Raw genomic sequence first — 57,671 nt, 5'->3', positions numbered from 1 at the left:
AGGTTGAAATGGGGGTTGATGGTTACTGGGTCGTCTCGAAGAAAGCCAAGCACCCAGAGGCTGCAATAAAGCTTCTGAACAAATGGATCCAGGCTTATGAACATCCAGGGGAAACGGATGGTGTGTATTTACTCCATAACGAAGAGGCACAAAATTACTATAAGTTGAATCCAATTCGCGTGTTTTCTCAAACGCATAATGTAACGTTAGGGGAAGTCGTTCCTAAAGCGATTGAATCGAGAGATCCATCCTCACTTAAAGGAGTGGAAGGACCAAACCGTTATGGCAAAGTTGTCAAATATTTAGACGGCGACACTTCTCAATGGTCAGAATGGCCGATCTCAGGGCCTGGTGGGACCTTCTCCATCATGTATCAATATTTGCAGCAGAATCGCTATCATATCAATGCCTTTTATGGAGCACCTGGTCCTGTAATGACAGAGAAAAAACCGGTACTCGACACCAAAATGCATGAAGTTTTTATAAAAATTATTATGAATCAGCTTCCAATCGATAAATTTGATGAATTTGTTGCAGAATGGAAAAAGCTTGGCGGCGATGAGATGACTAATGAGGTAAATGAATGGTACGTTAAGGTTTCTCAGAATTAACAGCTTGGTTTTGGGAAGGGGAACTGTAATCTGCCGTTCCCTTTCCGATTTATTTAGAGGAGGTTCGCTGTGATCATCAGGTTTGCCAAGGAATGGCCGTTGCATCTTTTACTGATCCCTGGCGTTATTATTGCTATCATTTTCAGTTATATTCCAATGGCAGGTGTTCTAATTGCCTTTGAAAGGTATATTCCCACTCGGGGAATATTCGGTTCCCCATGGGTTGGATGGGATAATTTCAAATATATGATTGAAAACCCTGATATGAAGAGGATTATGTTTAATACCCTCTATATCGCATTTATGAAAATTGTTGGCGGGCTCTTGGTGCCAATTACGATTTCCATCTTGTTGAACGAAATACGCAGGGAAGTATTTAAACGGATTTTTCAGACACTTGTTTATTTACCGCATTTTTTATCATGGGTGCTGCTTGGCGGTATTTTGATAGATATATTATCACCCTCAACGGGGATTGTGAATCAATTTCTTGGATGGTTTGGGATGGATCCGATCTTTTTCCTTGCAAACAATAGCTGGTTTCCGTATACATTAGTCATTTCGGATATATGGAAGGAATTTGGCTTCAGTACAATCATTTATTTGGCAGCTCTTACGAGCATTAATCCTTCCTTGTATGAAGCGGCTGAGATGGACGGAGCTAATCGTTGGAAGCAAACCTGGCACATTACTTTGCCTGGGATGATGCCGATCATCGTATTGATGGCGACTTTAAGCGTTGGCAGTATCTTAAATGCTGGCTTCGAGCAGGTTTTTAATTTGTACAGTCCACCCGTTTATGAGAGTGGCGATATCATTGATACATTTGTATACCGCATGGGTTTTGAACAAGTTCAATATGGCCTGGCCACTGCTGTAGGTTTATTGAAATCGGTCATTTCCCTTGTGTTGATAGCCCTGTCTTATTCCATGGCTTACCGTTTCGCAGGCTATCGCATTTTCTGAGGAGGGAGAAATTATATTGACATCACGTTTACCCACAGGCAGAAGATTGTTTCTTATTTTAAACTACACATTTCTGACAACTCTTTCCTTTTTGTGCATTCTCCCTTTGATTCATATACTTGCCTTATCCTTCAGCTCCGGTGCGGCAGCGGCCGCAGGAGAGGTAAGCTTGTGGCCGGTTGACTTTAATACTGCGGCTTATGAGAATATTATGAACAAACAAGAATATTTAACAGCATTTTGGATTTCTGTAAAAAGACTTGTTCTGGGTACCTCCATCAGTTTATTTCTTACTATTATTACCGCTTACCCGCTCTCGAAGGAGCCTAGAGCTTTTCAATGGAGAACCTGGTACACCTGGTTTTTTGTGTTTACTATCTTGTTTAGCGGCGGACTGATTCCATGGTATATGACAATCCGGACGCTTGGTTTAATGGATACGATTTGGGCTCTCGTGCTTCCTGGAGCGCTTTCTGTCTTCAATGTGATCTTACTGCTCAATTTTTACCGCGGTCTACCTAAGGAACTGGATGAGTCGGCACGAATGGACGGAGCGGGACATTTTCGCGTATTGTGGAGCATTTATGTACCATTGTCCATGCCTGCCCTGGCGACGGTTGGTTTGTTTACCTTGGTTGGGCACTGGAATAGCTGGTTTGATGGACTTGTGCTGATGAACCGACCGGAGAACTATCCGCTGCAAACCTTTCTGCAAACGATTGTCATTATGAGAGATATGAGATTCATTAGTTCGGAAGATGTAGAGCTGTTGAGAAAAATTTCAGATCGTACCAGCACAGCAGCGCAAATATTCGTGGCATCGTTTCCTATTTTGCTCATTTATCCGTTCTTGCAGCGCTTTTTCATCAAAGGAATTGTGATGGGAAGCGTGAAGGAATAATTTCAGCTTGTTAAGTGTTCTTCCTGCCAGAAATGTGTGATAAAGTTATTTGTATGGAGAATTATCATACTTGTAAAGGCGGGAGGAAGTAACCAGTGGTGGATTTGAACAGGATGAAGAAGTGGCGACCGACGATTTTTGTAAAGCTGATGTTGACTTTCATTTCAGTCCTTGCACCGCTTTATCTACTTACGCTTGCTATTAACGAAAGTGGATCGAATAGTATCCGCAGGGAGATCTCACAATCCCTTGCCAGTCGCAACGACTTCTACTTAAACATGTTGGACCTGGAGGTCGGACGAATCGTACGGATGCTTCCGGAATATGCAGTAGACAATGATCTTAGAGCCTTAAGCACAACTGGAGATAGTATTGCGGATTACGAGAAGGTCGAAGATATTATGGGCATTCAGAAACGGATTAATTTGATCAAATATAACAGTATTTACATTCAGGAAGTACGGGCCTATATCCCTTTGTTGCGGAGAACAATTCTGACCTCGACTTTCGAGACATCCATTGATGAAGCCGAGTTCGAGGCTCTTCAACTCAAAAACAATAAAGAGGGGAGCCCTTTAATTTATTGGAATGATCGGCTCTTTGTAAGTATGCAGTATCCGTCGATATCTACCCGGAGTCCCGTGTTCCAGGTTAGTGTTGAATTGTCGGTTGATAAGTTGAAGCATACATTACAAGAAATGATCAGCATTCCCCAAGGAAATGCAGTGTTGTTTAATCTGAATCAGGAATGGACCCTATCGAACGAGAGTGAGCCTTCCATTCCAGAAGCGCTTCGAAACTATCTGGCCATGCAGAGGCAGCAGGGGCTTCTCTCAGGGTATGATACGCTTAAATTTGGTAAAAGCCCATATCTTGTTTCTTATAGATATTCGTCTATGCTGGATTGTTACCTGGCGAGCTATGTACCTGAGCGTGATATTATCGGACCGATTAGTAAATATCAACACTGGATACTAGGTATTTCAATATTATCTATGTTTATCGTGCTATTCTTCTCGATATCCATCTTTCGCATGATTCATCGCCCTTTAAAAGGCCTGATAAGTGCCTTCAAACGAATGCGGACAGGCGATATCAGACCGATCGCGAATGTGGGCAGGCATGATGAGTTTGGTTACTTATATAAGGCTTACAACGAGACGGCGGTTCATTTAAAAACGTTGATACAGGAAAATTACGAACAAAAAATTCACAGTCAGCGCTCTGAGTTGAAAAGATTGCAATCGCAAATCAATCCCCATTTCCTTTATAATTGTTTTTTTGTTTTGTGCCGATTGATCAAATCTGAGGATTTGGAGCTTGCTTATCGCTTCTGTCTATATGTCGGTGACTACTTTCAATTCATCACTCGGGACGATGCAGATGAAGTTCCCTTGGAAACGGAAATGAAGCACGCCCGCACTTATGTCGATATTCAAAAGGTTTGTTTCGGAGGTAAAATCGTTGTTGAGTTCGATACATTAGATGTGGTATTAGGGAAGATAAGGGTACCCCGTCTGATCCTTCAGCCGATCGTAGAGAACATATACAAGCATGCTGTCTCGAAAATGCCAAATGACGGAAAAGTGTGGATTCATATGGAGCATACTAGCAATGATCTGACCATTTATATGGAGGATAGTGGGGACAAGCTAACTGACCGCGATTTGGAGCTGTTGAATCAAAAGCTGAAGCTGGCCGTAAATCACATCGACGATACAACTGGGATCATCAATGTGCATAGACGTATCCAGATCAGGTATGGTCCTGATTATGGTCTTACGATGTTTAGGTCGGATTTGGGTGGTCTTCGGGTTGCGATCAAGCTATCGGTAGCGGAAGGGGGAGAGTGAGCATGTACAGACTGTTGATCGTAGATGACTTACCGATAATCACAGATGGGTTGGTAGAACTATTTCAAAAGCAGCAGCACTTACAATTGGAAGTGTACAAAGCATACTCTGGCCTTGAAGCTCTGGAGCTCTTGAAGAGGCACCGGATTGACATTGTGCTTTCCGATATTTTGATGCCCGGGCTGGATGGCATAGAGCTATTGCGGGAAATTCGTAGTCATTGGCATGCTTGTAAAGTTATTATGCTGACCAGTCACAGTGATTTTGAGTACGTACAGAGCGCTCTATCCCTTGGAGGTTTAGCATACATTCTGAAAACAGAAGGCGATGACAAAATCATCCTTGCGGTGGAAAAAGCGATTCAGATGCTTCATGAAGAACATGACGCCCGAAAGCTGATCGAAAAAGCGAAAGTGCATATGAAGCTGGCGATTCCCTCGCTGCAAAGGGAATACTTATGGTCCATACTACAGGGTAAAAAGGTAGATTCAGAGCTGCTTACCGAGCATTTTGTCAACATTCAGCTGCCGCTCCATACTGATTTTCCGCTATTATTGTTGATTTGTCGGGTAGATGACTGGAAGGAAATAACGAAAGCTCCTGATAAAGCATTACTTATTTATGCCGTACAAAACATTGTTGAAGAGTTTTTGAATGAACACGCTCATTTGATCTCACTCGTATACGAATCCTCCAAAATTGTTTGGATTATACAACCGAAATCTCAAGAGGATGGGGATTGGGATAAGACTTTTCATTACGTTAACGGCATGCTGGAATCTATCCAACGTACATGTAGGCATATCTTGAAGCTATTCGTTTCCTTCGCACTTAGCAGTCACGAGGTGACCTGGACAGAGCTTGCTGATCGTTTCCATGCCTTGAAGTTTTTGCTGGTACGTGGACTTGGAGGGCGCAAAGAAACATTGTTGACGGAACAAAACATTCCGATGGCAGCTTCACATTCTTCATACAGCGGGCTGGTTTCTGAGCAAAAACCGAGAAATTTCCAACTGCAAAACAAGATGCCGCTGCTGCTGCATGGCCTTGAAAACGGCAGTGAGGAGGAATACTACCGATTATATGAAGAATTGTCTCCGATATTCACCGAGGAGTCTATTCCACGCTTGCAGAAGATTGAATTGTATCATGCGTTATCCTATGTTTTCCTGACCCTTATTAATAAATATAAGTTGGAAAAGGTTCTTAAAGAGCAAATCGATTTGAATCAGCTTATCGTATTTGATGAACAGGTTCTGTGGGAGACATGGCATCGTTATTTTTTGCATTTGGCTGTATTCATTTTTCAATGGTATAAAAATGAACAAGAAGAAAGCACCCATGAAATCGTCATTAAAGTACATGAATATATCGAAACTCATATTTCCAGGGACATTTCTCTTAATCAATTGGCGGATCAGGTGCATTTAAACCCGTCGTATCTTTCGCGTCTTTATAAGCAAATTACCGGTAACGGATTATCTGAATATTTAATGGAATTCCGCGATCGCAGGGCTAAGGAACTGCTCAAAGAAAGCCATTTAAAGGTGCATGAAATCGCAGCAACGCTAGGTTATAACTCATCCCATGCTTTTATTCGTTTTTTTAAAAAGCAAAATCGGATGACACCACAGGAATACAGAGAGCAGTGGGGCTTTTAAGAAATTGGGAGAGGTGTGGCTGTAATGAGTAGATGGAAAGAAGAGGCTAAGAGTTTGCAAATTATCGACAAAGGTAGTCCTGCAGCAACCATAATGATACACTTGAACGCGGATAATCAGACTCGGAATGCAGCCGCAAAGTTGGCGGAATATGTGGAAAAGTCTACCGGGGCCGTGCTGCCGATTTTGACGGATGATCCTGCAACTGTTACTAATTTTCGATTCAATAAAGAAGTGCAAATCTACATTGGTGCAGAAGGCTTATCGGCAGCGAGTGGTCAGATGAATATTCTAGAAGGGATGGATGGCGACGGATTCGTCATTTATCAGGAGGGTACGCGTATCACAATTGCGGGCCCAACCCCGTGGGGAACAGAATTTGGGGTGAATGAATTTCTAGAACGTTATGTTGGCGTGCGCTGGTTGATGCCGGGAGAGGATTGGGAGGACGTACCTCAGCTCATGGATCTAGCCGTGAGTGAGAATGAGTATGTCCGACAGGAGCCAGCTTTCTTTTCCCGCGAATTTGACGATCATACGAGTAATTCTCCGATTCGTGAGGCGTGGACACGAAATAATCGCATGCATGGACGAGTTGAATTCAAACATAATTTGTTTAACCTGTTTCCTCCAGCGCTATACAAGGATACTCATCCAGAGTATTATCCACCTGGGGCTGATCTGAGCGACATACATGGATGGCAGCCTTGTTTTACAGCGCCTGGGATTGTAGAAGAGGCAATCCATAATATTAATACTTACTTCGATGCTAATCCTGAGGCAACATCTTATTCACTTGGGATGAACGATGGTCGCAATTTCTGCGAAGCGAATCCTGAACACCCGAGTTATCCTAATAAAGTTAATTCAAATGGCTATACCGATATATCTGATATTTATTTCGATTGGGTGAATCAGGTATCGAAGGGCGTATTTGCAAAGCATCCAGATAAATTTCTGGGGACATTAGCATATTTAAATCTCTATGATCCACCTACGAATGTTACACTTGACCCGCGCGTAATTGTTTATGTTACCGATGAACGTCTGTCGTGGGGTGATCAGAATTTGAAGGAAGCAGGACATGCCCTGACTGATAGATGGTTACAAGCAGCACCGGGAATCGCATTCTATGAATATTTATTTGGAACGCCTTATTTGGTTCCCAGACCCTACTTCAATTTTATGGCGGAAAATTATAAATACGCTAAAGATGCCGGTGTTACAGTTCAGTACTCTGAGATGGTTCCTAATTACGGGGAAGGTCCTAAACCATGGCTAGCCGCCAGATTGCAATGGGACCCGGAGCAGGACTTTGACGCTCTGCTTGCCGAATGGTATGAAAGGGCAGTAGGTATCGCTGCTGCAGCTGATTTAGCTGCTTATTATGAATTGTGGGGACATTTTTGGGAAAAGCGCATGTTCAAGACCGAATGGTTTGCCGATTGGTCACAATCAAGCCCTCGTGCTAATTATATGAACTTTCTCGATGATAGCTATCTAGAAGCCGTCACCTTTACGGATGTTGCACAAAGTCGGAGTCTGCTGGAATCAGTTGTTGAGAAAGCCGTTACGCCAAAGCAGAAAAAGCGTGCAGAAGATTTGTTGAGGGCGTTCGAATACTATGAAGCGTGTGTATTGAGCTACCCGAGAGAGGTAGCTATTGCTCAGCCAGCGAATGATCCGGCAGCTCTCGAACTGGTTCATTTCGTGGTTGAGAAAATGAGGCTGGCTGAAAAGCGTCAGGAACTGGTTGAAGAATTTGTAGATCACCCTGTCCTACAGCATATTTACAGTCCTTATTACGGTTATGGCAAAACACTTGGGGGATATGGTCGTATTTGGACGGGGATGACAAGCACTGAAATGGATGTTATTGTTGCTTGGTTGAGACAGGAGGATGCAGGAGAAGAGGTTCATAAGCTCCTTAAGAATTTGGCAGAAAATGATCGAGTGATCACTATCCAGAGGAGTACCCGTTTATTATTGGGACTTGCAGGTGTGGGAACAAAACAGTTGTTATTTAATCCTTCCTTCGAGGTAGGGGGGGCGTCTTCTGAGATAGCAGATTCATGGAACTATTGGATGCCAGACGGCAACCTGATGCAGAGAACGAATGCGGAGTCAAAGACTGGAGACCATAGTCTGATGGCCAGGGGAATCAGATTAGGAGGGTTTTATCAAAACATATCGGTTCAACCCGGTAATCATGGGATGTATGGAGCCTATTATTCTCCGGTGGGATCTGATGGTGACGGAACTATTCGGGTTCAGCTCGACCTCTATGATGAGCAGAACAACTATATAGACGTAATTAAGCCATACCTTGGTGCGAAGCGGGTTAAAAATACCGCAGGAAGTTGGTCTAATATCCAATGGGTCGGAGAAATACCCAGAGGAGTTGGTAAAGTGTCTGTGTATATCGTTCTGGAAAATTTCGATGATGATCAGGAAGTCTACTTGGACGATGTCCAATTTTATTGTCTAGATATGTAAGAAAAAGCTGCGGTTATCGATACAGTGAATATCGATTCCGCAGTTTTTTTCAGTTTGATGAGGAGCTGCTTAAATACCAAGAACAGGCTACCCGCCTCTCTTTGCGCGGAATTGTGAGGGCGATACACCGGTTTGATTGATGAAAAATTTGGTGAAATGAGCAGCGGACGAAAGCGTAAGCTGATCGGCAATTTCTTCCATCGTCAGATTGGTTTCAAGCAAATATTGTTTCGCTTTCTGCGTCCGCAGCTGCAGCAAATAATGCTTTGGAGTAACGCCGTACACTTCCTTGAAGCAGTTCGTGATATGACTGCGGTGCACATTCAATTTGTGGGCCAGCTCTCCGATCTGCAGATTGTATTGGCTAGTATTATTCAATTCGAAAGCAACCTGATGGGCGATGTATAAATGAGAGGCTTGAACGCTTTTTTCCTGCTGCTCCTGCTGTCCGTAGAAGTGTTTCGCCAGAGTGGATATGAAATCCACAAAGCTGGAATGCATCTGCAGCATTTTCAAATTTTGATCAACCGTGTACTGAACTGTAGTATGTGGCAAATGATGGAGCTGCGCGAAATCGCCACCGAAGTCGGACAAGAACGTTTCGACCCAATGGCCAATAAAAGGAGTATTTTGCAAAAAAATAAACGGCTCATTCACGGATTGAAAAATGGAATAAATCGTTGGAATTTCAATATCGAAATGGAAGCTGAAAAATTCTCCGTCCTCTTGAATCTTTAGCTCATGGTACACACCAGACTTGATAAAAATGGCATCGCCTTTGGTCAGGATATAGCGCTTGCCGTTCACTTTCTGCTCTGAGCTTCCTTTGAGGCAATAAGTGAATTCCATGATCGTATGCCGGTGATTGGGAAACGACCAGCTTTTTTCAGCATGGATGTGATGGATGGAAATAATTTGAATGCCACTATAAACTCTGGAAAGTTGAAATAAATATTGCATATTCCCGCCCCTTATCCGGCAATTTTATTCAGTACCGTCTCGAAAAGTATAAATACTTTGCACAAAATGGCATGGTGCTTGGGCCCTTTGTTGTCTATTCTAAACATATCCGCTATCGGCTTAATGAAAGCGATGTCAAGCGAACTCAAATCTTTCTTTATTATACCTGTATCGCTTGGAAAAGCACACCCTGTTCCGGATCTCGCTATGCGGCTCAGCTGAAGCGAATGATTAAGAAAGAGAGCGATCGCAATCATGCAAAAGATAATGGTACAGAATGACACGAAGGGCAGCTGGGGAGAATGCCACATGGAAGCTTACCGGTCGAATGGGCGGGAGGAGGTTACCCATGATGCGGTGATCAAAGTTCACGAGTATATTAACAATCAAATTTCCACCGACATTTCGCTCCATCAATTGGCTGATCATGTGCAATTAAATCCTTCTTATTTATCGCGGCTCTACAAGCAAATTACCGGGAATGGACTGTCGGAATATTTAACCGAATTTCGGGACCGCAGAGCCAAGGATTTACTGCAGAAAAGTCACATGAAGGTGCACGAGATCGCAGCCACCTTAGGCTATAATTCTTCTCATGCCTTTATCCGGTTTTTCAAAAAGAAAAATCAGGTGACTCCGCAGGTGTTTAGAAATCAAGCTACTTCGAATATGTGAAAGGGGACTTTTAGAAAAATGGATACTATGAATATGAACAGGAAAAAAGCGAGGCGTCTTTTATGGAAGCAAAGTATGGCGCTCGTCATGATGTGCTGCTTGCTCCTCTCTTCCATTCCGGCAAAGTCTAATGCCGCTAGTATAGAGGTTAATGCCGTAGACAATGAGGCTGCAGAATCTGCGGTTAGCCGTGCTTCGGTAACGGATATTGCCGGACATTGGGGCGAGAAAGCAATAACAAAGTGGCTGGAGCAAGGATTATTAGCGGGTTATCCCGATGGAACCTTCCAGCCTGACAACGCAATCATACGTAGTGAATTGATTACGCTTGTTAATAAATCCTTTGGATTTATGGACAAAAGTGCTGTTACATTCAGTGATGTTCCGGCAGCAAGCTGGTTTTATGAGGAAGTGGCAAAAGCGCAGCATGCTGGTTACATAACGGGCTATGAGGATGAAACCTTTAGACCGGATCGCGCTCTTTCGCGTGAAGAAATGGCCGTGATGATAGCAGGCATGCTGTCGCTGCAAAAGACTGATGGCGCAGATAAGTTCAGTGATGCCAAGAACCGCCCGGAATGGAGCAAAGGCTCGCTAGGTGCGGTTATCGATAAAGGCATTATGGATGGTTATGAGGATGGAACCTTCAGGCCGACCGGAAACATAACCAGAGCTGAGGCGATTGCTGTTCTGGACAGGGCTTTGGCTCTCAGGGAAACCGTATATGATAAAGCTGGAACCTATGGACCTGAGTCAGGTACGCCATTGGTTTTGACCAATGTGATCGTGAATGCTCCTGGAGTTACCTTGCAAAACATGGAGATCAAGGGGAAGCTCTTGCTGGCAGAAGGCATTGGTGAAGGAGACGTAATTCTCAAAAATGTCAAAGTAACAGGAACAACTACTGTGAAGGGTGGGGGACCCAATAGTATTCACTTTGAGAACACTATCTTAAGCATAGTTGTAATTGATAAAGCGGATGGAGCTGTGCGTGTTGTTTTTGAAGGGTCATCGACGGCTGAAGAGCTTTTGGTGAATTCGCCTGCTACTGTTGAAGCTGGAGTTTCGAATGCTGCTGTGAATTCGATCGCCATAGTGAAATTGGCTAAGGAGCTTGAGGCGGGAGCAAAAGTGGTATTGAAGGGGAGTTTTGGTACCGTCCAGGTAGAAGCTTCTGGTGTAAATATTGAGATGAAAGATGGCACGATCAAGCAGTTTAACTTAGCAGAGGGCGCAGCTGGTACGACGCTTACTCTTGGCAAGGATGCAGCCATCATATCCTTGATCCTGGATGCTGTGATCAAGGTGCTGGGAGATGGTAAGATTGAGAAGGCAAGCTATGGCGAGAAAGCTAAAGGATCGACGTTCGAGCACAAGCCGGACAAGGAAGAAGGAGCAGGTGCTCCATCGACGACTTCTCCGGGATCTTCGTCGGGGAGTTTGACTCCTAGCCCGACTGCTAGTCCGAGCCCAAGCGTGAGTCCAAGCCCAAGCCCAGCTGCTGCTTACATCACTAAAAACGGGATAGCTAATGCGGATATTTTAATTAGTCCCGATGCTAGTGAAATGGAGAGCTTTGCGGCAGAAGAATTGCAAAGTACTGTCAAGATGGTCAGTGGAGCAGAGCTTCCGATTCTGAAAGGGGAAGTCGATGGTATTTCCGTTAGTGCCCAACTGTGGAGCAATAAACTCGACATCAAGAAAAGTGGCATTTATCCGATTCAAATCCAGTTGATTAACAACGGAAGTAACGGCGTTCGCGTACAACTGATACAGACCGATAGCGGACCGATTGCCTCTACCTTTCTTAACGAAGTGGAACTCGGAGCCAAAGAAAGCAAGAGCGTTAACGGCACCGTTGAGGTGCTGAACACGATAATGGATGGTATTTATACCGTTTCCATTCAGGCAAGCGCCGACGATATTCCGCCGTCTACAATGACCCTGACAGTAAATCTGGACCGGAATCTGATCTCCAACCCCGGTTTTGAAAAGAAGGCAGCTGGTAGCAATTTACCCGAAGGCTGGAATGTGCCCTCAGGCGCATTGGACAATCAAGAGTCGCACAGTGGAGAGAATTCACTGCGAATCGATCTGGGGCAGTGGGAATATATTTATGCAACTACGGATCAACAACTGAAACTGGAGCCGGGACGCGAGTATGTGCTGGAAGCATGGGTGAAGGGCAGTGCTGCGCAAGGTCAGAAGATTATCGCGCAATTCATGGAGATGAAAAATAACGGGGAATACACTCCGGGTACATCTCAAGCATCGTTGAACGTAACAAATGATTGGACGCGTGTCCAGCTGAAATATACGCCGCAAGCGGAGACCCAGTTGGACTTTGCCTGGATCTACTTCTATATCGTAGCGGGAACGGATAAGTTATGGATTGATGACGTCACTTTGAGAGAAGTTGGAGACAGTCCGGCACCTGAACCCGAACCGGTGAAAAACCTCATCTCCAACCCGGGGTTTGAAAAGAAGGCAGCTGGCAGCAATTTACCCGAAGGCTGGAATGTGCCCTCAGGCGAATTGGACAATCAAGAGTCGCACAGCGGAGCAAATTCGCTGCGAATCGATTTGGGGCAGTGGGAATACATTTATGCAACTACGGATCAACAACTGAAACTGGAGCCGGGACGCGAGTATGTGCTGGAAGCATGGGTTAAGGGCAGTGCTGCGCAAGGTCAGAAGGTTATCGGGCAATTCATGGAGATGAAAAATAATGGGGAATACGTACCGGGTACACCTCAAGCATTGTTAGACGTAACAGATGATTGGACCCATATCGAGCTGAAGTATACACCGCAGGCAGAGACTCAATTGGACTATGTCTGGATCTATTTCTATATTATAGCTGGAACGGATAAATTATGGATTGACGATGTTTCATTAATGTTGACTGATAGTGGGCAACAGGACAATGAAACCTCGCTGGATGTGGAGCAGCCGCAGATGGCGCTGCATAAGGTAAGTAAGTTACCAGAAGTTCATACACTAGGTGCAGACAGCGGTACTAGCGAGGAGCGACTGCAAATTATTTTGGGGACGACCGAATCTTATCCTGTATCAGCCAACCTCTTCCCAGACGATATTGCCTATTTGCAGCATTCGGACGGATATGCCATTCGAAAATCCGGTAATCGGATTTATATTCTTGGTACCGAGCCTAAAGGTGTGTTGAACGGCGTGTATGATTTTCTAGAGAAAAATGCGGGTGTGCTTTGGACCCGATCAACGGATATCGGCACCCTGTATGATCCACTAACTACAATCGAGGCCACCAAAGTCGATTATGTTGAAAAATCGCCGTTCAAGGTGCGAGGATGGAATCTTACCGGTTACGGTGCCAATGGGGAATATCACGAGGATCCCGGCACAGAAGCGATGATGGCACGCAACAAAATGAATGCCAAGATGGCCGAATTCGCAAATCTCCCACTCTGGGAACGGCATGAAGCCGTTGGCGTGAAGTCGTTCACTCTCGGTCATAATCTTGGATACTGGCTGCCCAATGAACTGTATTTCGACTCGCATAAGGACTATTACAACAAGGATAGTAATGGGAATTACATTCCGGTCGCCGATGATACGCAAATTAACTTCTATCATCCAGACGTACCGGGCGTAATTGCTGGGAGGGTGAAGCAGTTTTTGGTCGAGCACCCAATCGAATATGTTGGTATTGGCATCAACGATAATCATTACTTTAATCAAGGAGAGTTAAGCAGTTCGCCATTTACGACAGAAGACGGTACCGTGATTCAGCCTGACGAAGCAGATTATAAATCGACTGTATTTTATTCGTTCTTAAACAAGATTGCCGCCGAAGTGAAAGCGACCTACCCGAATGTCAAAATCGTCACGTTCGCCTACTTTTTTACGGATATCCCGCCCAGGGTTAAATTGGAGGACAACATTGTCATCGTTATGGCTCCGCTTACCGGAGATGATCGGGTTCCATTTAACACTAGCGATGAGAGCAGTATGAATTATAGTCATAGACTTAAATTAGAGGGTTGGTTAGAGAAAACAACCAATGTGGTAATGTATAACTACTATGGCTCTTTCCTTTCCGACACCTACGAGAGACCAATTGCCGATAAAGTACAGGCGGATATGAAGTATTACAGGGATTTGGGAATTACGGGCGTCATTCCCGAAGGCCTTATTGACGCGAGAGTTCCGAATTGGTCAATCAATGCGCTGCAATTCTGGTTGTTCCAGAAGCTGTATTGGAATCCAGATGCCGATATCGAGCAATTAAAGCAGGAGTATATTCAGAAAGCTTATGGAGCTGCCGCAGAACCGATGCGTCGATATTATGATCTGATTGAACAAGGGTGGAATTACGATCAACAGCCGATAGCTTATAACACAAGTGCTAACACTTATATCGGGACTTATGTGATAAAAGCGGGAATTAAGGATGCAGCACAGGCGGCGCTGAATGAAGCCTGGTCGTTGGCTGATGCAAAAGAAAAGCTGAGAATCGAACCGATTAAAGCGACTTTTGAAGCAATGGTTTTAAAGATTGGAGAGCTTCCAAACCTGAGTGCAAAAGCAACCAAAACGACAGCAAGCAAGGAGGAGATCATTAACGGGCTTGATTTCAGCCAAGGTCCGTGGGCAGATGCAGAGCCAGTTACGGAATTCTTTCATTTAGGAACAACGAATAGGGCTCCTGTAGAAACCAAAGTACGTCTGCTGTGGGATGAAGAAAATCTTTACGTCGGCTATGAAAATTTCGATGATGACGTATCGAAGATTGTCGCAAGCGATACAGTTACTTCTGCTCATTGGTGGTCAAGCGGGGCAGATGATGATGTAGAAACGTATATTACCGGTGATTTGACCGGAAGCTCTTACTATGCATTTTTTGTAAATCCGAAAGCCGTCCAGATCGAATACAGTGGACCTAATGCAAATGGTGCATTTACAACAGAGTGGGAAGCCCATGCCAAAGTTGGAACAGACCGTTGGAATGCGATTAAGGTAATTCCATTTGCAAGCATCAATGTGGATCCAAGTGTAAGCAAGACACTGAAGGCGTTCTTTTTCCGCGAGTATCACGGCATGGAAGGGTTTTTCGGCTGGGGAGGCGGATCGGTGTGGAGCTGGTCTGACTTTAAGACGGTTACACTTGAGGAATAACAACTTGAAGAGGGTTAAGGATGCATAAACAATTCGGTGTGGAAATCATTGAAGGGCCGCAGCACTGGGCGATTATTCAACAGAAGCAAGGCTTTGGGACGATACACTTAAAAGGATGCTGGTCCGCACAAAGCGGATCGGTATCCGAAAGGGAGCAGGTGTATGTCCGTATTGTCAAGGAGGACGGCGGCGAAACCGTCGTTCCCTGGCAGCCCTGCGACATGAGTAACAGGAGCGCCAGCAGTGACCTGAACGACAAGAGCGAAAAGAGCGAAAAGGGTGTCGCTCAACAGTGGCAGATTACGATTTCAGGTATCGCTGCAGGCGGGCTTTACCGGATCGAAAGCTGTCTGCGGATGGACGACGAACAGCCGATGGGGTTTGCTGCGCGAGGAGATATGATTCATCACGTCGGCATCGGTGATATTTGGGTAATAGCAGGGCAAAGCAACGCGGCAGGCTATGGCAAAGGACCGGTAACCGATCCGCCTGAAATAGGCATTCATTTGCTGCGCAACAACGGACACTGGGATTTGGCGACGCATCCGTTCAACGAATCGAATCAGATGATTCATACCCTGCATCGTGAGCCGGTAAATCCCGGCCATTCTCCTTACCTCGCTTTTGCCAGGAAAATTAGAAAAGAAACAGGTCTGCCAATCGGTCTGCTGCAAACCGCACTGGGCGGTTCACCCTTGGGACGATGGAACCCCGATGAGGATGGTGATTTATACCGTAACATGCTGGAAATCATTGAATCCGCCGGGGGAAGTGTTAAAGGCATTTTGTGGTATCAGGGATGCAGTGACTGTAGTCCTGACAATGCTCAAACCTATCTGGAGCGGTTCTCCAACGTAGTGAAGTACTGGCGAAAAGATTTGAACAACACAGAGCTTCCCATTTTGACAGTGCAGTTGAACAGGTGTACAGGGGACTGGGTGATAGAGGAAGATGACCCATTCTGGGGAAAGGTTCGCGAAGCCCAGCGTCTTGCTGCCATGCAGCTTGAACATGTGTATGTGGTCCCGGCACTCGATTGTCCTTTATCCGATCACATTCATAATAGTCCGGCAGGCAATTTACTTATCGGTGAACGCTTGGGAAGGACTGCTCTGGCCAATTTGTACGGAAAATCATTGCCACACCGCGCGCCAAATGTCAGAAAAGCAGTGTTCGGTATCAAGTCGCCTACTTGGATGCAGTCGGTAATACTCGAATTTAACGATGTGCTGGGCGAATTATTCGCAAGCGGCCCAAGTGAAGTCATTTTTTCCATTGAAGACTCAAATGGATTGTTAGCCATAACAGACTGGCGGGTCATACGCGGAAACAGGATCGAGCTGCTGCTTCCCCGCCCAGTCGAAGGAACAGTAGTTGTCCATGGAGCATTCGAAGCCAACCCCGCCGCCTTCCTGCCTATGGATACAGAAACGCAGATGCCTATGCTTTCGTTTTATGGTTTGGAGATTGCATCGGAAGAGGAATAGAAGAAACTATTGAAAGACAGAACGCTACCTTGTTTTGGGGCGTTTTGTCTTTTTTTATAAAGTCAATTATGTTTTCACTTAAGCGACTGAAGGGGTTCTCTACGAATAACAAAGCAATGCCTATTGAAAACAAAAAAAACATAGTAAAATAAAGAAATAAAACAATGATATTAATGGAATAATTTGTAAAAATGGAGGGGTATACCTATGGTAAAAGCACTACGAGAGGCGGCGCCGATCCATCTGGAATCTAAAAGGGTTCGAGTATCATCAAAACGCCAGATTACTATACCACAGAAATTCGCTGAGCAGCTTGATATAAAAGATGAGGTTGAGATTGTATTGAGAGGTACCGAACTTATTATACGTCCAGTCCGTGAACAAGGCGATGGATTTGCTGATCTTATTCTTGAGGATTTAGTTGAACAAGGATTAACTGGGAAAGAACTAGTTCAGGCTTTTAAAGCAATTCAAGATAGAGTGCGGCCAGCTATTGAAAAGATGATTGATGAAGCGGCTAAAATTGCTCGTAATCATAAGAGCGGAGACGATCCGACTGCAGAGCTATTTGCTGATGTTGAAGAGGGATAAGGATGCATAAACAATTCGGTGTGGAAATCATTGAAGGGTTTACGGACATCACAGCCGTTATTTGTGACAAAATTGCATGATATTGAAATGCTTACGGACACAGAAGCCCTTATTGAGGCTTTTTTCTCCTGTTTGAGCCCGTTTTAGGGCAAATAAGGGATCTCATGTCCACTACGTCTTCGAAATTCGCTGAGCAGCTTGATATAAAAGATGGGGTTGTATCGAAAGCGCAGACAGGATGTTATAATAGATATAATGAAAAGTGAAACGGGGGGACTCCTTGTGATAAAAAAATTGGATGAAACAAGTGCGGAATTGTTCAAAACATGGCTTCATGATAGCGAGAGTACGATATTGGATGTCGAGGGAAAACGTTACTTGATACAGCCTTTGCAAAATATTGTTCAAGAAGAAATCGAAAGTGATCCTGAACTGAAACAACTCATCCTGCAAGCGAAGAAGGATATAGCGAACGGAAACGTGTTTTCTACCGAAGACATATTGGAAGCTATTGAAAACGGAGATATCTAATGCAAATTAAATGGACTAAATCGGCCAAAGAGAGTCTGGGACAGATTCAAAGTACTCATTTCTCTGAGCAAGAAACCAGGCAATATAAGAAAGATTTGGTATGCAGAATAGAGCGGCAAGTCCTGACTTTAAATGAAGCTATTCCTGTTCAAGAGCCTTCTTGGAAAGGAACATATCGTTTACTCATAGACAAGTATAAGGTATATTATTCGTTTTCGGAAGATAAGAGCAGTTGCTTTATTGAAGCCCTGTGGCATCAACGACAAAAGCATAAGTAGCGGCAGGAAGAAGCATGCATAAGTAAGGCCGAAAACCATGGGGGCACACTTGGGAGTCCCTGTCTTATCGAGGAATGATGACTCAATAAATTTGTACTTGCTCCCAGCCCCTCTCAAACAGTCTTACCATAAAATGAAATGATATTATGAAAAGTTCAACTAGCGCTAACCCTAACTTTAAAAACCACTTTACTCTTTAAATTCGCCTCTAATGTTAATGAATTCATTGAAATAAACGTAAACCTGATTTAGCAAATCAATAAGTGTCTCGCTTTGTTCTTCACCAAGTTTTTCTACAAGACCTGAGAAAAGAATTTTGTATCGCTCCAAAGCTTTCTGAGCAAGGGCCTTTCCGCTTTCCGTCATCCGGAGTAAAGTAATTCGCTTATCTTTGGGGTCGTTAAAGCTTTCTACATAGCCAAATTTAATTAATTGTTTAACCATTTGAGTGACGGTTGGGGAGGTTACGGCCAAACGTTTGCTAATGTCAGAGATGCTGACGCCATCATCGGTCTGATCACTTAAATTTTTCACGCAAAGCAAAACGCGGACTTCGCTTGGCCGGATGCTGGTAGTTTGTTTCTTGCGCCAATCGGCTCTGAGGAATAGTTCAAAGGTTTCTGTCAACTTCTTTTCAAGAGATGACATTTCGTTATTCATGATAAATATCACCTCCACTTATGGATGGGTAGTTCGACCAATCTAATATTACCATAATAGCGCTCAACTATGAATACCGATGACTGTGTATCTGTTCACTTTGTTACTTATCGCAAGGCTCAATATCCAGGAAATAGTTGTAAACCTGTCTAAGCAAAACAATAAGTGTATGGCATTGCTCTTCTCCAAGTCTCTCAATAAGACCAGAGAAGATAAGTTTGTACTGCTCCATGGCCTGCTGAGCCAGGGTTTCCCCACGATCTGTCAAACGGAGTAAAGTAATTCTTTTGTCCTTGAAGTCATGAAAGGTTTGTACATAGCCTGATTTTATTAAGTGCTTAATCATTTGAGTGACGGTCGGTGAGGTTACAGCCAGACTTTTGCTAATATCAGAAATACTGACGCCATTATCGCTTTGACTAGCGAGGATCTTCAGGCAAAGAAGAACGCGGACTTCGCTAGGCTTAATGCCAAGATTTTGTTTCCTGCGCCAACCGGATTGGGTGAACCTCTCAAAGGTTTCGGACAAATCTTTCTCAATGGACGCCATTTCTTTATGCATAATCAATCACCTCGTTAATCGTATTAAAGCATATATCATATAGGTTGGCAACCTAATAAAAAAACGATATCATCAAGTATGTTAGTAATTTTAGTTCAGTTCCATATTTTTCGCTTAAATATCTTCCTGTTATTCCGTAATAAAAAGGCATAGAATAGTGATAATCATTTTTAGTCTGTTAGCCAACCCCATCTATGAGGAGAATGATCTATGCAAGCCTTTGAAATTATGGTTACGAAAGTGTTTAAAGTTAAAGAAAAGGATACGATAAGGTCTGTTCTCAATAAATTTATTGATCATGGTATTAGCGGTCTTCCGGTCGTGAATGACAGAAATGAAATTGTTGCTTTTATAAGTGACGGAGATATCATGCGTTTGATCGGAAAGCATAATGATTATGTAATTGACAATTTTTATGTTATAGGTGTGATTAAAGGGGATGAAGATGAATTTGAGGAAAGGGTGCAAAAAATACTGGATTTAAATGTGATGGCTATTGCAAAAATAAAGGTGCATAAAGTGCAGTGGAATGAAGAAGTTGAAAATATTGCAGCTATTCTGGGAAAAAAACAAATAAAAAAACTTGTGGTCGAACGCAATGGGGTATTAGTTGGAATTATCAGTCGCGGGGATGTCATCAGAAATTCCTTTAAGGGCCTATTAGAATAATTAGAATGATCATGGCTGTGCATATTTTATGACAGCTAGTATATGCTAAAGAAAAATGAGGATTGTATACATAATCAAATTATACATAGCGAAATAGAAGCTGCTCACTCCAATTAAAAATAGGTTGCTAACCTATCTAATTTATGTTTTAATTCATTAATACGATATTTTTAGTTTAGGGAGATGAGTATTCTTTATGGATCATTTAACACAGAAACAAAAGGTGACGGTTATGATCGCTCTTATGGCAGCCATGTTTTTCGCTGCTATTAACCAGACGATCGTAAGCTCCGCGATGCCGCGGATTGTTGCTTTACTCGGAGGCATGGAGTATTACTCCTGGGTAATGACGATATTTATGCTGACGTCTACCATTGCTACGGTACTGGTCGGCAAGCTATCTGATATTTATGGCAGAAAGCCTTTCTTGCTCGGAGGCATTATTATTTTTATGCTGGGCTGTTTTTTAACGGGATTGTCGACTGACATTTTTCAAATGATTTTTTACCGCGCTATTCAAGGTATTGGAGCAGGTATTCTAATGTCTACAACGGTTACTGCTGTGGGCGATTTATTCGCACCGCGGGAAAGAGCCAAATGGACCGGAATTATGATGTCCATCTTCGGATTTTCCAGCATTCTGGGTCCAACGCTTGGAGGCGTTATGATTGATCATATGGCTTGGAAATGGCTGTTCTGGGGCTTCCTGCCGCTCGGAATTGTTGCATTCCTTATGATCTGGTTTATGTTTCCCAAGGCTAAGCGTGTTTCATCGGAATCGATCGATTACTGGGGCTCTCTTGTTCTTTCAGCCTCCATTATCAGCTTGCTGCTTGGCTTCTCGTGGGCCGGGAATAAATATGCTTGGGGCTCCCCTGAAATCATTGGTCTTTTTGCTGCCGCTGTAATTGGCATTTTGATATTAATTATGATCGAGCGGAAAGCCAAAAGTCCTGTGTTGCCATTATCGTTATTTAAAAATAGTATTGTAACAATTTCATTTGCTGTGGGCTTCTTAATGAATGCAGGCATGCTAGGTGCCATGATTTATTTACCTTTCTTCGTTCAAGGCGTGGAAGGCTTGACTCCTACACAATCCGGCTTTGTGAATATACCCATGTCTATCGCGATGATCGTACTCAGCGCCTTGACAGGACGGTGGATATCGAAGTCAGGGAAATACAAACGCTTCGGACTTATCGGCATAGCCTTTATGATCATCAGCATGATCATGCTGGCGAATATGAATAGCGTAGCACTTGCTGTAGTCAGTATGGCGGTGTTTGGTGTAGGACTTGGACTTAGTATGTCCGTTTTCACTTTAACTGTACAAAATGCGCTGCCACCTTCTCAGCTTGGTGTTGCTACTGCAACCTCTACGCTGTTCAGAAACCTGGGGGGCACGATCGGGGTCACTTTATTAGGTTCAGTCATGACCTCTACAATGACACGCAATATGGAAAAAGCGATGACTTCAGGCTCGGCAGTAGACCTATCCCAGCTCGATCCAGAAACAGCTGGCAAGCTTACGCAGCTGCTGGATCCCAAATTGCTGCTGAATCAGCCTTTGCTGGAAGAACTGCAAACAACGCTGCCAGATCAAGCTCAGTCTTTGTTCGCGCAAATGCTTGACATGCTGCGTTCCGTACTAAGCGATTCGTTGTCAACTGTCTTCATAGTTGGTGCTGTGTTAGTAGCTCTTGGCTTGCTGCTCACCTTCTTCTTGAAGGAAATTCCGTTGCGTTCTTCTAATGAAAAAACGCCAAACCCTTCAGAAGAACAAACGGTCAATAAGCTCAAAAAGTCTACTGTTCAATAATTGAACTAACGAGGGGCAGCGGAAGCGAAATGGGAAGCCAGCAACTGTAACGGACACCAGCGGTCCTTAGCGCCCCCCAAAAGCCTGACTGGAATTCTAACGGACATTAGCGCCTCTTACAGCCCTAACGGAGCGTATTTTTCCCTTGTTGAGCGGGCTAAGAGTCGCTGATGTCCGTTAAATGGGCGACGGATGGAAAAAAACGCGTCTAAGGTGCAACCTTGTCCGTTAGAAATCCGTCCGCTCTCCGCTCTCCGCGTGCCGTTGCTCGGGTTGCTCGGCGTATCGACTGAGAAGCTGCTTAACCTGACAACATTGCCCGTGCAGCCTCCTCCCTCGAATTGAGTGTGTGCTTCCACTTAACGATGTTTGTGAGGCTGTCGATTAACTGTGAATCACTGAAGATCACCCTGAACGAGAGCGAGAGTTGTGTTCCTTTCGGCTAACGAACCCCAACGACGCTATTGGACGCAAAAAGTCCAACTTTCATAGGTAACGAATCCCAGCCACGCTAAATGGCTCCAGAGGCCCTGATTTCCCCCAAAAGCTGGCAATAGCGCCTCCTGAGTTCGTTAGCATTTTAGAATAGCCAAATTCGGAAGAATAGAGTGATCTGAGTTCGTTACAGCCTCTTGTCGCCGCTGTGGGCAAACTTTTAGGTTGCCCACAGTTAATCGACAGCCTCTTGCTTTTAACGATGAAAAACATGGTTAAAAAGTAGTAAATCCTTCTCAGCTGCGCACGCTTTTCATTTCCAGCGCATCCACAACGATTCCATTCAAAGGAACAAATCTTTAACAGCGGCTGGAGCTCACACCCTTACCTCCCAAGCACTGGCTTACGTACACGCACATCAAAGGACGCCGCAAGGTGTTTTTAAAAGAGGAGAATGATGGAGGATGGAACTATTTGTTATGATTTTAGTGCTCCTGGCTCTTATTGGGGTGTCTAATGTTATTCATCGTCAGCTCCCATTTGTTCCAGTCCCCCTCATTCAAATCGCTTTGGGCAGTGCTATAACCTTTATTCCACCGGGCTTTCATCTCCATCTGGAGCCAGAGCTCTTTTTTCTATTATTTATCGCTCCACTCCTTTATAACGATGGCAAGCATACGCCCCGCAGCGAGCTGTGGCGGCTTCGCGCCCCCATTATCATGCTGGCCGTCGGCCTTGTGTTCGCAACGGTGTTTGTGATTGGTTACATCATTCATTGGATGCTCCCGTCAGTCCCGCTTCCTGTCGCTTATGGACTCGCGGCCATTCTTTCACCCACGGATGCCGTAGCTGTCGGTGCGTTGGCGGGGAAAATTCGTTTGCCCAAAAGCCTGATGCATTTGCTTGAAGGGGAAGCCTTGATGAATGATGCTTCCGGGCTTGTTGCCTTCAAATTCGCTATGGCCGCTGCTGTGACTGGCGTATTTTCATTGCCCAAGGCGAGCGTCAGCTTCCTGATTATCGCCATTGGCGGCCTGGTGGTTGGGGCTATTTTGGCCTCGATTATTACAGGGTTACGTGAATGGCTCCGCAGATCCGGGCTCGAAGACGAGACGATGCATATGCTGATCCATATTTTAACCCCGTTTGCCCTCTATCTGACGGCCGAGGAATTAGGGGTGTCAGGTATTTTGGCCGCGGTTGCCGGCGGTGTTATGCATGCTGTTGAACGTGACAGGTCACGCAAAATTAGGCCGCGAACGAACGAGGTATCGGACAATACTTGGTCCGTCATTCTCTATCTGTTGAACGGGCTCGTATTTGTCATTCTGGGCTTACAAATCCCCGATGTTTTCAGCACGATATTCAAGAGTCCTGACTTTAACAATTTTGAGGTCATAGGATATGCTTTGATCATCTTCATTCTGCTGCTTGTCCTTCGCTTTTTATGGGTCTTTGCTTTTTCGATATTAGGCAGAGAAAACAAAAACAACATTTCATTTAAAATACTGGCAATGACTTCGTTATCCGGAGTACGCGGCGCCGTGACGCTGGCAGGAGCTTTCTCCATACCGCTATTTATTGGCAACGGTGATCCGTTCCCGGAAAGAAGCCTGGTTATATTTCTGGCAACAGCTGTCATTGTGCTGTCGCTGCTTGCAGCGAGCATTCTTCTGCCACTTTTAGTCAAACCCGATGACGGAAGCAATGAAGCGAAGCGTGCACAGAAGGAGCTCGATGTTCAGATCAAGATGATGAACGCAGCCATTCAAGCCATCCATTATCATATTAATGAAGAAAATAAAACCGAGTCAGAAGTTGTCCGTGCGGATTATGAGCGATGGATCAGGCAATTGCAGCCTAATGGCGGCATACAGCGGAATTTGAAGATGTATAAGAAAGAAGCCGCCCTGCGTATCGAAGCTATTGCAATAGAGCGTGAAGCAGTAAACCGCTTGTTGGCAAGCGGGGAAATAAACAAGGAGCATGCCGCTATATTCTTGAACAGCTTAGAGCAGCTAGAACTGATTTTGTCAAAAAGGAAGCATCTTTGGGTCATTTTTCTTAAAAACTTGGTTAGACGGCTGAAGGGAATTCTACTCATGAAGGAAGCGAAGCCGCCACAACAGTTATCCCGGTCGGATCGGGAAGCGATTCGGACAATCAAGCATCAGACCAGCTGCGCAGTTATCAATGCTTTTGAAGATCGGTGCTCAGGTCCTGATAAAAGTGAAGTCATGGACATCATCCATCACTACGATTTCATTAAAAATAAGTTGTCAGAACCTTATCATCCCATGTCTCGGGGCAGCAATGAAGGGAATGAGGAGATCAAAAGAGATTTGCATTGGATAGCCATCCAGGCGGAACGGGACGAGGTTCAAAGCCTATATGAGCAGGGAGAAATTACCCGTGAAATGGCGAGTGGGCTCAGACGTATTATTCGTGATCGCGAAGCTTCGATTCTTGAGCAGGAATGAAAGCATAACTAAGGGATGAAGGCACCGGTCATTTTTTCGAAAATGTAGGGAAGGAGGAGGTGCTCGTGAAAAAACGGAAGCTTAGACTGATTTCTTTTACCGCTATTGTCATTACTAGTCTTATCATGCTTTATTCGGATAATGGCCGGTTCCTGCTGCAGGTCGATCTACACCGCATTCGGGAAATAACGAACGATAATCTTGCCCTGATGTTAATCCTAATGTTAATCATTATGATCATTCAGAACCTGCTATCGGTCATTCCAGTCATTTTGGTCATATCGGTGAACCTATCGTTGTTTGGTCTTGGTTATGGCTATATTTGGAGCTGGGTCACTAGTATAATCGGGGCAATCATCTCATTCTATACGATCCGTCTTTGGTTTCAGGAGTCAGTGAATAAACGGTTGAACCGTAAATGGGTGGATAGGATAGAGCGTAACGCCTCTTGGTTTGTTTTTATAGCAAGACTGTTTCCTTTTGTGCCATCTAGTCTCATTAACATAGCAGCGGGCGTAAGCACGGTCAAGCTGAAAAAATTTATTATCAGTACGGCTGCCGGAAATTTGCTTTATTTTTGCATCCTCTCCTTGATTACCTACGGATTGGTGTCTGATATTATGGAAGAAGGATTGTATGCTGCTGTGGTTTTGTTGGTGGTTGGCGTCTTAGTGGTGGTTGTGATGAGGCGTAAAAGGTTGCGGAAGAAGCGTTCGGGTTCTTTTGATGTTTAGACCGGACTATGAAATTTCTGGTAGTAATATATTTGAAATGATGTTATATTTTCCATAGTATAGTCTTGAGGTATCAGGAAGGAAAACCAAACTGAATCTCTGATGAGGTGAGGAAATGGCTAAGATGAAATGTAAATGTGGGGAAATTTTATCTAATCGCCTAGTACCAAATGATGTGGAATTAAAAGTGTATACCGACAAAGAATGGGATATGATCTATGAGCTCGATTCTATCGATGAAATACCAGAACCTCAGTATGATGTTTGGCGTTGTAATGCTTGTGAGAGGTTACACTTTTTTGATGGCACGAAAATAATAAAAACTTATGTTTTAGAAACATAGTAAAATGAGCAAGTTGACAGAAGCTGTTCTGCTTAGAGTTCCATGATGAAGAAGCCTTTAGTCAGGTTATGGACAGTGTGGACGAACGTAGTGGACATGAGATCCCTTATTTCCCCGAAATGAGGCCATTTCTAAAACATACGGACATGAGATCCCTTATTTGCCCTGAAACGAGATCAAACAGGAGAAAAAGGTCTCATTAAGGGCTTCTGTGTCCGTAAGCCTTTCAAATCTGGCGATTTTGTCACAAATAACGGCTGTGATGTCCGTAAGCCTTTCGCTCATGGCCAGACGATCCCTTTAGCCCATGGAGTCAGACGATAACTTTGCTGCAGAGCCAATTTTCAAGGATTAACTTTGACTTTTAGTTTTATAAACGTGTTATAAACAGCTTAAAAAAACATCTGTACGCTTATTATGAAATAAACATACAGATGCTTTTTTAGGCTGTTTTCACTAATTCAACCCTATTTTATTTTTGTTAAACCTTCTGGAGTTAGTTCATAAATAGTCGTTGCTACTTCATTTAAATAACGGCGATCATGTGAAATACTAATAATAACACCTTCAAAAGCCGTTAACGAACTGCATAGAACAGGCGTTGTTAATGGACTGAAATTCCTTGTCGGTTCATCCAAAATTAGTACTTCACACTGATCTAATATCATTTTTAATAGGAGCAATTTCGCTTTTTGTCCTCCACTTAGGTTTTCTATGGAATGATGCATTTCATCAGAGGTAAATTTCATACTACCTAAATGTGTGAAAACTCTAGTGATCGCTTCCTTATTTCCTGAATTTTCTAAAAATTCAATCGGCGTTTTTGATGTATCTAATAGGTCTTCATAGTTTTGTGGCATGTAACCTATCTTTAGTGAAGAATGTTGGATTAGCTCATCTTTCACTTTTTTTAATAACGCCGTTTTCCCAATACCATTTTTTCCGATAATTGCTACTTTTTCTGGGCCGGTAATGGACAAATGGATATTTTGCGCTAGTTTTTTGTCAGCTATTTGTAGTGTTTTCAATGAAAAGTCGAGTATTTTCTTACTGTTATGCACATAAATAGTTGAATCAAATTGAAAATCGCTTGCTTCTTCTACACTCGGCATATCTTGGAATGCTTCAGCTGCTTTTTCAATGCGTTTCTTTTGATTTTTTAATGACTTTATTTTCTTTTGCAATCTTGGATCTGACCGAGAGACATTCTGGTGTTGATGTTCTGCCTTCTGCCAAATATCATTCCAGTTATTCATTTGTTTTTTGTGATCAGAAGCTTGTTTTTTCGCTACCTGCTCTTGTTTATTTAAATGGCTCGCTCGATTGGAGAGATAAGTTTCATAGGGCTCTTTCGAAATCGTAAATCTAGGTACTTTTTTGCGTTGTGTTTGTTCCATGTGAATAATGCCGTTTGCTGTATGGCTAATAAATGTTTCATCATGCGATACAAATAGGATAGGTATAGCCGTCTGCTGAATAAATACTTCTAGCCATTCCATCGTTCGGATATCCAAATCATTCGTTGGTTCATCTAGCAGAAGGACATCGGGATCTAAAGCCAGCAGCCGTAAAAAACGGTATTTAAACCGTTCACCGCCTGAAAGAACGCCTATCTTTTTTTCTGAAACCAGGGATTCAATACCAAAATCATCCATGGCTTTTAATAAGCCTTTACTCCAATTGTTTTCCTTAAAAAAGTCTGTAATGGTCATTTGCTTTTCTGCATCCGTTAGTTCCTGTGAAAGAAATCCCAATGAATAATCATTTCTGAAAATTTTTCCTTCGTAGGTACAGTAATCTAAGATTAATCGCTCATCGTAAATTAACTTTAATAAAGTACTTTTTCCATTTCCTTCCTCACCGATGATTGCTAATTTATCTCCACTTTGAATACTTAAATTAAAGTCTTGTATCATTGTCCGGCTGTCTTTTGTTGTGTAGATGGTTATGTGTTTAATTTCAATCATATTTGATTACCTCATTTCGTTTCAATTGTTTTAGACGTTTTATGATTTGTTCATATTCATCACCCCTGAATTTTTTCAACAAAAAAAAGATGCCCCTGTTAATAAACAGAAGCATCTCGCTCAAAATCTATTCGAAAATAGAAATATAAACAGACTATAAGTGGAAATAAATAACCAAATATAGATTTGTTATATATGATTGCGGGTGAATGCAGCTTCTTGTTTATTTATTAGGTTATTTGCTTTTATAATAAATAAACAATTGCTCAAATCATTCACCCTCCGTTCAAAATATGTTATTTTCAATCTAGCATTTTACTGTAATTCTGTCAAATGGGTCTATACAAACTGGAATGGGAAAACTATCGATTGCTTAGAAATGATGGAGTGATACTAAAAATCTGGTCCAATGAAAAAAAAGAAATTTACATAGCTATAACATTATTATCCATGAGGATAATTCAGTTCTCTTCACCATCGTATCCAATGAAGATTTCCGAGTAGAATCAATCAACACGTAAGAACGGGGAAATAATATGCCAGATAGAATCATATTGTCATTATTTTTACTTTTTTTTGTGATATCGGGAATATTGGGTATTGTTAAACCGGAGTTTATGTATAAAACAAATGGGCATAATACACGTAACAAGAAGCCTTCTAAATCCACCTTGCGACTTACTCTCGCTTGGTGGGTATTTGTTACCGCCTGGGCTTCGTTTATTACTTCATAAATAATTGCTCAATAAATTCGTGAACAACTTGCACAGAGGCGAAAAAACCTCAAAGACTTGGGCTTATCAGAAAGTGAAGGGGAGGCTTGGATGGCCATAACTGGAGGGATTAGCTTTGCGGTTAAAGAGGATGTTGTATCTGGAGAGCTTGAACGAAGAGCACTTGCATGCAGAGTACTTGAATGAAGAGCCGCGGCTATGACGCTAACGCTTCATTTGTGATTTTTGCAATATCAATAGGAGAACGTGATCCTTCGCTAACCAGGTCGGGTAAAATATGTTGAAGAAAATATTCCACGCAGTGCAGCTTGATTTGCTTGATTTTGATAAGTGCATTGCGATACATCACGATAAATTCTTTTTCTGTGTTGCCCCGCTGCAGCTCAGAGAAGGCCTCGTAGATCTGATCCATTTTATCAGCGACTTCTAATATTTGACCTTCCACCGATTCGTCTTTGCCTTCGCGCAGTTGTCTGCGGAATATAGATTTGAACTCCTCTGGAATATGCTCGTCAATGAAATGAGCGACCATTCCTTCTTCTACTTGCTGCAGCATGGATCGAAGTTCTAGTGAATAGTGTTTTACAGGCGTTTTAATATCACCAATAAAAATTTCACCGTAATCATGACTGCTTGTTATTTCGTAAAGCTTTTGCCAATCAACAGTGACTCCGTTACTTTCTTCGATATCGGCCAACGTTTTGGCATATTGAACGACCTTCAAGAGTGTGCGGATACGCTATGTTCCTGAAATTTGAATTTACCCGGGCAACGAATAATGCGCTCTAGATCGGTTAACGATTGAAAATACGTATGAATCCCCATAATGTGATTTCCTTTCATAGATAGATGTAAATTTGCTGCTTTACGTAAATTATACATTCTGATTGTTATTGGAGGATTAACTTGAAAAAAGAAATTATCACATAAATCACTGAAGCTGCGAAGTCGTTCCATTTGCTAGCATGAATATTGGATTTACTATGTGCTAAATTAGAGGCTGGATTCTTTCAGTTTTCCCAATATGCTGCTTAGATAGTCGTATTCTTCACTCTGTTCATGTATATTTATACTTTTGAGGTATTGTTCAAGTACCGTCGCTGTAATACCTGCCTTTTCATATTCTTGAACCATATGTGTTGTTAGCCATTCAAGGGAATATGAATTTCCAGATACAACTAAATTATACTTGCTTGATGTAAAGTTCTGAGCTTTGCTTAATTCCTTTTTAATCTTGCTATATTCCTCTTTCAACTCTTCCTTGTTTATTTTTTTAATGTATAGAAACAATTCCTCTTAAACCGCAAGCACTGATTACCACAATAGAAATCTGTTTCCATTTCATTTTATAAAAGGAAAATTACCTCTCAATATCTCCAAAATCTAAGTCTAGGCAACCCGGTCCATGCTTAGCAATGGTCATTGGTTCTTCAATTGGAGGAAGTAATGAATCACCGACATACGATCGAGATCGCACGAGATACGGAAGATTCATGTTGTTTCTCGGTGATGCAAAATCAAAATTTACCGAGAAATTCCGACGAAAAAAGGAAACGACCCCGATGAACAATCGAAGGTCGAATCCCAATCCAAGAAAGATGCTCAGTCTTAGTGAGGGCTGCAACCCATATTCACTAAGAACCCAGAAGCCCACGACCCTGCAAGGTCATGCGTCATTATTACTTATCATTATATTGGTTTCCTGAAGCAAGGACATACTTGCCCAATGGTAAATCTTTCAGATTCTATGCGAAAAAAACTCGCCCTTTGACTGTTTCTACAACGAACAACAAAAGAAATATGGCGTTATTAACGTGCCTACGATCCATTTTCAAATTTTGTTTTTGCTAGATACGCCGCATACTGAATGGGACGCTGTATGGATTTGCGATAAAGGCCCATTTCCTTCGTGCCCAAGAAGATGGTATGGCTCGGCTTCGGGTTCGCCTCAATTAACCAGACATTCCCTTTCACATCGACACCAACATCCAAACCGAACTCCACCATTGAGCCATACCGCTCCTCAATCACTTCCATCAATTTCATGGCCATTTGATCGCATTCCCGGCTGATTTGTTTGGCTTTCTCCGGGCCGAACCGTTGGATCATGAACGGTTCAAAACGCAATGCTTTGCCGTCTCCATGAACCAGATTGGTGGTGGGGCTGTTTTTAGCACTGACCCGCATGCCCTTACCGGTCACTTCCCACCCGCCCCTTTCGTTTTTTTGGATGATCAGTCGGGCATCCAGTACGCGTCCGGGGATCAGTTCCAGATTCAATCCTTGCTGAATCATAAAATTTCCGGTGCGAATCCGCTGCGTACTCACCCATGAGTTAAGCCATCGGACTGCCGAATCTTCCGAGGGCAGAACAATATGCGTCAAGCGCGCAGATTTTTTTCGGCCCTTGATGTGAAATGTACCGGATTTTCTTGAGAGTTTAACTACACTGTGGCCACCAGTACCGTTGCCTGGTTTGATGTAGAGGATAGGATGTTTACGGATCATGTCCCGTAGGTTTTGAGGGGTATAAAGTAAGGTCTCCGGTATCCATTGCTTCACCTTCTCTGATTTACTAAATAACCTAGTAGCTTTCCATTTGTAGGTGAACTTATGATTGGCATAAGTGAACAAATCTTTCCGGCGACGCATATCCCGAAAAGGCTTTTTAAGATACCGGCAAAAATCAATCACGACATCTGGGTAAGGATAGATGTTCATCTTCCAGCGATTTGAAGGGGAACGTGTAAAGCCGTGAATTTTCTTGTCTTTTTCTATCAGATCTAAATGAGAAAACACAACAACCTGGCTATTTAGTTTTTCGCCTTCACGGACTAAATCGTGCAAAAAACCGCCATTCATAAACGTTTTATTTGTTCTATGTGCCAGAATACCAATAAGAGGTTTACTCATCATAACATCCTCCCAAATCTCAGTTAGCAATAATAATGTATGTGTGAAAGAGAAAAGGGGATGCTTGCCTAATTTAAATGGGCTGGGTAATTTACCTCGCGGTACCGTTTTTCCATCTAGTTCCCCTAATTCCGGATTATCCCCATTTGAGAATGAAAGCCAAAAAGGCGATAAATGCAAAAAATACTGATGATAAATTAACTATGTACTATTAAAAAAGACGCAACTCTCTTAAGGGAATATGAATTTCCAGATACAACTAAATTATATTTGCTTGATGTAAGTTTTGAGCATTGCTTAATTCCTTTTTAATCTTGCTACATTCCTCTTCCAACTCTTCCTTGTTTATTTTTTTTATGTATAGAAACAATTCCTCTTCAGTTATTCCCTCAGCCTTATAGTCCGTGGCGGTATGAGCTGCAAGCCAATCTGCTGTATAAATGTTCCCATTTACGAGAAGAGCATGTTCATTGGCAAACGCTTGATTGATACGCTTTTTATCTCCAGAATAGATGGCTTCAATTTGTTCTTCCGTGAATACGAGTCCTTGATTGGCTTTGATAACAGCTTCCTTAGGCACCTGCAATTCAAGAATAACATTAGCGAAATTTACTTCCTGCTTGCTGCGTTCTTTTGGGTTTTCAAGGCTCTCAAACTGTTTCATCCACTCCGTCACTTTGTCGCTCCCTACGATATCAGATATATACCCAGGTATGCCATAAAACTCAAATTGGTATCCTGATAGTAATTCTGACGTCATGCTACCATCCGTGCCTGCCCAGGACTGATACTTTCCACTGCAGTTGGAATTGGTGAAGTTGGTAGTGTTGATTCCAAAGGGACATTATTTTCCGTTTTGGATGAGCATCCACTCACTAAAAGAAGTCCCAATACTAGACTTACCGTAACCACCGTCTTTTTCATTGATTATCCTTTCATAATCTAAATGATGAATGGCACAGTAACCTATTTAAATCAAACGAGTAATTTCTATAATGGATTCGGGAATTTGCTTCTTAATCTATTCTATGATTCTGAGGTTGGATGGAAATATTCACAATACCACTATGACGATGCGGCGAGGACTAACTATGCTAAAGATCCGATGCAAAATACGATGACGGCTTCGTATGATCGATGGGGAAGGCAAAATGAAGTGGTTGATCCATACGGCAATTTATATCGAACCGATTACTATTTATATGACAAAAGCGCTCATCAATACTTCATTGAAGCACAGGATGTAAGTTCCTTCCGTTCGTATTCAGGGGATCTTACAATGAGAAAAAATTACACGGTGCAATATGAAGATCAATGGGGCAATGTGATATCTCTAGATAAAAGTACGTATAGGCGTTCGCAATTGGGAGAATTTGAAGGGACAATATACAGAGAAACCTACCAGTATAATAATGTCGGGCAGTCGCGGTTGCGGCGCTTCTCCATCCAATGTCCAACAATTTGCTCAGAAATCTGATGCTCTCCATAGGTGCGAGCCGTATCTAAGTAGTTGCCCCCATGCTCCCTGAAAATGTCTAGTTGTCGTTCAGACGAAGGCCGTCCACATAGTCTCCATAAGGAGAAGCGCCCAGTCCGATACCGGATACAGTTAATGAAGTATCGGGCAGCGCGTAGGCTTTTAAAGCCATCCTGTTCATTGCGGTCTCTTCCTTTCTCTGGGGGTCGTTGACCTCATTATACATAGAAGCCTAACGCATAATAAGTTCACAATTTGCTTATTCCTGTCAACATATGCGGAACATAACGAAGCCTTCGACGGGTCTGTGATCCAGGCGTGGCAATTGACCGGCAGGCAAGACAGCTCTCGCTAGCTATCCGGGGGCATCGACGACAAAAGTTCGAGGGAACGGAGTACGGAAGAGCAGGAGGAGGACGTTGGTTCCGCCACCCGGGAAAAGTGGAACAACTTCCGAAATCCGACGAAAAACTCCGAATCCAGGCTCCTTTTCAAACAATGTTTTTGATAAACGGATCCTACATGAGCAGAAACCATAACCCATTGTTAACGGCGAAGAAACTAGAGAATTGTGCAAATAAACAAGAGTATTATGCATGGAACCCAATCAGAATCGACAGCTATAATTACGATATCACGACAAAATGATTGAACAATCAGCCTTGCTGGAGTTCAAAAAAGGGGATGAATCGATGAAAGAAGAACTTTTAAGTAAAAAATGGAAAGCGTTTACGGCCGTCATGCTGGGTATTGCAATCGTTAGTGCCTGCAGCTCCAACGAAGGGACTGTAACCTCCACGACTGCTCCAGCTAGCACTGCGGGCAGCGCAACAGAAGCGCCGGCTGCCAAGAAAGCATTATTAGACATTCGTATGATGGTAGATGCTCCTGCGAATGCACAGCTCCCTTCGGATGCAGAGGATTTCGTCAAGAAAACGATTGAAGAAAAATTCAATGTTAAGATTACGCTGGATTATATGCCAGTTGGGCAAGACTATGTGACAAGACTAAATACACAGTTAGCATCAAACCAGTCACCGGATGTATGGCGTGATGCGAATGGGGATGGCGGTCTAAAATATGTATTAGACGGTATACTTGCAGACATCGGTACTTTCGTTACTCCACAAGCAATGCCGAACTACTTCAAAAATTGGATAGATGAGACAGTATTCCAGCGTTATCAGTTTGCAGACGGAACTTTCCGTATGCCGACTCCATATAACAAGGAACTATACCGTACTTGGTATATCCGTAAGGACTGGTTGGATACCCTCAATCTGTCCGTGCCGGAAACCTACGATGAATACCTAAACGTACTTAGAGCCTTTGTGAACAATGACCCGGATGGCAATGGTAAAAAGGATACATTTGGCTTCACAACTGCAACAGGCGGAGACGGAATTGGACTTGAATGGCCGGAATACTGGAAAGCAGGCCTGGTATTTGCTTCCACTATAAAAGACGGTAATTTCATCGACATGCAAACAGATCCACGCGTAGAGCAGGTGCTTGACGATATTTCGAAGGTCATTGGCGAAGGTCTGGTTGATCCGGACTGGTTCCTGAATAAATCGCCTCAGCATGTCGACCGTGCAGCGCAAGGTAAAGCGGGTATCATTATGGGGGCTACGAAGGATTTCGCCTTCGATTCCAACCCGCAGAGCTTGCAGTCCAAAACCAAGGCATTGTTCCCGAATGCGAACTGGATTCCCTTCACACCTTTTGGCAGTCAACCTATCTCTACCGGAATTGCGCCGGGATCCCCTGTTCTATTCCCTAAAGGGGTAGTCGAAAACTCGCCTGAGAAGGTTGAACGCATCGTTGAAATTCTTGACTGGTTGGCCGGTGAAGAAGGTTACATCTTGACACACTATGGTATTGAGAACAGGCACTATACACGTAACGGCGACACAATCACGCTTAACACGGAGGCAACAAAGAAGGAAATTACGGATAAGGGGGATTTTCTTAAAATATGGGATTTCTTCACGCCTGAAACTCCGACGGTTCTTGGCTTGACTATTATTAATGCGAATGAATCCGATCGGGATCGTGAAATTTCCAAAACAATTCTTGGGTTCCCTTCACTTCCATATATCGGCACAAGCCTGACTCCGCCTGAGGGATTTGACCTGGGTACTTTCCGCAAGCGTCAACGCGAGCTTCAAGCAAAAGCAGTATTTGATGACAAGTCAGGTAAGAACTGGCCCGCATACCGCGAAGAGCTTATGACAAAGTACAACGGAAATGCGCTGTTCGAACAATATGCAGCTCAAATCAAAGCGGCAGGCTTGGCGAAGTAAGAGGAACGTGCACGAAGGTTCTCTACTTGAACAGGAGAGAGTTCCTTCGTGCTGCTTTTTTCAACCCCAGCGGTGTAATGTCAAGTAGTTGAATTTGCGAAATTGGAAAAGGAATTGCTCTAATGGCCTTCCAAACCGAAAAAAAGGGTACAGGTTTGTTGCACCTTGTTGTTGATAGCTGAATTCGGAGGTTCAGATTACCTTTTTAATACAGAAGAAGGGGCGCTCCCCATAATCTTTTTGTACAATCTGCTAAAATAATAAATATCTCGGAAGCCCAGACGTTCGGCTACTGCCGTAATCGTATACTCTCCGCTTCTCAGCAAGTCGTAAGCTTTGCTGGTCTTGATTCGATTCTGATATTGAATGACCGTTAGTCCCGTAGTCTTCTTGAAAATCAAAGAAAGATACGATGGGCTAATCCCCACTTCAGCGCTCAATTCCTCAATGGAATAAAATCTGTGCTCATTCGCATCCATCAGGGCGATTAACAGCTCTACCATGCGCATATGAGACGTCTTATTGTCCAATGAATCTACGATCAAAGCATGTATGATTTCCAGTATACGACTTCGACAGCGGATTAAAAATCCAGGCTGTTTGCCTACCCAAGCTCGGTGAAGCTCATGAAATAAAAGCGGGACTTTAGTCTGATCTAAATTGCAAAATACATGATTCATCCGATCAATCTTTTCCTTCACCTCCGGAGAATGGAAATGAAGCTGAAAGAGAACAACAATATGCCACCAATGCTTGCCCTGCTCTGTCTCCCGCTTACGCGGCATATAACGAGAAAAAAACAAAATATCACCTTTCGAAACACAATAATGCTGGCCGTTGATCGTATAGTTCGTTTCTCCCTGAGTCGTCAATGACAATACATATTCCCTTGCATGCTCGGGAGGGCTCAACACATGCTCTTCTAGAGGCTTCCTGGACTCAACTTCTACGACATACTCCAGGTTCATGATTGTAAAATCAAACTCAACATTCGGGTTTGACACGCTCATCTTCACCCCCCTGATAACAACAAGTCATCATTTTTAGTAGAGGATTGTGCAAATAAAATATAGGATCCTTCATGGATCGCCTCTGTTCGCCTTAGTATAATCGAAGTGTCGCGACAAAATCAAGCAAGTCATGAACACCGCATCCATCACATACGTAACCCAAGCCGTTCAATCGAGTAGGAGGAATCATAGCTATGAGCGATGCACCTGTTTTAATTGACACCGACGTTCATAATCATATTGGATCATTAACCCCGTATTTGCCAAAGGCGTGGCATGATAGATATCGTGATGTTGGCTTGCCTTATGGAGCCCAATATTACTCATCCATCGGGACACATCGGAAGGATGCCAATCCGGATCGTGGTGGTCCTCCAGGAAGTGATCCCCAATTCCTGATTAGCGACCACATGGATCGATATGGAGTAGACTATGCCATACTGACCGGCTCAGGGGTACTGGGACTTTCACTAGACCCGGATCCGGATTATGGGAATGTGCTGGCCGCAGCATGTAATGACCGTATGGTTGATACGTGGCTCAGCGTTAGTCCACGCTTTAAGGGCTCGATTTTTGTCAATGCATCAGACCCGGTCGAAGCTGCTGCCGAGATTCGTCGACATGCGTCCAATCCCGACATGGTGCAGGTTCTAATGGCGAGCGCAGCGCGCATGCCTTATGGACAACGCTTCTACCACCCGATTTATGATGCTGCCCAAGAATGCGGACTCCCGGTAGCCGTGCATCCCGGAACAGAAGGAAAAGGGATTTCCGGCCCGCCAACACCATCCGGATATCCTACCCGTTACATGGAATGGCATAATATTTTGCCCACAAACTACATGACTCATGTGAACAGCCTGGTCTGTGAAGGTGTATTCGAGAAGTTTCCAAAGCTCAAGTTCGTCGCCATCGAAGGCGGAATCTCATGGCTGCCGCACTTGATGTGGAGAATGGATAAAAATTACAAGGCTTTGCGGGAGTCCGCTCCATGGTTGAAACGTTTTCCATCCGAATACATCGTGGATCATATTCGCCTGACGACTCAGCCGATCGAAGAGCCGAACACGCCGGAACAATTCGTTCAAATTTTGCATATGATCTCTGCAGAGAAGACGGTCATGTTCTCCTCCGACTACCCGCATTGGGATAATGACAATCCAAGGATGACTCTTCCAAGGATGCCCAAGGAAATGAAGAAGCGCATTTTGGCAGGTACTGCTGCGGAGCTATATGGTCTGCACACGAAGCCAGCCGGAATGAACAGCATTTCCACAGAGCTTGCAGAGAAGATTGCTGTAGAATCGATGAATTCTCCTGACCATGTATGGGGAGAAGAGGAATGAAAAATAAGTATTGGGTAGGCAAAATTTCTGACATTCAACAAATGCAACACAAAATATTTAAAATCGAAGGCATCGAGTTCGGATTATACGAAGTCAAGGGAACCTGGTATGCATGGAACAACTTTTGTCCGCATATGGGAGCAAGCATCTGCAAAGGTCTGGTTAGCGGGACTCGTCTCCCCTCCCTTGTCTATGAATACAAATATGGCATGAGTGAGCAAATTTTACGTTGCCCTTGGCACGGCTGGGAATTCGATTTGACCAACGGAAGACTGCTTGTGGAACCTCAGACCAAGTTAAGAGGTTACCCTGTGGAAATCGAAAATGATAATCTGTATGTTATTTTGCCCAAGTGAAGGAAGGCTACCCTTCCTTCACTAGTCTGAACTCTTCGGTTTTACAAATGAATGAATAGTAGGGGGAGGGGGTTATGTTTATGAACTGCAAGCGCGTTATCTCCAGGCTCAAAATTGCCACAGCAGCACTTGTCGTATGCGCCGGTTTATTGCCAGCATCAGTTCGTGCACAAGATCCTACACTGGATCGCTTCCTGTATTCCGATCAGAACATCAACTTCGGTCGAGGTGTATCCGCGTCAGCCAATGGCGGGGCGCTCGCATGGGGAGAGAGCTATTATTTGGACAGCTACATTACGATGTATGAAGCAACCGGCTCCAGGTACTGGCTCGACAAAATCGTGGATCATTCAGACCGCATCATCAGCAATGCCTCGGATCATGATGGAGATGGCGCACGAGGCTGGAAGGACCATGGCGCTGCCTATAACCAATCCAAAAACAACACATTCCAGATCGAAGGAGCAAGTAGCTATTCTTCCTCCGTTGTTACGAATGGTTCCTTCGAAGTGGATGCCGACGCTGATCAAATTCCTGATGGTTGGACAAGCCACGGCACCAGCGGCAAAGCTTACCGTTCTTCTGCAAGCGGTTCTGCATTCGATGGAACCGCCGGAGTTATTATCGAGAGTGATGGGGTGAATGAGAATCGACTCGTTCAACATGTAAATCTTTCCCCGGGCGTCACTTATTTAGTCGAAATGTATATGAGTGTAGAAACTGAGAAAACCCAAACCCTCGTACAGGTGATCAACACGGCCACGGACGCAGTTCTTGGCTCCGTCCGCGCACATCATGCCGGCTTTGAACGCTATGTATTTCAATTCAGGGCGCCGGGCACCGGTTCTGTTCGGATTCAGCTTGGCCTGCAAAATGATGAGCAAGCCGGCTACAAAGGTTACTTCGACCATATATCGATCACACCTGTCGACGACATCCAGCCTGCAATAGTAAACGGAGATATGGAAAGACCTCATCCAGCCGATGCTACATTGCCTGACGGATGGAGCCGGGTCGGCACTGCAAGCCCGTCCAATATTTATAGTGTTGTGGATCCCGTGACCGGCTCCAGCGTGCTGGCTACCACAACGGACAATACCTCATGGAAAATTGCCGAGCAAACGATTGATTACGTTCCTTCTCAGTCCTACACCTTAAGCTTTGATGGCAAAATATCAGGTACTGGCGGCCAAGGGAGAGTTCAGATCTACAATGCAACGGACAGCTCTGTAATCGCCTTCACAACGTTCAGCTCCGCGACATGGACACCAGGAAGCGTATCGTTCGTCGCTCCAGCTACAGCAGGCAAAGAAATCAAAATCCGACTTTATCAATCGAATTGGGGCCTCAACGGCTTTACGACCTATTATGACAATTTAGTATTAAATGAAAATTCACCCCTGACAAACGGCGATATGGAAGTACTAAATGGTTCAGATCCGACACTGCCTGACAATTGGACAAGAAGCGGAACCGCAACTTCCGCTGATATCCATGTCAGCACCGATTCATCAACGGGTACTTATTCATTAGTTACGACAACCGATAACACCACAAGAAAAATAGTGGAACAAGAGCTTGGCGCCTACATTCCATCTCAGACCTACACATTATCCTTCGATGGAAAAGTATCCAGCACAGATGCTTCCGGCCAAGTGGTTATCTATGATGTAACAGACGGGACGTCGCTTGCTTCGACAACATTCAGATCGACTTCCTGGACGAATTTCAAGCTTTCCTTCACAGCACCGGACGTAGCGGGTAAGACACTCAAGGTTCGTCTGTATCAGAATAGATTTGATTTGGCTGGATTCTCCAGTTATTATGATAATTTTCAGTTATATACCAGTTTCCCCAACAACGCATTACTGAATACCGGCTTCGAAACGGTAAGCGCTTCCGACGCTACTATGCCGCAAAACTGGTCTCGGCTCGCAGGTACAACTTCATCTGACGCTTACCTTGTAACTGGAATTAACAACTACTACACGGGTCAAAGAGGATTTGCCATTACGGCTTCCCCGCTATCGGTTAAGGGAATCGAGCAAAGCGTCTCCTATAAGCCCGGCGCAACCTATAACTTGACTTATCAAGGCCGTACAACAAATCCAAGTGTGCCTGGTGTTATGGAAATATACAATGAATCAGATGATGTCGTCATTGCCTCCGACACGTACAAGGGAACACGTTGGACCAAGCAAGCCATACAATTCACTGCACCCAATCAACCAGGGAAATCGATTAAAATCCGGTTCACTCAGCCCCTATCGGCAATCAGCTCAACCAGCTATGTGGATCTAATCTCCCTGACAGCTGATTTTCCTTCAGAGGCTGCTGCCTGGACAAGAAGCGATACGACATCCCTGGCTGAAGCACATCGTGCCACTGATTCGACGATTTTTACAGATGATTATGGATTGAAGCTTGTGTATTTGGATTCTACGCCTCCTGTGATCGCTCAAGAGCTTTACAATTACAGACCGAATGTGGAATATGGAATTTCCTTCAGCGCACTTGCCTCTCCAGGAGCAGTCGGACAAGTACGCGTAGTAGACCAAACAACAGCAACTACTCTAGGCAGCTGGAACTTCAGCAATACAACCAGGCTGGCTGTCACAGAAGGTGTATTCCATACTCCGGCTGCCGGTCACGATATCGTAGTTGAAGTGTCCATTCCTTCGGGCACAGCAGGCCATACCGTGTGGCTGGATACCTTTGAAGTGGGAGAGCAATGGGAGCATATGGTTCATGAAGGCGTGATCATGTCTCCAATCTTAAGATTTGTGAACATCGTATTAGCGGATCCAGCCTTGCACGCCGCTTATTTGAATAAAGCCGAAGGCTATCGTGATTTCGCTGCCAATCATCTATTCGACAAATGGGAGCCATACTGGAAACAAATTACCGGAACAGACGGAGCCAATAACGGCTCAGGGGTGTACATAATCCCCGAGGGCCTCAGCACGGAGCTGTTCCCGGGTCGGAGCTTGCCGCACAACCAGTATTTGGCTTTTGCTCAAATGCTTTATTTGCTTCATGATGCGACGGAAGGTGTGGCTGCGTATTCCTCCGTACGCCCCTTATACCGGAGTCGCGCTAATGACATGTCGCGCGCCTTCAAGAGCACTTTGATTGATCATCCATTAAATGCTTCTCTCTCTACAGATGCATACCGTTGGAATTACTGGGATCGCTTCGGTCCGTGGGATGACGGACACTATGCCAGCTATGTGCAGGAAGACATCTCTCATGCAGGTTTAACAATGGCGGGAGCGGTAGAGGCTTACCATCAGGGGGAAGTATTCACAGCTTACGATATGAAAAAGCTGACGAATACGTTCACAGATATTATGTGGAATCAAAGCTTGACGGATCCTGTGCTGTCCTACTATAACGGTAGACAACCACTTGTTACAACGGATAAAACGAACACAAGAAATTATCACTTCTGGGCGCATTTCGCAGAATTCGATCCCATCGTCGCTGACATCACGAATGCAGTGTGCGAGATCGATGGCTGTGCCACTGTGATGGCATCCTCCTTAGCCAAATGGAGCGGTAATAAGGTTCAAAATACAAACTTTGAGCTGGCAGATCCGTTGGACAGCACTTTACCGCTGCGCTGGACGAGATTTCAATCTACACCAGCTACGGCACGACTTGATTCCACAGATCCTGGAATGAACGATTCATCCTTGCTGCTCACAACAAACGGAATGAATTGGCAAATTATGGAAACCAATCTGGCGGATTATGAGCCGAATACGAGCTACACCCTTTCTTTCTTGAGTAAAAAATACGGTGCAGTGAATGGTCTTGTACAACTATATGATTACACAACCTCAACCAATCTCGGACAGCTTATGGTCTCCGATACAAGCTGGACAAGATCAACATTCACGGTCACAACCCCTGCGGCAGGTCATGATGTTCGAGTTCGTCTCTATACCGCGGCCGTTTCACCGTCAGGCGCATCCGTAGGCTTCGATGACGTACACGCTTTTCCTTCCTTGGCGGATGGCGAGATTGCGAACGCCGGTTTCGAGACAGCGGATGCTTTCGATACGACGCTGCCGCGCTACTGGACTCGCGGAGCTTCAACAACAGTCGGCAATGTGGTTCTTGATCCGATTGACCCCTATGCAGGCGGAAAGACGCTGAGGCTGGAGTCCTCTGCGGATGGCATTCGTCAAGAGCTTGTATATTCCTGGTCTGGATATCGCCCTGACACCGCCTATTCCGTAAGCTTAGCAGGGAAGATCAGCGGCAGTGCGGGTGGAAAGCTTCAAATCATCAACACCGCAACCAATGCTGTACTCGTTGATAGTCCGATCACTTCAACCAACTGGGGAGCAATACATGCAACCTTCACAACACCTGCAGCATACAACAACAAGCTAATCATCATTCTAACCCATGACGATTCCTCTGCTTCAGGCACATTATGGGTAGATGAGGTATACGTGACTGATTAACGGATGGAGTTACACTTTATCCGTGGACGCTCGCGGAGGGGCTGAAAAACAAAGGATTTTTCAAGACATATTTTGCGTCAGGCAAAACATATATTCCCTTTTTATTCGGGATATGAGGTCTGGGTATGTCGGTTTGCCATGCCATGCAATAAACACAGGGGGAATGCAACAGTGAAGACGGAACAGATTGCGGCGAAGCGGGAGACGATGACCCTGCACCAGAGGTTTCTCCTGATCGGAAGAGCGCTTGTCCGCTATCGTTGGTTTTACCTGATGATGCTTCCAGGCATTATCTACTACATCGTGTACCATTACGTCCCGATGGGCGGCTTGCTCATTGCCTTTAAGAAGTACAACTTGATCAAGGGCATTTGGGGCAGCGAATGGATCGGGCTGGATAACTTCATGACGGTGTTTTCATCGCCTGATTTCTTCATTTTGCTGAAGAACACGATCCTGCTCAGCATTTACCGGATAGTGTTCAATATGCTGCCGGATGTTTTGCTGGCGTTGGTTTTGAATGAAATCCGCGTGCAATGGTTCAAGCGGGCCATTCAGTCGATCACGTACGGCCCATACTTCCTCTCCTGGATCATCGTCTACGGTCTTGTGTTCTCGTTTTTGGCGCCGGATGCGGGCTTGATCTCCTCCTGGTGGAGGGAGCAGACCGGGGAGACGTTGAATCTGATGACCGACAAGGACTTTTTTCGTCCCCTGCTGCTGATGACCGATGTCTGGAAAAATACCGGATTCGGGGCGATCATTTACTTGGCGGCACTGGCCGCGATCAACAGCGAGCTGTACGAGGCCGCAGTGGTCGACGGCGCCGGACGATGGCGACAGATGTGGCATATTACGCTGCCGGGCATACGCGAAGTGTTTGTGTTGCTGCTTATTTTGCGCATCGGTCACATTCTGGATGCCGGCTTTGAGCAGGTCTACATCTTCCTGAACGCTCGCGTATACGAGGTCGGGGATATTATCGACACCTGGGTATTCCGCCGAGGGATCGAGCAGCTCGATTTCAGCGTAGCCGCCGCAGTCGGATTTTTCAAGTCAGTCATCGGCTTCATTCTCGTGTTCGGGGCCAACAAGCTGGCGAAAAAATTCGGCGGCTCGGGAATTTGGTAGGAGGTAAACCATGTCAATCATACTTAAAAAGACCAAATCCGATTATATCGTCGACTTTTTCATCTATGCGTCCATGACGCTGTTCGGTCTGGCCACCTTGTTTCCGCTGTACTACGTGTTCATCATGTCGATTACGCCGATCGCCGAGGTGCTCCGCAACGGGGGCTTCGTCATCTGGCCAGGCGAGATGACGCTGGAGGCGTACAAGTATATCTTCAGCAGCGATCGGATTCCGAACGCGTTGAAGATTACGATCATCGTGACGCTGATCGGCACCTTTCTGAACCTGATGGTGACGATGTTCCTGGCGTATCCGCTGTCGAAGAAGTTTCTGCCGGGCCGCAATTTCGTTCTGATCGGAATCGTGTTTACGATGCTGTTCTCGGGCGGTCTCATCCCGCTGTACCTGATCGTGCGGGCGACCGGGCTGCTGAACACGATCTGGGCGCTGATCATACCGGGTCTGGTGTCCTCGTTCAACATGCTCATTATGAAGACGTACTTCGAGAACTTGCCTGACGAGATCGAAGAGGCGGCGAAGGTGGACGGCTGCAACGACATCCAGACGCTGTTCCGGATCGTGCTGCCGCTGTCGATGCCGATCATCGCGACGCTGGGGCTGTTTTACGGGGTTACCCACTGGAACGCTTACTTCGGCGGGATCATGTACCTGACCGACCGGGCGCTGATGCCGATCCAGGTCGTGCTGCGCAATATGATCGTGACGCCGAGCGTCAGCACGGAGCTGGGAGTCAACATGTCCGAACTGCAGCAGCTGCCGCCGGAGACGATCAAGATGGCGACAGTGGTCGTGGCGATCATCCCGATCCTGCTCGTATATCCGTTCCTGCAAAAGTATTTCGTCAAAGGGATGCTGCTCGGCTCAATCAAGGGCTAAGACGGGCGGCTCAGGATCCCCCATCGTATTAACGACGCTGAGCGCGCCCTTGTGCCAGCATCAGTTCCACAATCGCTGGATTTTGGAGCGCAAAATCTGCTGAGTGTTACCATCATACGCAAGGTTTGCTGCTTGGCGGAGGTCGCTCGATCGCGCATCCGGAGCTGTTGAGCTTCAGTATTGTGCGCGCGGGGATCGTGCGGCATCGAAGCTTGGCACGGCGTTGAGCTATAAGGGATGCAGCTTGCAGCTGTCGCTGCCTGGAGAGCTCTGTTATCCGGTTCGCCCGTTCGACTCGTACAGTCAGAAGCAGCGGGAGAATCTGCAGGAAGCTTTTCTCGTGGTGAGGGTGGAACTGGATCGTCATCGGCCCGTGTGCGGGTGTGTGCTGATCCGACGCGGTGAATCGGGACATCTTGAGCGAAAAGATGTCCCGATTTGACGCTGAATGGAACTGGCGAAACGGGTATATCTCCTGTATAATTCGGCTGAATAAGCAGGGGAGGGGAGTCTGCAAGATGAACAAGGAGCTTCAACCCATTCGTTACTATGGGACGATAGGTTGGCATGAGCCGCAGGCGGTTGTGAAGAGTGGGGAGACGATCACCGTGCATACGGTGGATGCGGATGGCTGGGATCGCTTCGGAGAGCGGGTGGATTCGAGCGGCAATCCGATGTCGGGGCCGTTGTATGTCGAAGGGGCAGAGCCCGGCGATATGCTGGAGGTGTGCTGGGAATCGATCGTCCCCAGTCGGGACTGGGGATGGTCGGTCAATATGTGCGCCCGGCATGGGCGATAACTAGGCGGTGAAAGTCCGTTACAGGCTTGGCAGTAGGAACTGTTAGCTGAAGGCAAGGGTGTCGGTCGCGAGGCCGAATCTGAAGGAAGCCAGAAGCAAACCCTCGGTCTGACGAACAGAAATCACATATAAGGCATGGGGAGACGGATGAGCTTGCAATCCAAAGCAAAGTCCAATACTGCCCGAATCTCACCATGTAGATGTGGCAGATAGATGAGGGGAAAGTTATCGCTCTTACCCGGGGAGATCTCACAGACGTCGAATAAGGAAAAAAAACTACGACAGCAAAATTAACTAGCGAGTCAATTGATCCCACTTGTGTTCTAATCCGCTGAGATAGGCATCAGGATCACGATTGAACCGCTTACGTTGAATCGCACCAGATAGTCGGTTGTCCCATCGCTGCTTGCAGTCTTTGTACGCTTCAAAGGAAACGGAACGCAAACGTGAAATGACATGAGACTGGCGAAGCGCATCCTGTACCAAGACGATCATTTCTCCGTTACGCATAATATATCTGTTCCAGTTTCGCAATCCTGTGATGCGGCGGTGGCATGCCTTGGTCTGACGAAAGAATTGCTCTAAATCATTGTTCGTGCGTGGAACATAGTAATGATCGTAACAAATGAAGAGCCCCTTCCAAAATCCTTTGGAGTAACGGAACAGGTTATCCACCATCGGCGCATCGCTCTCTTGCGTATACGTTTCTTTCACCCAGCCCACTGAAGTATGTTGATCCAACTGGTCATGAAATGCAAATTGACAAAAACATCGCCCCCCTCTACTCTAAAAAAGAGAAAGATGATTTAGCCAAATACACAGAAGATTTCAACAAAGCTACTACCAAAAGCGCGAAGCAAGCAGCACATGATTCCGCTAATGCAATTAGGTTAAAATATGCAGATTCTGTTGAACGTATTGATTTTTATTAATGGCGGCAGCTCTAAAATTACAAATAAGAAGAGTGAAACATCCTCATCATCAAGTGGAGCAGCCCAAGGATATGTTAAAGCTGCAGTTTCGATATCTGCGGTAGGCACTGGGTATGCACAGGCCAAAATACAAGATAGTACACTAACTCTCAGTTATGGAGGAGGAGCAAATGGGAAGTTAGGAATCTCAGCTACTCTTACGGGAGGTGTATCCATCAGCGGTGGCGGTAATATGGTGAACACTGCTTATTATGGACAAACTTATCAAGGTCCGTATTTTACAATTGTTGAGGGTAAGTTTAACTAGGATATTGATGACGCAGATATGGAATTCATAGCTGGTGGTGGAGTGGGGATTTCAAAAGAAATTCCTTTGTATCCTGGAGAGTATGGTATGGTAACAGAAAAGGTAAAACAAATCACGCGTTCTTCACCATCCTTTCCAATGACGATTTCTGAGTGGAATCTATTCTTAGGAACGGGGAAATAATATGTCAGATAGAATCTTATTGTCTTTATTTTTACTTTTTTTGTGATATCGGGAATATTGGGTATTGTTAAACCAGAGTTTTTGTATAAAACGAATGGGTATAATACACGTTACAAGAAGCCTTCTAAATCAGATCTTATTCGTTTTAAAATTGGTGCTTATGTTATGTTAGTGATGGGTGTTCTATTGATAATCATTACACTACTTGGAGGTTTTAAAATCTAAACAATAGTTCATGACCACCTTGCGACTAAACCTCGCTTGGTGGTTTTCTTTGCGCCGCGGCTTCGCTTTCGTCTGTTGACGAGGAAGACTATGATTATTATTTAGGTTTTACAAACAAGGATTTCTTTCTTGTTAATTCTTTGGGAAATATTAAAAAAAGGTTCGAAGTTCATTAATAGAATAGACAATAGAATGGACTTAGCCCCGCCTAGAGAAAAGATAGGGCTATTTGACGATTCATCGACTAATGATAACGAGGATTATGACTATGATAGCCGCGGCAATCGATGAGGTTATAAATTAGACGGGAGTCTATCAGAACGAGAAATAGAACATTAGCCCAGTATATTTCCGTATGCCTTATCTGATATATTTATGGAAATCCATTATTTGAATAACAAGATAACAAGGAAGATCAATAGATTTGGAAAAGATGAAGGGAGAATTTAATATGAGCAGTGAGCATAACAGAGAGGAATTGGAAGAGTTAATCGCAAAAGAGTGGACGATCGGACATTATACGTTTGATGAGGAGAAACAATGTTTTTATGGGGATGCCGGGGTAGAACTTTATTTGAGAGAGTTGAAAAAAAACACTTATCAGAGTTGTGAATATTATTATTTTGATGGGTATGAAAACGGGTTGAGTGAAGATGAAGTGGCAGACTTAGTTTTTAATGGAAGCAGAGAGAGAGTTAGAGCGCAAGCTGTAGAGAAATACAATGCGGAAGGCGCAAGCTTTATGGGGTATCCCATCATCTATACGAATGTTTCAGTTGTAATCGAAATGTTAAATGGCGAGTCAAAAACATATCCGCCTAAACATGCACCAAAACCAAAAAACGTCAATAGAAAGGCCGAAGAACTACAGTTCAAATACACTACCAAATGGGGCTATAGTGAGCTGGAAATCTACTTGGGAGCGGCTCTTCACCTATCCAACAATAAAATATTTTTGAATGAAACGCCCAATGCTAATGAAACTTTAACCCCTATTGGCAATGTGGACTATGTGGATGATCAATACCTGGTATATGATTCTTTTTACAAAAACAATCCTACGCATTTCAAGATTAATTGCGCTGGCTTTGAAGGAACCCAACACATTGTCAATTTGATAAAAGCGATTAATGAGCAGGATCTTGATTTAAGCCAATCACAGAATGCCATCAGGATTTCATTGGATGAAGATCATGATTTGTCTGTATCGCTAGAGAATCCTGAGAAAAATATGCTAATTCTTCTGTTCTATAATCAATTTAGAGAACATTTTACCATACGCTTTCCTGATCCATCGCAAAACTACAAGTTAGGAAAGTGCCATATTGAGAATAATATTGTTTATATCCATGCCAAAGGACCAGATCTAAATGATGAAAATGACAAGTCTGAAGCCGGATTTTGCTATGAATGGGAATTGGACTTTCCGCCAGTAATCCTCGAGGCCGTGGTCAAATTATTAGAGATTGCCTTCAAAGGCAGAAGTGAGAGCCCGCTGATTGACCTCTTTACTGAAGAGATCGAAACTGCATGTTGCGATGCTACTATCCATTATGTGAAAGGCTATCACAAAGTCAGCGTCGGATTCAATACCACTAACCTAGCTTTACTTAATGGAGAGATGCGTAAGTTAAACGTGGATATCAGCAAAAATAGAGTTGCTACCATAGACATTAAGAAAGACAGCAAAACCTTACATGCTACCTTTGAAAAAGACTGCTGCTCTATTCAGATAGATGATGGAATTAGCGCTGTTCATACTTGGTACAACCCCAAAGAAACAGACGAAGAAGTCCATTTTAAAAAGAACAGTTATTCAAAAAACACCCTGTGCTACGATTTTAATAATCTCTTTCAAATAATAAAAACGTATATTTTAACTGGCTTGGGAGATAGTCGGTTTCAGTGGAGAGAAGATGATATGAAATAGGAGGCGTAATTTTGGAAAACTTGCTTCTATACCATCGAATTCCCCAAAACAAACGAATAGAGTCAGATGCATTTTTGAAAAAAGAAATAGGAGCAGGGATAACTTCAAACTCCCCTTCAAATTTGTATTATACAAATGGGGGAAAGGGAGCCGGTGCAGTTACTGGGAAGTTTAGACCCAATGATATTCCTAGCTGGGTGGATTTTAATAATGCTATCGGAGTGAATATGATTCACAAGTATGATTGGATGTATGCATTTCCGATTTTTTCTTCCCAAATTGCTGTCTTTGACAGAGAGATAACGCATATGATTTACGATCAAACAACATATGAAGCAAACATTAATATAATTGACGAGGCAGAACATTTTGATACGGGGTTTTCATTAGAATATTTGGTGAAAATGTACTGGGAGGGTTTTATTTTGTTTGAAGACTATCTCCACAATCCCAAATACCCAAGCGCCGAGATATTAGTTTTTGAGAGCATTCCAGCAAGCATCATTTCAGTTGTAAAAAAGTAATCTGTACACCACCTTGCGACCATGGCTTGGTGGTTTCTCATTATTGACGGATAATATTAATTAGGGAGCAAGCACATGAACTCTTCTGACTATGATCGCTTTATGATGGGTATGCATGTAACATTTATTTTTATTCGGGCAAATATAGAGGAGCTTTATTGTGAGAAGGTAATCAAGATAGTGATTGCAAATATCCAATTGCTATTAATGAATAACCAAATAAACTACCAATGTTTTTGTGAAGAAGTGCTTGCAGAAATACATGATATTGAAACAAAACAGTATTTGGATAAAGCATTTTGTAGTAATGAGGCTTCTATTGGAATTAAATATGAGGTTGTTAAATTGTACATTGAATTTATTAAAGAATCTTTAGTATTGGCGATAGAAGAGCTACACATGAACAACAAACCAAATGCTTATCATATAGTAGATGCAGTTCATTTTTTACCACAAGTGTTGGTTGAAAAAGATAATTGGAATAAAACTTCATTTTGGAATACTCATATCAAGGGAAGTGAATATAAATGGGATGAACAATTTTTGGCGAAATGGGAAAAACAATTTCTCCAGCCTAAGTCCCTTAAGGATTGATGGAACTATAGCTTCTTTTGGTAAGCTATAATGCGTGTGTTTATCTGGTTGGAGGTGAAGGTATTTGAATAAAGAAGAAATTTTAGCAAATATATCATATCTGTATAATTTTCAATTAGTTAATCCCTTCCCATATGAAGATACTGAAAAAATAAAAAGGAAATTTGCTTCACTTGAGGTTGAAAGTTTAAACGCTGATTTTAATGATTATTGCGCTGTAATTGCTGGAACTACGAGTTATATTTTAAAAGGTAAAGTTACTGAGATTCCTAATAAGCAAGTTGAATTATTGAATGAGGATTTTTTTCAAAGATTTCCTAATTATAGTTTAATCGAAACAAGTTTGAAGAAGTATCCTGACTTTCAAGCCGAGTACAATAATTTCGAACAATTAAGACATCTAATTCAAAAGTATTTATTCGATATAAAGACTTAGGCTCAAAAATAGAGAAAGGACTGCAAGAGGTATTAATTGACCGTATCATTGAAGGAGAGTATAAAGCATCATGAGTAAATATAACGAACATATATCCGATTTTTACCAAAAACAGAAGTTGTATTCCTATTTAAAAGAAATTAATGTAAAAAGAAATCTAGATGGAGAAGTTTGTTCTGATTATGAACTGATAATTACTTTGTGTGAATACCCCTTTTACGAGGGCAACAAAAGATTAAAATTATACTATTTTGGAGTAGTAGATTTAAAGGTAGGTAATTTAGACACAATATTTCGATTGGATATAGGTATAAATGATATTTCAAATAGACAAATGGAAGGTGTGAAATATCAAGTAATAGAGAATGAGAATCTATTGTTCTCGTTTTATTGCAGGGAATTTAAATTTGAATTGTTGGAATAATATAGGGCTGATCTCTAATTCAGTCAGACTGGTGAACAACATGCGCAGTATTGCCAGATATTAATAACAAACCCTTGGAAAAAGCAGCTTCGAAAGGAGAATTATTTTGAATAGAAATGCTCTTAAGCTGTTCCTAATCTTTTCTCCACTCCTGATTTGCTTGACAATTGGTATTGTCATAACTTATCAAAGTCTCGAGGACGGTAAATTACTTAATAGGCAGAATCTGAGGGAATATGAATTAAATGCTCAATATAATAAAATTATTTTGCAATATGAAGATGTCGATCTTCTAACGTTCTATAATGTTTTTATATAAAGTATAATACAATACAACCTGAACTTACTTCCCAAATCAATTTAGAAAATCCAATCGGTGAAATTACAAAAAAGTATAATTTAGATAAACCTTTTGAAAATCAAATGTCTACGAAACTAGATATTGGCACGAAAGTTTTTTTAGTGAACAATCACCCAGAGCTACTAGCAATTGCTAATCAAAAAAATGAGATCTACTTTTATAAAACAAATAACTAAATACTTATTTTTTTCAAAGTCAAGTTATTTTTCGCTTAGTAGCCCTTGCGATTACAATTAATTTTTACCATAAATTTCATTCAAGTGCATAGGTCATGTAACTAATTTATTTATTATATTTTTTGTCAGATTTGTAATTTATAATATAAGCACCATTAAGAACCTTGTCAGGCGTTTGTGCCTCTCAAGGTTCTTTTAATTCGTTCCAGTGGCGATTACTTTAATCCAAAATCTGTAGTGATGGTAAATGCGAACAGTAAATAAAAGGGTTGGACAGTAACGGCAGCGTATTGCTCGAAGGTGGTCAACAGTTAGTGGAGAGGTTGTTTGGATTCCTGTCGTGAATCGCGAGGGGGTTGGAGGAGACGACCCGTACGTGACAAAATTCGGTGTTCCCTGTGCGAAACGACCGAAACGACCGAAACGACCGGAAGCTGATCGGACTGCTTAAGTCCATTGGGTGGTGGAACAAAGAATATACGTTATGTGTATCCAAATATATGATATGTCAAGATTCGGGGATGGTAATGCCGTACAATGAGTTGAAGCCGAAGCGTGAGTATACTGCATGGTCCAAATAGGGCAAGTCGCACAGGCGCTCGGCCGATTATTGCCGCAGGCTAAGTTACAATGAAGTTATTTCGTATGAATCGAGAGTGATTGTCCAGGATGGTCAAGAAAAAACGAGTAGCAGCAATCATCACAGAGTATTGGGATATTTCCCACGCCGATGTCATTATTACGAAAATGCTTGAAGGATTTAGCGTTGACGGGAAAAATTATTCGTCCACGCTCGAAATCGCTTCGATGTATGTGGATCAATTTCCGGAATACGACATCAGCAGACAACTTTCCCGGAAACACGGCGTTCCAATGTACGGATCCATTGAAGAGGCGTTGAAGTGCGGCGGCGAGACCTTTGATTTGGATGGTATCCTTATTATAGGCGAGCACGGGGATTACCCGGAGAATGAGCTCCGGCAGTTTCTGTACCCGCGACGCCGGTTGTTCGAAGGATGTCTGAATGTAATGCTGGAAGCGGGGCGGATCGTTCCGGTCTATTCCGACAAAGGCTTCGCCATCATTAAAGAAGACATCGAATGGATATACAGCATGATCAAGCAGCATAACATTCCGTTTATGTCCAGCTCGGTCGTTCCTTTTGCGCCGCAATATCCAGCATCGGTACCGCCTCCGAAAGGAGCGCCATTGCACAAGATGTTTGGTTTTGCCTACGATTCCGTGAATTCATCGCCGGAAAGATATACGTATCATACGCTAGAGATGATGCAATCGATTGCGGAAAATCGGGCCTGTGGCGAAACGGGTATCAAGTCTACTAAGACGTACGAAGGCGAGGCGGCGATAGAGAAGCTGTTTAGCCCGGAATGGGATGCCCTATATCGGAGCGTGGGGGGATTCATCAATTTGACGGATTTGGACAAGTTCCCGTATAGCTTGACGAATCCGATGTTTTTCGAGGTTCGCTATGTAGATGGGTTGTTGTCTGGAATTCTGTTTGCCGATCATGAGGTATGGGATTTCGCTTCCGGTTATCAGATGTATGAGCATTCGGAGCCGTTCTGCGTAGAGTTTCGTCTGCAGAATGTGAAGCCGTACTCTCATTTTGGCAGACTTGTATTGGAAATCGAGAAGTTTATTCACACGTCGCGACCGCCGTTTCCGGTAGAACGTTCATTTTTAACTACAGGAGCTCTAGAGTCGATTATGACTGGGCTTTACCACAAGAAGGAAATCGAAACGCCGTATTTGCATGTCGGTTATTAATGATGAGAATCATGCCATACATTAAATTAACTACTAGAGGTGAACGTTGTTGAGACAATTGGATCGTAAGGTGATTTTGGTTACAGGTGCTTTCGGACAAGCAGGGCAATCGGCCGTGGGCATGTTTTTGGAGAAGGGAGCATTCGTCCTGGCTACCGATTATTTGGACATGAACCAGTCTCCGAAAATGATGGAGCTGCAAGAACAGTACGGAGGAGAACGATTACAGTACATTAAGGCCGATATTTTCGAGGAAAATCAAGTGCAAGCCGTTATGGCGGAAGTAGAGCGGCATTTCGGCAGACTCGACGGCACTTATCATACCGTATACGGATGTGTGGAAAAGTCTGCGCTGGAGCTCAGTATTGAAGAATGGGAATCCACACTCAAAGGAACGTTGACAAGTACCTTCCTCGTATGCAAATATGCTTTGCCGATCATGATTCGCTCTGGAGGAGGTTCATTGGTGAACATGTCTTCCGTATTGGCGTTTCATCCGAATCCAACCAGTCTTGCTTATGGGACCGCGAAGGCGGGAATCAACCAGTTTACGCGAATTTTGGCGGCAACTTATGCCAAGCAAGGCATACGTGCGAATGTGATTGTTCCGGGAGATTTCAAAACGGAGGAAAACTGGGACATCATGTCTGAAAAAACAAAGGAAATCATTCGCAGCATCACCCTGCTTGGCCGCAGCGGCAAACCAAGCGAGATCAATGAAATGGCGGCATTCCTGTTGTCGGATGCGGCTTCCTATGTGACTGGGGCTTTGTTTACAATTGACGGCGGGTACAAAATATGAATTTATTTCGCTTTCCCGAGAGGCGGCTCATTTAATAGGGCCGCCTCAGACTGTCGACAAAGTACTTGTCGGCAGTTTTTTTCTCATCAATTGATCTATTCACCGCGTTAATATGGTGTAATTATATAATTGAGGAAATAGGTGGAATAACGTGTTTATGGAAATTCGGTAAAGATGGGGAAACGCATGTTTTGAGTCGTTCTTTAGAGCGGCTTTTTTCAATCCAGGGAATCCATTCCGTTCACATCTTGATTGTTGTACGGCCGTTAGCGGACATTAGCGACCGTTAGCGTCGTTTATTCGAAATTCCGGCTTTATTACGGACACTAGTGTCCGTCAGCGGGGGAATGATCGAAGAAAAGCGTGAAGTTTTCTTCTAGTGGTCATATTTGTCCGTAACGAAAGTGAATTTACTTTATTTTTGCTCTAAAGGTCATGAATGACCGCTAATTTGAAAAAAACTAGCCACCTGGCTCTGGCGAGCAGGTGGCTCTCACAATACTTCTAATTATTAGGCTGGCTCTTATCATGTATACGCACAAACTCCCCTGTCTCAGGGGAGAAACAGAGGAGCTTGTCTTCAGTCTGGGGCGGCCCATTTAATAGGGCCGCCTTTCTCTCTTGTACGGCTTTATGCCCAATTCGATCCATTCACGATAAGAGCTTTTGCAATTATTCATACTTTATGTACAGCGAAACATACGATATGCCAAGAAATTCAGGTGAATAAGTCATAAAATGGAACCGTTATCAGGATCATTTCAAATGGAACCGACTAGAAAGGGGGGAGCCTTTGGGGGTGTCTTTTCGGTCCATCGGCCTTATCTGCAAATGTGTTCATCAAAATTACTAAAAGGAGGAGCAATATGATTACGAAACGAAAATCCGGTAGAATATTCATTCTGTTTTTGACCATTAGTCTTATTTATTCTACTTTTGGTTCTGCAATCGCCACCGTTTCCAGTGCGGAAACGAACTCGGCTGGTAAGTCCTCCTTATCCTATTCGCAGTTCCCGGATATAGACGGCCACTGGGCAGAGCAGGCGATACAGGAGTGGACGGCATCCGGTCGTATTCAAGGTTATCCGGACGGGACATTCCAACCGGACCGTACGATAGGCCGGAGTGAGGCGATCGTACTGATCAATCGGTCTCTTGGCTTCAATGATCCCGCTCCTATCGATTTCTCCGATTTATCGGTCGCAAACTGGGAATACGATGACGTGGCAAAGGCGGTCAAGGCTAAATACGTTGTTGGATATGCGGATGGCACCATCAGAGCCAATCTGCAGATCAGCAGGCAGGAAGCGGCAATCATCATCAATCGATTGCTTGGATGGGATGAACCCAAGGAAACTTCCGCCGCAAATGGATTTACAGATGCTAATATGATTCCGCAGTGGAGCAAGGGAGCTGTTGCTGCCGTCGCAGCGGCAAACATCATGTCAGGATATCAAGATGGCAGCTTCCGGCCGGAGTCCTTCATTACACGCGCCGAACTTGTCGTGACATTGGATCGCGTATTGAAATCAAAAGCTTCATTTGATTTCAAGGAGACAGGTACATATGGTCCGGCACAAGGTATGCGTACGATTAATGGAAATGTCGTTGTCGATTCGCCTGGTGTAACTTTGCAGAACATGAAGATCAGTGGAAATTTGTTGCTGGCCGAAGGCATTGCAGAAGGGGATGTGTACCTGGATCATGTAACGGTACTTGGAACAACTACTGTTCAAGGTGGAGGGATAAACAGCATCCATCTGAAAGATTGCGCAGTATCCGAAGTCATCGTGGATAAGAAGCATGGAACTGTGCGCATTATTGCGGAAGGAATGACCGAAATCACAACCGTTACAGTAAAATCTGCAGCTTTGTTGGAGGAAGCCAGGTTATCAGGTCCTGGATTTGTGAACGTGCTGCTGGATGCTGCCCTGCAAGCAGGAGCCGAAGTGACGTTGAACGGATCGTTCGACAATGTTGATGTATCCGCTGCGAAAATCGTGGTGAAGTTCACGGCAGGCACAATAAAAAACATACATGTTCTAAAGGGAGCAGATGGCTCTACTCTGAAAATAGATGAAAAAGCCGCTGTTACTAGGCTTGTTCTGGATGCGATTCTGAAAGCAATCGGTTCGGGAACGATAGAAAGTGTAAAGATAAATGAAAACGGGAAAGGTTCGACCTTTGAGAAACAGCCTGGCAAGGTGGAAGGGGTCGGCCCGGCTTCAACTGCGACACAATCTGGCGATGGGAATACTGGCGGAAATCCAGGAGGAAATCCAGGCGGGACACCAGGGCCGACTGAAACCCCGCCTCCAGTAAATGGGAAAACTATTGTGAAAGACGGCCTAGGTAAAGCGAAGATTGTACTGCTACCCTTTGATGGAGATGCCGATACCAAAAGAAGTATCGCTTGGAACTATTTGACCCCGGCTGAGATAGCCACGGTGCTCGTTGAATATGTCCAAAAGGCTACGGGTGCCGTGCTGCCGGTTGTCACAGAGGAACCGGCAGGTTATGATGGCGTAAAAATTTATATCGGAGGCAGCAGCACGGAGGATGCCCACCAACATCAGGCATGGTTGAGTGAGCTGAATGAACAAGGTTTTATAATCGACTCTCAAAAAGACGGGAGAATATCGATTATAGGAAACAACTTGGGTGGTTTGGAATTTGGGGTTTATGAATTTCTGGAAAGATATGTTGGCATCAGTTGGTTGATGCCGGGACCGGATGGCGAGGATGTTCCGCAAAACTCTACATTAGTTATTCCTCAAGCGCTTGTAACGGATCAGCCGAAAACACTCTCTCGCTATATGTATTCCGGTAACAAAGAAGCAGTGAAAAAATGGCAAAGATTTCTGCGAACGGATTACAATTTTATGACGCACCATAATTTGTATGAATTGTTCGATCCTAAAGTTTTTAAGGATCATCCGGAATATTATGTGGGCGGAGTCGTTCCGACCAGCTTGGAAAGCTGGCAGCCTTGCTTCAATGATGACACGGCGGCGGCAGCGATTGCTCGTATTAAAGAGCACTTCCAAGCTAATCCGTCCTATACCTCCTATTCATTAGCTATTAATGATTTGGGGTATGAATATTGTGAAGCGACAACGAAGATCAATTCGGTTGGGATTCCAAATATGTCAGATATTTATTACCCCTGGGTTAATAAGATAGCCGAGGGTGTACTCGAAGAGTATCCGGGCAAATATTTTGGAGTGCTGGCTTACCGGGAAATGTATGATCCTCCTGTGAACGAAGATGGAACTTCCTTCAAGCTCAATCCGCAGGTGGTACCTTTTATTACCGACGATCGGCTGACCTGGTCTGATCCTGAACTGGGCAACGCAGGGAAGGATTTGACCGAGAGATGGCTTCAATCCGCGACGAATCTTGGTTATTATGAATATTTGTACGGGACTCCATACAATATTCCCAGAACGTACGTCCATCGGATGGCGGATAACTACAAATATGAGCAGGAAAATGGAGCTATTGCCCATGTTGCAGAGCTGATTACGAACTTCGGAGAAGGGCCAAAACCGTGGGTCGCTGCGAAGCTGGAGTGGAATGCCGACCAGGATGTGGATGCTCTGCTGCAGCAATGGTATAAGCGAGCGGTAGGTGAGGCTGCTGCGCCATATTTAAAGCAGTATTTTGATCATTGGGAGGAATTCTGGACTTCACGCGTGTTCCAATCC

General features: G+C 44.0%; 49 protein-coding genes and 1 pseudogene (2 of these 50 running past the window's edge). 39 read left to right on the top strand and 11 right to left on the bottom strand.

All coding sequences use genetic code 11. The annotated features are described in order from the left end of the window. The 6 genes from J2Z66_RS01560 to J2Z66_RS01535 all read left to right on the top strand — a co-directional run. Positions 1-611, top strand: partial view of an extracellular solute-binding protein gene (locus J2Z66_RS01560; protein WP_209969044.1) — the 3' portion only. The gene continues 1,060 nt to the left of window position 1, outside the view; 611 of the gene's 1,671 nt are visible here — the last part of the coding sequence; its start codon lies beyond the left edge, outside the window; the stop codon is at positions 609-611. 69 nt (positions 612-680) lie between these two features. Beyond that, the gene (locus J2Z66_RS01555) at positions 681-1,577 is read left to right on the top strand and encodes an ABC transporter permease (protein ID WP_312894333.1); all 897 of its coding nucleotides are present in this window, start codon (positions 681-683) and stop codon (positions 1,575-1,577) included. 16 nt (positions 1,578-1,593) lie between these two features. Continuing rightward, positions 1,594-2,478: a carbohydrate ABC transporter permease gene (locus J2Z66_RS01550; RefSeq protein ID WP_209969041.1), complete on the top strand. Its 885-nt coding sequence runs from the start codon at positions 1,594-1,596 to the stop codon at positions 2,476-2,478. 95 nt (positions 2,479-2,573) lie between these two features. Next, positions 2,574-4,331 carry a sensor histidine kinase gene (locus J2Z66_RS01545; RefSeq protein WP_209969038.1) on the top strand — a complete coding sequence of 586 codons (1,758 nt, stop codon included), beginning with the start codon at positions 2,574-2,576 and terminating at the stop codon, positions 4,329-4,331. Positions 4,332-4,333: 2 nt separating this feature from the next. Beyond that, entirely contained in the window at positions 4,334-5,992 is a 1,659-nt protein-coding gene (locus J2Z66_RS01540; RefSeq protein WP_209969035.1) for a response regulator, read from the top strand. A gap of 24 nt (positions 5,993-6,016) precedes the next feature. Then, on the top strand, positions 6,017-8,488 hold the full coding sequence (locus J2Z66_RS01535; RefSeq protein WP_209969032.1) for a DUF4838 domain-containing protein: 2,472 nt from the start codon (positions 6,017-6,019) through the stop codon (positions 8,486-8,488). Positions 8,489-8,575: 87 nt separating this feature from the next. Here the strand turns inward: J2Z66_RS01535 and J2Z66_RS01530 are convergent, their stop codons facing one another. Then, on the bottom strand, positions 8,576-9,448 hold the full coding sequence (locus J2Z66_RS01530; protein ID WP_209969027.1) for an AraC family transcriptional regulator: 873 nt from the start codon (positions 9,446-9,448) through the stop codon (positions 8,576-8,578). Positions 9,449-9,703: 255 nt separating this feature from the next. On the opposite strand from J2Z66_RS01530, the gene J2Z66_RS01525 reads away from it, so the two are divergent. The 6 genes from J2Z66_RS01525 to J2Z66_RS01500 all read left to right on the top strand — a co-directional run bounded on the left by J2Z66_RS01525 (position 9,704) and on the right by J2Z66_RS01500 (position 18,167). Next, complete coding sequence (locus J2Z66_RS01525; RefSeq protein ID WP_209969024.1) at positions 9,704-10,123, top strand: helix-turn-helix transcriptional regulator; 420 nt, start codon at positions 9,704-9,706, stop codon at positions 10,121-10,123. Between the two features lie 18 nt (positions 10,124-10,141). Then, the gene (locus J2Z66_RS01520; RefSeq protein ID WP_209969021.1) at positions 10,142-15,280 is read left to right on the top strand and encodes a DUF4838 domain-containing protein; all 5,139 of its coding nucleotides are present in this window, start codon (positions 10,142-10,144) and stop codon (positions 15,278-15,280) included. 20 nt (positions 15,281-15,300) lie between these two features. Next, complete coding sequence (locus J2Z66_RS01515) at positions 15,301-16,767, top strand: sialate O-acetylesterase (protein WP_209969018.1); 1,467 nt, start codon at positions 15,301-15,303, stop codon at positions 16,765-16,767. Between the two features lie 207 nt (positions 16,768-16,974). Next, positions 16,975-17,358 carry an AbrB/MazE/SpoVT family DNA-binding domain-containing protein gene (locus J2Z66_RS01510; RefSeq protein ID WP_209969015.1) on the top strand — a complete coding sequence of 128 codons (384 nt, stop codon included), beginning with the start codon at positions 16,975-16,977 and terminating at the stop codon, positions 17,356-17,358. Positions 17,359-17,640: 282 nt separating this feature from the next. Beyond that, entirely contained in the window at positions 17,641-17,889 is a 249-nt protein-coding gene (locus tag J2Z66_RS01505; RefSeq protein ID WP_209969013.1) for a hypothetical protein, read from the top strand. After that, on the top strand, positions 17,889-18,167 hold the full coding sequence (locus J2Z66_RS01500) for a type II toxin-antitoxin system RelE/ParE family toxin (protein ID WP_209969011.1): 279 nt from the start codon (positions 17,889-17,891) through the stop codon (positions 18,165-18,167). The genes J2Z66_RS01505 and J2Z66_RS01500 overlap by 1 nt, the downstream gene beginning before the upstream one ends. A gap of 189 nt (positions 18,168-18,356) precedes the next feature. Here J2Z66_RS01500 and J2Z66_RS01495 read toward each other — a convergent pair whose 3' ends face one another. Next, positions 18,357-18,827: a MarR family winged helix-turn-helix transcriptional regulator gene (locus tag J2Z66_RS01495; protein WP_209969007.1), complete on the bottom strand. Its 471-nt coding sequence runs from the start codon at positions 18,825-18,827 to the stop codon at positions 18,357-18,359. 103 nt (positions 18,828-18,930) lie between these two features. After that, positions 18,931-19,389 carry a MarR family winged helix-turn-helix transcriptional regulator gene (locus J2Z66_RS01490; RefSeq protein WP_209969004.1) on the bottom strand — a complete coding sequence of 153 codons (459 nt, stop codon included), beginning with the start codon at positions 19,387-19,389 and terminating at the stop codon, positions 18,931-18,933. Positions 19,390-19,599: 210 nt separating this feature from the next. On the opposite strand from J2Z66_RS01490, the gene J2Z66_RS01485 reads away from it, so the two are divergent. From J2Z66_RS01485 to J2Z66_RS01465, 5 genes are all read left to right on the top strand, one after another. Continuing rightward, the gene (locus J2Z66_RS01485) at positions 19,600-20,058 is read left to right on the top strand and encodes a CBS domain-containing protein (protein WP_209969002.1); all 459 of its coding nucleotides are present in this window, start codon (positions 19,600-19,602) and stop codon (positions 20,056-20,058) included. Positions 20,059-20,254: 196 nt separating this feature from the next. Further along, positions 20,255-21,877: an MDR family MFS transporter gene (locus tag J2Z66_RS01480; protein WP_209969000.1), complete on the top strand. Its 1,623-nt coding sequence runs from the start codon at positions 20,255-20,257 to the stop codon at positions 21,875-21,877. Between the two features lie 899 nt (positions 21,878-22,776). Then, positions 22,777-24,792 (top strand): Na+/H+ antiporter, encoded by a 2,016-nt coding sequence (locus J2Z66_RS01475; RefSeq protein WP_209968997.1) that lies wholly within the window; start codon positions 22,777-22,779, stop codon positions 24,790-24,792. A 65-nt stretch (positions 24,793-24,857) separates the two neighbouring features. After that, entirely contained in the window at positions 24,858-25,526 is a 669-nt protein-coding gene (locus J2Z66_RS01470; protein ID WP_209968992.1) for a TVP38/TMEM64 family protein, read from the top strand. 115 nt (positions 25,527-25,641) lie between these two features. Further along, positions 25,642-25,869: a DUF8617 domain-containing protein gene (locus tag J2Z66_RS01465; RefSeq protein ID WP_209968990.1), complete on the top strand. Its 228-nt coding sequence runs from the start codon at positions 25,642-25,644 to the stop codon at positions 25,867-25,869. Between the two features lie 467 nt (positions 25,870-26,336). Here the strand turns inward: J2Z66_RS01465 and J2Z66_RS01460 are convergent, their stop codons facing one another. The 5 genes and pseudogenes from J2Z66_RS01460 to J2Z66_RS01440 form a co-directional block, all read right to left on the bottom strand. Further along, positions 26,337-27,836, bottom strand: coding sequence for an ATP-binding cassette domain-containing protein (locus tag J2Z66_RS01460; RefSeq protein ID WP_209968987.1), 1,500 nt, complete (start codon positions 27,834-27,836; stop codon positions 26,337-26,339). A gap of 930 nt (positions 27,837-28,766) precedes the next feature. Then, positions 28,767-29,395, bottom strand: a pseudogene (locus J2Z66_RS01455) (YfbR-like 5'-deoxynucleotidase). 168 nt (positions 29,396-29,563) lie between these two features. Beyond that, on the bottom strand, positions 29,564-29,824 hold the full coding sequence (locus J2Z66_RS01450) for a hypothetical protein (RefSeq protein WP_209968984.1): 261 nt from the start codon (positions 29,822-29,824) through the stop codon (positions 29,564-29,566). Positions 29,825-30,388: 564 nt separating this feature from the next. Beyond that, complete coding sequence (locus J2Z66_RS01445; protein WP_245375193.1) at positions 30,389-31,486, bottom strand: YheC/YheD family endospore coat-associated protein; 1,098 nt, start codon at positions 31,484-31,486, stop codon at positions 30,389-30,391. Positions 31,487-31,742: 256 nt separating this feature from the next. Then, positions 31,743-32,243: a hypothetical protein gene (locus J2Z66_RS01440; protein WP_209968981.1), complete on the bottom strand. Its 501-nt coding sequence runs from the start codon at positions 32,241-32,243 to the stop codon at positions 31,743-31,745. Positions 32,244-32,492: 249 nt separating this feature from the next. On the opposite strand from J2Z66_RS01440, the gene J2Z66_RS01435 reads away from it, so the two are divergent. Further along, complete coding sequence (locus tag J2Z66_RS01435; protein ID WP_209968978.1) at positions 32,493-32,960, top strand: hypothetical protein; 468 nt, start codon at positions 32,493-32,495, stop codon at positions 32,958-32,960. A 58-nt stretch (positions 32,961-33,018) separates the two neighbouring features. Here the strand turns inward: J2Z66_RS01435 and J2Z66_RS43300 are convergent, their stop codons facing one another. Beyond that, positions 33,019-33,141 (bottom strand): hypothetical protein, encoded by a 123-nt coding sequence (locus J2Z66_RS43300; RefSeq protein ID WP_281068772.1) that lies wholly within the window; start codon positions 33,139-33,141, stop codon positions 33,019-33,021. 511 nt (positions 33,142-33,652) lie between these two features. Between J2Z66_RS43300 and J2Z66_RS01430 the strand changes: the two genes are divergently transcribed. After that, entirely contained in the window at positions 33,653-35,266 is a 1,614-nt protein-coding gene (locus tag J2Z66_RS01430) for a type 2 periplasmic-binding domain-containing protein (protein ID WP_209968975.1), read from the top strand. A gap of 197 nt (positions 35,267-35,463) precedes the next feature. On the opposite strand, the gene J2Z66_RS01425 is transcribed toward J2Z66_RS01430, so the two are convergent. Further along, a complete protein-coding gene (locus J2Z66_RS01425) occupies positions 35,464-36,276 on the bottom strand; it encodes a helix-turn-helix domain-containing protein (RefSeq protein WP_209968972.1) in 813 nt (270 codons plus the stop codon). A gap of 194 nt (positions 36,277-36,470) precedes the next feature. On the opposite strand from J2Z66_RS01425, the gene J2Z66_RS01420 reads away from it, so the two are divergent. From J2Z66_RS01420 to J2Z66_RS01390, 7 genes are all read left to right on the top strand, one after another. Then, positions 36,471-37,622: an amidohydrolase family protein gene (locus tag J2Z66_RS01420; protein ID WP_209968969.1), complete on the top strand. Its 1,152-nt coding sequence runs from the start codon at positions 36,471-36,473 to the stop codon at positions 37,620-37,622. Next, positions 37,619-37,978, top strand: coding sequence for a Rieske (2Fe-2S) protein (locus J2Z66_RS01415; protein ID WP_209968967.1), 360 nt, complete (start codon positions 37,619-37,621; stop codon positions 37,976-37,978). Before J2Z66_RS01420 ends, J2Z66_RS01415 begins: the two co-directional genes overlap by 4 nt. An 80-nt stretch (positions 37,979-38,058) precedes the next feature. Then, positions 38,059-42,453 carry a hypothetical protein gene (locus J2Z66_RS01410; RefSeq protein WP_209968964.1) on the top strand — a complete coding sequence of 1,465 codons (4,395 nt, stop codon included), beginning with the start codon at positions 38,059-38,061 and terminating at the stop codon, positions 42,451-42,453. 171 nt (positions 42,454-42,624) lie between these two features. Beyond that, positions 42,625-43,584 (top strand): ABC transporter permease, encoded by a 960-nt coding sequence (locus J2Z66_RS01405; protein ID WP_312894328.1) that lies wholly within the window; start codon positions 42,625-42,627, stop codon positions 43,582-43,584. A 10-nt stretch (positions 43,585-43,594) separates the two neighbouring features. Beyond that, positions 43,595-44,482: a carbohydrate ABC transporter permease gene (locus tag J2Z66_RS01400; protein WP_209968961.1), complete on the top strand. Its 888-nt coding sequence runs from the start codon at positions 43,595-43,597 to the stop codon at positions 44,480-44,482. A 103-nt stretch (positions 44,483-44,585) separates the two neighbouring features. Then, positions 44,586-44,924, top strand: a complete 339-nt coding sequence (locus tag J2Z66_RS01395) for a hypothetical protein (RefSeq protein ID WP_209968959.1) — start codon at positions 44,586-44,588, stop codon at positions 44,922-44,924. After that, on the top strand, positions 44,899-45,282 hold the full coding sequence (locus J2Z66_RS01390) for an acetamidase/formamidase family protein (protein ID WP_245375192.1): 384 nt from the start codon (positions 44,899-44,901) through the stop codon (positions 45,280-45,282). Before J2Z66_RS01395 ends, J2Z66_RS01390 begins: the two co-directional genes overlap by 26 nt. 294 nt (positions 45,283-45,576) lie before the next feature. On the opposite strand, the gene J2Z66_RS01385 is transcribed toward J2Z66_RS01390, so the two are convergent. Continuing rightward, positions 45,577-46,005, bottom strand: coding sequence for a hypothetical protein (locus J2Z66_RS01385; protein ID WP_209968955.1), 429 nt, complete (start codon positions 46,003-46,005; stop codon positions 45,577-45,579). A 29-nt stretch (positions 46,006-46,034) separates the two neighbouring features. Here J2Z66_RS01385 and J2Z66_RS01380 point away from each other — a divergent pair, with 29 nt between their 5' ends. The 13 genes from J2Z66_RS01380 to J2Z66_RS01325 form a co-directional block, all read left to right on the top strand. After that, a complete protein-coding gene (locus J2Z66_RS01380; protein WP_209968954.1) occupies positions 46,035-46,214 on the top strand; it encodes a hypothetical protein in 180 nt (59 codons plus the stop codon). Continuing rightward, on the top strand, positions 46,192-46,521 hold the full coding sequence (locus tag J2Z66_RS01375) for a hypothetical protein (protein ID WP_209968951.1): 330 nt from the start codon (positions 46,192-46,194) through the stop codon (positions 46,519-46,521). The genes J2Z66_RS01380 and J2Z66_RS01375 overlap by 23 nt, the downstream gene beginning before the upstream one ends. Positions 46,522-46,539: 18 nt before the next feature. After that, positions 46,540-46,704, top strand: a complete 165-nt coding sequence (locus tag J2Z66_RS01370) for a hypothetical protein (protein WP_209968948.1) — start codon at positions 46,540-46,542, stop codon at positions 46,702-46,704. Positions 46,705-46,746: 42 nt separating this feature from the next. Next, positions 46,747-46,929, top strand: a complete 183-nt coding sequence (locus J2Z66_RS44340; protein WP_512699949.1) for a DUF6199 family natural product biosynthesis protein — start codon at positions 46,747-46,749, stop codon at positions 46,927-46,929. Between the two features lie 433 nt (positions 46,930-47,362). After that, entirely contained in the window at positions 47,363-48,859 is a 1,497-nt protein-coding gene (locus tag J2Z66_RS01365; protein WP_512699950.1) for a DUF8184 family protein, read from the top strand. Between the two features lie 11 nt (positions 48,860-48,870). Next, positions 48,871-49,383, top strand: coding sequence for a DNA polymerase III (locus tag J2Z66_RS01360; protein WP_209968943.1), 513 nt, complete (start codon positions 48,871-48,873; stop codon positions 49,381-49,383). A gap of 75 nt (positions 49,384-49,458) precedes the next feature. Further along, complete coding sequence (locus J2Z66_RS01355) at positions 49,459-49,977, top strand: hypothetical protein (RefSeq protein WP_209968939.1); 519 nt, start codon at positions 49,459-49,461, stop codon at positions 49,975-49,977. A 64-nt stretch (positions 49,978-50,041) separates the two neighbouring features. Then, the gene (locus J2Z66_RS01350) at positions 50,042-50,413 is read left to right on the top strand and encodes a YxiJ family protein (protein ID WP_209968936.1); all 372 of its coding nucleotides are present in this window, start codon (positions 50,042-50,044) and stop codon (positions 50,411-50,413) included. Between the two features lie 70 nt (positions 50,414-50,483). Beyond that, complete coding sequence (locus J2Z66_RS01345) at positions 50,484-50,837, top strand: PIM8 family immunity protein (protein WP_209968933.1); 354 nt, start codon at positions 50,484-50,486, stop codon at positions 50,835-50,837. 106 nt (positions 50,838-50,943) lie between these two features. Further along, the gene (locus J2Z66_RS01340) at positions 50,944-51,156 is read left to right on the top strand and encodes a hypothetical protein (protein WP_209968931.1); all 213 of its coding nucleotides are present in this window, start codon (positions 50,944-50,946) and stop codon (positions 51,154-51,156) included. A gap of 887 nt (positions 51,157-52,043) precedes the next feature. Further along, a complete protein-coding gene (locus J2Z66_RS01335; protein ID WP_209968928.1) occupies positions 52,044-53,162 on the top strand; it encodes a hypothetical protein in 1,119 nt (372 codons plus the stop codon). Positions 53,163-53,208: 46 nt separating this feature from the next. Further along, positions 53,209-53,964, top strand: coding sequence for an SDR family NAD(P)-dependent oxidoreductase (locus J2Z66_RS01330; RefSeq protein WP_209968925.1), 756 nt, complete (start codon positions 53,209-53,211; stop codon positions 53,962-53,964). An 866-nt stretch (positions 53,965-54,830) separates the two neighbouring features. Next, positions 54,831-57,671 carry the 5' portion of a DUF4838 domain-containing protein gene (locus J2Z66_RS01325; protein ID WP_209968921.1) on the top strand. Its footprint extends 1,599 nt past the window's final position, so the window shows 2,841 of its 4,440 coding nt (coding positions 1-2,841); it begins with the start codon at positions 54,831-54,833; the stop codon falls past the right edge of the window.

Origin of the sequence: Paenibacillus eucommiae, assembly GCF_017874215.1 — a bacterium.
Taxonomy (GTDB): Bacteria; Bacillota; Bacilli; order Paenibacillales; family NBRC-103111; genus Paenibacillus_AI; species Paenibacillus_AI eucommiae.
This window is presented reverse-complemented; position numbering and strand designations above follow the sequence as displayed.

Excerpts from the sequence above, each read along its gene's own strand:
- J2Z66_RS01475 (WP_209968997.1), top strand. The coding sequence starts at position 22,777 with ATGGAACTATTTGTTATGATTTTAGTGCTCCTGGCTCTTATTGGGGTG.
- J2Z66_RS01440 (WP_209968981.1), bottom strand. The coding sequence starts at position 32,243 with ATGACGTCAGAATTACTATCAGGATACCAATTTGAGTTTTATGGCATA.
- J2Z66_RS01410 (WP_209968964.1), top strand. The coding sequence starts at position 38,059 with ATGAACTGCAAGCGCGTTATCTCCAGGCTCAAAATTGCCACAGCAGCA.
- J2Z66_RS01540 (WP_209969035.1), top strand. The coding sequence starts at position 4,334 with ATGTACAGACTGTTGATCGTAGATGACTTACCGATAATCACAGATGGG.
- J2Z66_RS01380 (WP_209968954.1), top strand. The coding sequence starts at position 46,035 with ATGCAAATTGACAAAAACATCGCCCCCCTCTACTCTAAAAAAGAGAAA.
- J2Z66_RS01365 (WP_512699950.1), top strand. The coding sequence starts at position 47,363 with ATGAAGGGAGAATTTAATATGAGCAGTGAGCATAACAGAGAGGAATTG.
- J2Z66_RS01530 (WP_209969027.1), bottom strand. The coding sequence starts at position 9,448 with ATGCAATATTTATTTCAACTTTCCAGAGTTTATAGTGGCATTCAAATT.
- J2Z66_RS01425 (WP_209968972.1), bottom strand. The coding sequence starts at position 36,276 with ATGAGCGTGTCAAACCCGAATGTTGAGTTTGATTTTACAATCATGAAC.
- J2Z66_RS01415 (WP_209968967.1), top strand. The coding sequence starts at position 37,619 with ATGAAAAATAAGTATTGGGTAGGCAAAATTTCTGACATTCAACAAATG.
- J2Z66_RS01460 (WP_209968987.1), bottom strand. The coding sequence starts at position 27,836 with ATGATTGAAATTAAACACATAACCATCTACACAACAAAAGACAGCCGG.
- J2Z66_RS01400 (WP_209968961.1), top strand. The coding sequence starts at position 43,595 with ATGTCAATCATACTTAAAAAGACCAAATCCGATTATATCGTCGACTTT.
- J2Z66_RS01335 (WP_209968928.1), top strand. The coding sequence starts at position 52,044 with ATGGTCAAGAAAAAACGAGTAGCAGCAATCATCACAGAGTATTGGGAT.
- J2Z66_RS01445 (WP_245375193.1), bottom strand. The coding sequence starts at position 31,486 with ATGATGAGTAAACCTCTTATTGGTATTCTGGCACATAGAACAAATAAA.
- J2Z66_RS01490 (WP_209969004.1), bottom strand. The coding sequence starts at position 19,389 with ATGCATAAAGAAATGGCGTCCATTGAGAAAGATTTGTCCGAAACCTTT.
- J2Z66_RS01500 (WP_209969011.1), top strand. The coding sequence starts at position 17,889 with ATGCAAATTAAATGGACTAAATCGGCCAAAGAGAGTCTGGGACAGATT.
- J2Z66_RS01355 (WP_209968939.1), top strand. The coding sequence starts at position 49,459 with ATGAACTCTTCTGACTATGATCGCTTTATGATGGGTATGCATGTAACA.
- J2Z66_RS01480 (WP_209969000.1), top strand. The coding sequence starts at position 20,255 with ATGGATCATTTAACACAGAAACAAAAGGTGACGGTTATGATCGCTCTT.
- J2Z66_RS01520 (WP_209969021.1), top strand. The coding sequence starts at position 10,142 with ATGGATACTATGAATATGAACAGGAAAAAAGCGAGGCGTCTTTTATGG.
- J2Z66_RS01495 (WP_209969007.1), bottom strand. The coding sequence starts at position 18,827 with ATGAATAACGAAATGTCATCTCTTGAAAAGAAGTTGACAGAAACCTTT.
- J2Z66_RS01370 (WP_209968948.1), top strand. The coding sequence starts at position 46,540 with ATGGAATTCATAGCTGGTGGTGGAGTGGGGATTTCAAAAGAAATTCCT.
- J2Z66_RS01485 (WP_209969002.1), top strand. The coding sequence starts at position 19,600 with ATGCAAGCCTTTGAAATTATGGTTACGAAAGTGTTTAAAGTTAAAGAA.
- J2Z66_RS01525 (WP_209969024.1), top strand. The coding sequence starts at position 9,704 with ATGCAAAAGATAATGGTACAGAATGACACGAAGGGCAGCTGGGGAGAA.
- J2Z66_RS01465 (WP_209968990.1), top strand. The coding sequence starts at position 25,642 with ATGGCTAAGATGAAATGTAAATGTGGGGAAATTTTATCTAATCGCCTA.
- J2Z66_RS01430 (WP_209968975.1), top strand. The coding sequence starts at position 33,653 with ATGAAAGAAGAACTTTTAAGTAAAAAATGGAAAGCGTTTACGGCCGTC.
- J2Z66_RS01345 (WP_209968933.1), top strand. The coding sequence starts at position 50,484 with ATGAGTAAATATAACGAACATATATCCGATTTTTACCAAAAACAGAAG.
- J2Z66_RS01420 (WP_209968969.1), top strand. The coding sequence starts at position 36,471 with ATGAGCGATGCACCTGTTTTAATTGACACCGACGTTCATAATCATATT.
- J2Z66_RS43300 (WP_281068772.1), bottom strand. The coding sequence starts at position 33,141 with ATGAACAGGATGGCTTTAAAAGCCTACGCGCTGCCCGATACTTCATTA.
- J2Z66_RS01515 (WP_209969018.1), top strand. The coding sequence starts at position 15,301 with ATGCATAAACAATTCGGTGTGGAAATCATTGAAGGGCCGCAGCACTGG.
- J2Z66_RS01510 (WP_209969015.1), top strand. The coding sequence starts at position 16,975 with ATGGTAAAAGCACTACGAGAGGCGGCGCCGATCCATCTGGAATCTAAA.
- J2Z66_RS01535 (WP_209969032.1), top strand. The coding sequence starts at position 6,017 with ATGAGTAGATGGAAAGAAGAGGCTAAGAGTTTGCAAATTATCGACAAA.